Genomic DNA, 57,671 nt, shown 5'->3' with positions numbered 1-57,671 from the left:
GCTGCACCGGCCCGGCGGCTGCTCGTTCCACCCCCGCTGCGCCGAGGCGATCGCGGGCACGTGCGACGTCGAGGCGCCGCCCGAAGTGGACTTCGGAGGCGGCCGCACCGCCGAATGCGTGCTGTACGAGACGGAAGAGGCCCGGACATGACCGAACCGCTGCTGGAGGTCCGCGACCTCCACGTCCGATTCCCGGTGCGCCGCAACATGCTCGGCCGCACCACGGTGGAGAACCACGCCGTCTCCGGCGTCGACCTCGAACTCAGGGCGGGGGAGACCCTCGCGCTCGTGGGCGAGTCCGGGTGCGGCAAGACCACGCTCGGGCGCACCATCGTGGGCGCCCAGAAGGCCACCAGCGGCTCGATCCTGTTCGAGGGCAGGGACCTGACGGCCATGGGCGGGCGCGAGCGGGCGCCGCTGCGCCGCCAGATCCGCATGGTCTTCCAGGACCCGTTCTCGTCGCTGAACCCGCGGTTCACGCTGCGGCAGATCATCGGCGACCCCCTCGTGGCCACCGGCGAGGCCCGGGGATCGGAGCTGGAGGACCGCATCGCCGCGATGATGCGGCGCGTGGGCCTGAGCCCCGACTACATGGACCGCTACCCGCACGCGTTCTCCGGCGGGCAGCGCCAGCGCGTCAACATCGCGCGGGCCCTGATCGTCAACCCGCGCCTGGTGGTCGCCGACGAGCCGGTGAGCGCGCTCGACGTGTCCGTCCGCGCCCAGATCCTCAACCTGCTCAGGGAGCTCCAGGCCGAGTTCGGCCTGACCTACCTGTTCATCTCGCACGACCTGTCGGTGGTCGAGAACCTCGCCGACCGCGTCGCGGTCATGTACTTCGGGCGGATCGTCGAGCTCGCCTCCACGGCGGACCTGTACGAGCGCCCGCAGCACCCGTACACCGAGGCGCTCATGTCGGCCGTGCCGATCCCCGACCCGTCCCTGAAGGGCCGCGGGGGCCGCATCCTCCTGCCCGACGAGCTGCCCGATCCGGCGAACCCGCCGCCGGGCTGCGCGTTCGCGCGGCGGTGCCGCCACGCCGAGCCGGGCCGGTGCGACACCGGGGCGATCCCCCTGGAGGACGGCGCCCGCTGCGTGCGGCGCGGCGAACTCGACTTGCAGGGTATCGTCGAGACCACTTCCTGAATGCGCTTTCCAAGACTCGACGGGCACCGAAGGGCATCGCCGCAGTGGCACATCCGAACAACGACATCATCCCCACCCTCGACGGCCTCGCCTACGGCGGCGACTACAACCCCGAGCAGTGGGACCGCGCGGTGTGGGACGAGGACGTCCGCCTCATGCGGGAGGCGGGCGTCAACATCGTCAGCGTCAACATCTTCGCCTGGGCGGGCGTCAACCCCGGCCCCGGCGTCTGGGACTTCGAGCGGCTCGACGCGGTCATGGACCTCCTCGCCGCCAACGGGATCAAGGCCGACCTGGCGACCTCCACCGCGTCCCCGCCGCCGTGGTTCTCCCAGGCGCACCCCGAGACCCTCCCGGTGAACGCCGAAGGCGTGCGCCTGGCCTACGGCGCCCGCGCCGAGTACTGCCCGCACGCCCCGGCCTTCCAGGACGCGGTGGTCGAGATGGCCTCCCGCCTCGCCGAGCGCTACGCCGCCCACCCGGCCCTCGCCATGTGGCACGTGGGCAACGAGTACTACCGCTCGTGCTTCTGCGACCTCGCCGCCGACGCCTTCCGCGCCTGGCTCCAGGAGCGCCACGGCGGCCTCGACGGCCTCAACGACGCGTGGGGCACCACGTTCTGGTCCCAGACCTTCACGGACTGGTCGCAGGTCCTGCCGCCGCGCCTGTGCGCCGAGACCCCGAGCCCGGGGCTCGTCCTGGACTGGCAGCGCTTCGGCTCCGACGCCCTCCTGAAGCTCTTCCGCTCCGAGGCCGACGCCATCGCGGAGCGCAGCCCCGACAAGCCGATCACCACCAACCTCATGGTCACCGGGAACTTCTCGCACCTGGACTACCACCGCTGGGGCGAGCACGTGACGGGCCCGAACCGGCTCGTCGCCACCGACCACTACCTCATCCCCGAGCACGACGACGACATCGAGGCGCCCGCCCAGGTCGCCTTCGGCGCGGACGCCTCCCGCGGCCTCGCGGGCGGCTCGCCGTGGCTGCTGATGGAGCAGTCGGCGAACTCCTCCGCCTGGCGCAAGGGCTACTTCGCCAAGCGTCCCGGCGACCAGATCCGCCACTCGCTCTCCTATGTGGCCCGGGGCTCGGAGGGCGTCATGTTCTTCCAGTGGCGCGCTTCGCGCTACGGCGCCGAGCGCTACCACTCGGCGATGCTGCCGCACGGCGGCACCGAGGCGAAGTCCTGGCGCGAGGTCAAGGAGTTCGGCGCCCGGCTGGGGCGCATCGCCGAGGTGAAGGGCTCCACCGTGGTCGCCAGGGCGGCCGTCCTCCTCGACTTCGAGTCGGCCTGGGCGGCGAACACGCCGGGCCAGCCCTCGGCGCACATGACCACCTACCCCGAACTGCGCCGGTGGCACGCGGCCCTGTGGCGCAAGGGGGTCACGACCGACCTGGTCAACCCCGCGTGGGACCTGAGCGGTTACGAGTACGTCCTCGCCCCGCACCTCTACGTCCTGGAGAGCGACGCGAACCTGCGCGCCTACGTCGAGGGCGGCGGCACCCTCGTCGTCGGCCCGTACTCGGGCATCGTGGACCGCAACGACCACGTCCACCCGGGCCTCCCGGGCGCCCTGCGCGACCTGATCGGAGTGCGGATCGAGGAGTTCGCACCGCTCGCCGAGGGCGAGGCGATCGGCCTCGACGACGGCTCAGAAGGCCGAACCTGGTCCGAAGCGGCCCAGCCGATCGACGCCGAAGTGGTCGCGTCCTTCACCGAGTACCCGTCCACAGGGGCGCTCTTCCGCCGCGAACTCGGCCGAGGCGAAGTCTGGTACACGGCGACCCGCCCGGCGGACCTGGAGGCCTTCCTGACCAAGGTGGGCGTCGAACCCGACTTCCCCGGGGCCGCACCGAACCTGGAACTGGTGCGGCGCCGCCACGAGGACGGTCGGTCGTACCTCTTCGCCATCAACCACGGCACCGAACCCGCCGAAGTCCCAGCAGAAGGCGACGACCTCCTCACCGGCAGGCCCTGGGCCGCAAAGGGAATCCTCGATCCAGGAGAAACCGCGGTCATCCGCGAGCGTTCGTGATACCGCACAATCGAAGTCGAGCGGGGCCGCATCCGGCGGCCCCGCGCGCACCCCTCGACAGAGAGTCCGACTTCGCATGGAAATCCACCTCCACCTCCGCGACGCCGCGCCGCGATCCGAGCCGGCACCTCCGGTGACGCCGCGCGACCTGCTCCAAAGGGACCTGGAAGCCGCCAGGAACCAGACTTCGCAGGCCGATTTCAAAGCCAGCCTGCTCGGGTCCGGCCTGTTCGCCGGCGGGGCCGTGCTGTTCGCCTCGGGCGCCGCGGTCGACCTCCGTTCCGCGGCCGAGGTCCTGGCCTGGACGGCGGCCGCAGGCATGCTCTTGGTCCTCCTCGCGCTCGGGACCGCGGTGTGGCCCCGCTTGGGCGACGCGCAGCGGTCGGCTGCGGAAGACCCGGCCGCGATCCTCGGGTCGGCGAGGCTCAATGCGGGCGACGAGGACCGTCACCTCGAGTCATTGGCGGCGGAGGTGGCGCTCGTCAACCGCATCGCGCACTGGAAGTTCTGGTGGCTTCGCGTCTCGGTCATGGGATCCGGGATCGTGATCGCGCTCGTCGGGACGATGGCCGTGCTCGAGGCCGTCTCCTGACCGGCCCCGGAGCGGTCTGCGATGCAGGACCCCGTGAACCTCGCCGTCCCGCTCGACGAGCGCAACAGCGCCAGGTCGTCGCGGTCCTTCGGCCTGTCGAGCCGGGTTTTGTAATCGACTACGGTCCACAGCGGCAGGTACAGCAGGCCCCGGATCTGATCCGCCTCGTCGACCAGCCGGTGCGGGTCGCTGTGCGGCGGAATCCAGGCGTTGTATATCTCGATCCGCGATTCGAACATGCGCACGGTCTTCGCATGGTTGAGAGTGCCCTCGCCGAACTCGGCCTGTCCGTCGACGGCCATATCCCAGGCGGTGTCCCATGTGGATCCGATGGCCACCAGGTCGAGATCGGAGAGCTGCGGCAGGAAGCCTTCCTGCCAGAGGCGCGCGCTACCGGCGAGGACGAACTCGGCGGGATCGAAATCGTGATCGCGTACCAAGCGCCAGACCAGGCCGATCAAATCGGCGCCGTCGAAGGTGGCGCCGCGACGCAGTTTCAAGGTCGATGTCCCGCTTCATGAGATGTCCGTAGTGGTATTGGTTCCAGAACGTCGATCCGTCTTCATGACCGGAGCTTCCCGTTCTGCCAGAGCGCAGTCGCCGACGAGCGGCTCGAGCCTATCGCCTCCCACCCGCTCACGTGCCTTCATGCGCGATGGTGGATCCGGGCGTGCATCATCAATGCCGCCGAAGCCGCGATCAGGGCGGGCAAAGCCGTTGCGCCGAGGCCCAGGAGTCCCATCGCGATCACTGCTCTTTCCGTTGGTAAGGAACCTTGTCCCGATCGGCGAACCGCTCCAGAGCGGCCAGATCGTGGACCGTCACCAGCGCTCGAGCGGTCGAGACCACCCCTGCTTCACGCAGTTGCCGCAGTACGGCCGCCGCAGATTCCCGCGAGACCTTGGCGATGCTCGCGATCTCACGCTGGTTGAAACCCCGGATGGCGATGCCGTCGTCGGTAGCGACCCCCAGCCCGGCCTCGATGAGCTTCAGGACCGCCTTGGCGACACGGCGCTCGCTGCTCGTGTAGGACAGTCCGCTGGCGCTGTCCTGCTCGAGGAGGCGCCTGGCCAATGCCGAGTAGTGCGCGCAGGCGGATCGCGCATGGGTCGCGATGAAGTCCCGCCAAACCTGGCCTGGCACCAGCAGGGCCTCGACTCCTGTCACCGCGTGGACGTCGGCCGATCGAGGGGTGCCGGTCAGCGAGGAGAACTCGCCGACTAGCTGTCCCGGGCCGTGGAACTCGACGGTTTCACTGTTCGGTTGGAGTACTGCCTTGGTATGCCCCTTGAGGATGTAGAGGACGAAGTCCGAGACCTCGCCTTGGCGGATCACCACCGTGCCGGCCGGGTAGGCCACCCGATGCCCCTGCTCGGCGAGTTCGGTGAACTCTTCGTCGGTGAGGAGTTCGCCCCAATCCGCAGTAGTGTGTTCCATGTAGTTCAGTGTAAGAATTCACACTTCAAAATCGCAGCTTCAACACTTCCTTTTGTCGGCAATCGGACTCACCGAATGCGGCCAGGGCGTGGAAGCGGGGAAGCCCTTCAGCGTCGGTTCGCCGGGAACGGACACGGGTCTCAAGGGCGGTTCGGTCTGATGCGGCCTTCCCCTGAGGGCGACCGGGCATCGCAGGCCGAATGGTCGTTCGGCAGCGGTCCCGGCGGGTTCATTCTTCTTCTGGGTCGGGGGCGTCGAGCTGCGACGGCTCGAGCCGCGCGGGCCGGGGCTGTCGAAGCCGTTTGGTGTCCTCCCGGTAGCGAACCGACTTGTAGTCGAACCAGGCCTTCGCGGTCACCGCAACGGCGGAGATCGTCAGCGCAGCGATGTAAAGGTAGGTCAACTCGAGGTGGAACATCTTGGATCACCTGGTTCACACTGGTCAGAGCGCGTGGTCGACGCGCTGGGCGATGGCTTCGAAATGGCCGGGATCGTGGATCGTGATGCGGTACCGTCCCGTGGTGACGGCGCCTTTCGCCTTGAGCGGTTTCAGGATCGCCGAGACCGACTCCCTGGGGATCCCCGCGAGGGAGGCGAGGTCTCGCTGGTTGAACCCTGTCAGCTCCAGGCCGTCACCGGTGTTCGCGGCGATCCCCGACTGGATGATGTCGAGCACCGCCCGTGCCAGTTTCTGTTCGGCGCCGGTGATCGACTCGACACGCTCCCCGAAGGCCTGCACTCGTTCGGCGAGCCGCTGGGTGACGGCCACGGCCAGCGGGCCGCCGCCGGCTATGCGCTTTATGAACGTGTCCGCTGGAATGAACAGCGCCTCGATGTCGGTCAAGGCGACCAGATCTGCCGAACGGGGCCGGCTGGTGAGGGCGGCGAGTTCGCCCACCAGCAGTCCGGGTCTGTGAATGCCGAGGATGCATTCAGGTCGGTGGATCACCGACTTGGCGTAGCCCTCGATGAGGAACAGGACGAAATCAGAGCGGTCGCCGTCGCGCACCAGAAGCGTCTTCTCCGGGTAGGAGACGCGGTGCACTCCCGGTCCGAGCGAGTCGAACTCGGACTCGTGGATTAACGGCTCGTGCCTCTGCTCTGTCACCCAGCTCATACAGTTGAGTGTAAATCTGCACTTAACGACGAAGCGGTTCCGGAACAGCGAACGTCGTTGATCTGACTGAAAACTGCTGCAACTGTGGCGGAAGGGAGCCCGGTTAAGAAGCCGTCTTCTCCGGAGCCGAATCCTCAGCGGGGACCACCGGGTGCCGCAGGCCCGGGTGGTTCTTCGGGAGGGCCGCCTTCATGATCCAGCCGCTCACCGCCAGGCACAGGACCAGCAGCGGCCAGGAGAGGAGGACCTGGGCCACCCCTCCGCCTATCACCGCCAGGTCGTCCCGGTCGCTGTTCCAGAACGGGGTCAGGACCGCTACCCGGAGGGCGTACATCGCCACCCACGCCCACGACGCCAGCGAGTAGGCGCGCAGCAGGTCCGGGTCCCGCCGCCAGCTCGTGCGCTGGCCCAGCAGCCCGCCCGCGATCAGCCCCAGCAGCGGCCTGCGGAAGACGATGAAGCCCGCCCACACCAGCGCGCTGGCGGCGTTCGAGACGATGCGGGGGAGCAGGATGTCCTGCGCCCGTCCGGTGTAGAGCACGACGAGGCACGCCACCGCGACGCTCAGCAGTCCCAGGACCACCGCCCGCGGCTTGCGGCGCTGCCCGAGCCGCACTGCCGCGATCGCTCCCGCGCTCGCCAGGGAGGCCGCTGCGGCCCAGCCGATCGAGTCGCTCGTCAGGAGCCAGGTGAGGATGAACACCACGAGCGGGGCGGTGGCGTCGAAGGCGCCGCGCCTGCCGCCTAGTAGGCTGACAAGGGTGTCTTGCCGCACAGTATCGGACAACTGCCGACCCCCGCTTCTCGATCCGCTATGACAGGCAAGGCTACCCTAACCGCAGTGGCACGCGGGGTGTCAGACCCGCAGCCCCACCTACGGACGGATTGGCACGGTACCGGATGCTCGGCACACATCGGATCAGTGAAGCGCAGCTCGTCGACCTGCTCCGCCGTGCCAGGAAGACCGACTTCGGGCGCTGGAGCAAGGCCGACCTCCAGCGCGGCATGACCGACCTGGGCTGGCAGGTCCGCTCCGCCGAGGTCGACATCGGCATGTGGCGCGCCGAGACCGGCTACGACACCGGCAACGCCATCGCCGACTCGGTCCCGCCCCAGACCCCCGTCCACGGCCGCGCCGACTTCTACTCCATCGAGGTCATGGTCCTGCGCTCGGCCGAACGCGGCCGCCAGGGCGAGAACCACCGCACCCTCATCTTCCGCGAAGTCCTGCGCACCATGATGAACGAGCTCGGCGCCCCCGAGGTCCGCGGCGGCGACGGCGGCCCCTGGGTCCGCTGGTACCGCGACGGCCTCCTGTTCGAGCTGCACCTGCGCCGCTTCCACGGCGGCGTGACGCTGCGCCTGCTCTCGCCCGACCTCTTCGAGCAGCTCGAGGCCCACGCCGTCGGCAAGGGCGACGTCTCCGGCTGGTCCGCCTACGCCCGCGCCGGCCAGCGCCCGCCCGAGCCCGCCTGCCACGACATGGGCGAGTTCACCGAGCGCCTCTCCTCGCTCCTGGCCGACATGGCCGCCGACGTCTCCGTCGTCGACACCTCCGGCACCGTCCTGCTCCGCACCGGCGACTGGTCCGCCCGGTACGTCGCCGCGTTCGTCGACGACGGCCTGCGCGTGGAGGCCAGCGCCGCCGTCAGCGGCGCCTGGCGCTCGGGGCTCTCGAACCTCCCGAGCATGGGCTTCCGCGCCCCCAGCGGCAACCAGCCCAACTGGTCGCGCAGCTTCAACTCCTCCGATCGCACCGCGACCAACCAGGCCGCGCACATGATGGTGGACGCCCTGCGCGCCTTCGGCATCCAGGACCTGTTCGACATCGTCTACGACGGCTTCACCGCCGACGGCGAGCGCATGTACCTCCCGGTCCTCGGCATCGGGAACGGCGACAACCCCTTCTGAGGCGCCCCTTACTAGCCGCGCGGCTAGAATCGGGTCATGATCGTCGACCTCCGCTCCGACACCGTGACCCGCCCGACCCCCGCCATGCTCGAGGCCATGGCCTCAGCGGACGTCGGCGACGACGTCTACGGCGAGGACCCCTCGGTCAACGCCCTCGAGGCCGAGACCGCGGCCCTCTTCGGCAAGGAGGCCGCCGTCTTCACCCCGACCGGCTCCATGGCCAACCAGATCGGCCTCCAGCTCCTGGTCCGCCCCGGCGAGGAGCTGCTCGCCGACGTCAAGGCCCACGTCGTCAACTTCGAGATGGGCGCCGCCGCCGCGCTCGGCGGCATCTCCACCCGCACCTGGTCCTCCCCGAACGGCCGCCTCGACACCGCCCTGGTCGAGCCCCTGATCAACCTCCCCAACCCGTACGTCACCGTCACGCGGGCCATCGCCGTGGAGAACACCCACAACATCGGCGGCGGCACCGTCCAGCCCATCGAGCGGCTCCGGGCCCTGCGCGACCTCGCCGACGCCTACGGCCTGGGCCTCCACCTCGACGGCGCCCGCATCTGGAACGCCCACGCCGCCGCCGGGACCCCCTTCGCCGAGTACGGGCGCCTGTTCGACACCGTCTCGGTCTGCCTCTCCAAGGGCCTCGGCGCGCCCGTGGGCTCGCTGCTGGTCACCGACGCCGAACGCGCCGCCCGGGCCCGGGTGATCCGCAAGCGCCTCGGCGGGGGGATGCGCCAGGCCGGGTTCCTCGCCGCGGCCGGACGGCACGCCCTCGCCCACCACATCGAGCGCCTCGCCGAGGACCACGCCCGCGCTGAGCACCTGGCGCGCTCGCTGGAGCCGTTCGGGCTCTGCGACGCCGCGCAGGTCGAGACCAACATCGTGCTCCTGCGCCACCCCGAGATCGCGAAGCTCGCCGCCGCGGCGGCCGAGCAGGGGGTGCGGATCTCGGTGCTCGGCCCCGACTGGGGCCGGATGCTCACCCACCTCGACGTGGACGACGCCGGGATCGAGCACGCGGTGAAGGTCCTCGGCGACCTGGCCCGCTGAACCCGGCCGTTCGGGCCCGCGTGATCCACCGCAACGGGGGTTGCCGGACGCCGCCCGCCGAAGGTAGGTTAGGCATGCCTTCATAAGTCTTGCCTAACCTGTTCGGAGGTCGGTGCGTGTACGCCTGCATCTGCCACGCGGTCCACGAGAACGAGGTCCGCGACTGCATCCGCGCCGGCGCGCGCACCGAGGACGCCATCGGGGAGGCCTGCGACGCGGGCACCAGCTGCGGCACCTGCCACGAGCGCCTGGCCGACATGATCGAGAGTTATTTCACCGAATCCGTCCCCGCGGCCGCCTGAACCGTCCCCTTTGTCGTGACTTACCGGCTCCTTTAGGCCGCCCTCCCTTAGGATAGGTTGTCCTATTTTAGGCATTCCTGGCTGGAAATGAACCCTCATTCGGTCCTACGCTTGGCCCGTCGGACAAGGGCCGACCATCGACCGATCGCGAAGGGCGGATTCCACATGCAAGGCGACAAGCGGGTCATCGAGTTCCTCAACGAGCAGTTGACGGCGGAGCTCACCGCGATCAACCAGTACTTCCTCCACGCCAAGATCCAGGAGAACTGGGGCTACACGAAGCTGTCGAAGTACACCCGGGCCGAGTCGATGGACGAGATGCGCCACGCCGAGGTCCTCACCGACCGGATCCTGTTCCTCGACGGCATGCCGAACTACCAGCGGCTGTTCCCCCTGCGGATCGGCTCCTCGGTGGAGGAGATCTTCCGCTGCGACCGCGAGATCGAGGTCGAGGCGATCGACCGCCTCAAGCGCGGCATCGAGCACATGGAGTCGGTCAAGGACTACGTCTCGCGGGACCTCTTCGAGGGCATCCTCAAGGACGAGGAGCACCACATCGACTACCTGGACACCCAGCTGGAGATCATCGCCAAGATCGGCGAGGCGCTCTACATCCAGACCCTCATCGAGCAGCCCGAGGAGGCGTAGCCGCGCCGGGCGACACCGAGACGCCTCGTAAGTCTCGTGAAACAACGCGGAGCGCAGGCCTCTCGCGAGGCGGCGCCGAGGCGCGACCGAACGCGGACGGAGGGGGCCGGCCCACTGGGCCGGCCCCCTCCTGTTTCCTTGCGGCAGAGCCCCTCACATCTCCGCCGCAGTGGTAGTTCGCCGCCTTGACAGCGTCTACACGAGGATCGTAACATATCAATACTTTGAATGAAAGTTTCCGAAACTCTCGGAACATCGGTCGCGGCCCGGCGCTCCCCGACCTGCATAACCGGGCGCACCACCCTCCCTCGCACCGCAAAGGAGCGTCCATGACCACCTCTCCACGACCACTCCGCCATGCCCCCGCCAGCCGCCGCTCGGTCCTCACGGCCGCCGCCGCGGTCGGCGGCTCGGCCCTCGTCCCCGCCGGCGTCGTCACCCTCGCGGCCAGTCCGGCCCACGCCGACGAGATCCTGCTCTCCAGCGACTTCTCCTCGGGCACCCCCGAGGGCTGGTACCCCCGCGGCCCCGTCACGCTCGCGGTCGACGCCGCGGACTACCTCCTCGTCTACGACCGCACCGCCACCTGGGACGGCGCCGCGATCGACATCACCGAGCACGTCGAGGTCGGCATCCGCTACCAGCTGAAGGTCTCCCTGCGCCTGCTGGAGGGGACCGAGGCGGCGGACCTGCGCACCACCGTGCAGCGCGACGTCGCCGGCTCCTCCAGCTACGACACCGTCCAGTGGAACACCGCGGTCACCGACGCCGCCTGGACCGAGTTCTCCGGCACGTACTCGGTCAGCCAGGCCGCCGACCGCCTCCAGTTCTACGTCGAGTCCGACTCGAGCCTCGCCCCGATCATGATCGACTCGTTCACGCTCACCCGCATCGACGACCCCGAGATCGAGGACCTCCTGCCGCTCAAGGACTTCCTGGCCTGCGACTTCCCGATCGGCTGCGCCGTCGAGCCCGCCGAGGTGGTCGGCAGGCCCGCCGAGCTCCTGGCCCTGCACTTCGCGCAGGTCACCACCGGCAACCAGATGAAGCCCGACGCGATCCAGCCGACCGAGGGCGTCTTCGACTTCACCAGGGCCGACCAGATCGTCGACTTCGCCGAGGCCAACGGCATGCAGGTCTGGGGCCACACCCTCCTGTGGCACAACCAGACCCCCGCCTGGTGGTTCCTCGACGCCGACGGGCAGCCGCTCCAGAGCACCCGCGCCCACCGGCGGCTCGTCCTCGACCGGTTCAAGGCCCACGTCGAAGCGCTCGCCGAGCACTACGGCGACCGCGTCTGGGCCTGGGACGTCGTCAACGAGGTGCTCGACCCCGAGCAGACCGACGGGCTGCGCCGCTCGCGCTGGTACGAGATCTTCGGCGGCGGCGAGTACATCGGCGAGGCCTTCAAGATCGCCCGCCGCGCCTTCCCGCGCCGCGTGAAGCTCTTCATCAACGACTACAACACCGAGTTCCCCGACAAGCGCGAGGCGATGTACAACCTCGTGCAGGAGCTCAAGCGGCGGCGCGTCCCGGTCGACGGCATCGGCCACCAGGCGCACGTCGACTACAGGCGCGACCCGCAGCTGCTCGGCGAGTCCATCGACGCGTTCAAGCGGCTCAGGGTCCTCCAGGCCGTGACCGAGCTCGACGTGTCGGTCTCCGACCACATGGAGGAGAGCCTGCCCGAGACGCCGCCCGAGCGCCTGGTCGAGCAGGGCTGGTACTACAAGGAGCTGTTCGAGGTCCTGCGCGAGCGCGCCGACGACCTCGAGTCGGTGACCATGTGGGGCCTGTACGACGCGGTCTCGTGGCTGCGGAACTGGCCGGTCTCGCGCCCGCACGAGGCGCCGCTGTTCTTCGACGACCGGCTCCAGGCCAAGGCCGCCTACTGGGGCGTGGTCGACCCCACCAAGCTCGAACCCCTGCCGGAAGGTTAAGGGGCAAGACGTCCGGGAGCGGGGCGAGCAGATCCGGGGCTCCGCTCCCGGGCTTCACTTGGAAGCGTGGAGCCTGAGGAGTCCGGATCGTCATGTCCTGGGCCCGGGATCGCGCCAAGGGGTCCCCTTAGGGGATATTTCGGATTTTCCGGTTCCGGCTCACCGGGTTCCGGCGCGGCGCATCGGCACGTGCGCGATGCCGTCCTCCAGGTACTCCTCGCCGTCCTCGACGAACCCGAACCTGCGGTAGAACCCCGCCGCGTACGTCTGCGCGCCGAGCACCACGTCCGCCTCCGGGCCCGTCCACTCCAGCGCCGCCGCCATGAGCCCCGCGCTCAAGCCCGTCCCGCGCGCCTCCTTCAGGCAGCAGACCCGGCCGATCCTCCAGTCCGCGCCGCCCTCGCCGCCGCGCAGCACCCGCAGGCACGCGACCGCCCCGCCGTCCTCGCCGCCGATCCAGAAGTGCCTGGTCCCCGGGTCGGTGTCGCAGTCGTCCAGATCGGGGTACGCGCACTCCTGCTCGACCACGAACACCGCCTGCCGCAACCGGGCCAGCGCGAACACCGCCGCGCCGTCGAGCTCGGCGAAGGCCCCCTGTCGAATCTCCCGCATACCCGCCATTAGACCAGCGCCCGCGCCGCGGGCGCCCGGCCCTCACGCGTATTCGTCGGCGATCTCACGCGCCCGGTCCCGGGCGGCCTCGATCGCGTCGGTCACCGCCGACCGCGCCCGGTGGTTCTCCAACTGCCGCACCGCGCTGATCGTCGTCCCCGCCGGGGACTCCACCGCCTCCCGCAGCTCCACCGGCGAACCGCCGCTCTCGCGCAGCATCCGCGCCGCGCCGAGCGCCGTCTGCGTCACCAGCTCCGAGGCCACCGCCCGCGGCAGCCCCATCAGGACGCCCGCCTCGGTCATCGCCTCGGCCAGGTAGTAGAAGTACGCCGGCCCCGAACCGGAGATCGCCGTGACCGCGTCCTGGTGCCTCTCGTCCACCACCAGGGTCCGGCCCAGCGGCGTGAACAGCTCCTCGACCGCCGCCAGGCACGCCGCGTCGGCGTGCGAACCGGGGGAGAGCACCGTCATCGCCTCGTCGACCAGGGCCGGGGTGTTCGGCATCGCCCGCACCACCGGCGTCCCGTCCGGCAGCCGCTTCTCGAAGAACGCCACCGGCAGGCCCGCGCAGATGCTCACCACGGGGGCGGTCCCGTCGAACACGCCGGTCAGCTCCTCCAGGAGCGACCCCGCGTCCTGCGGCTTGACCGCCACGACCACGACGTCCGCCGCCTGCGCGGCCGCCGCGTTCGGCTCGACCCGGACGCCGTACGCCTCGCGCAGCGCCGCGGCCCGCTCGGCGCTGCGCGCCGTGGCGATCACCGCCTCCGGCGACCTCCCCGCCCGCAGCAGGCCCGACACGATCGCCTGCCCCATCTTCCCCGCGCCCAGCACCGCCACCGTCCGCATACCGTCTCCTCACCCTTCGTCGACTCCACCGATTGTGCCTCGCGCGGCGCCCGGAAGGGGCCGCCGTTTCATCTGGTGGCCCCCGAGGAGCCGCCCGAGGGAAAACATCCGCGCTCGAGCGTTTCGTCCCCGGGGTCCCGAGGGGCTGCCACGATAATCGGACGCAGGCACGCGATGCGCGATTGGGGCGACATGGACGTTCTCGACTTGGCCCGGATCCAGTTCGGCGTCACGACCGTCTACTACTTCCTCTTCGTGCCCGTCACCATCGGCCTCGCCCTCCTCGTCGCGATCCTCCAGACCCTGTGGCGCGCCACCGCCAAGACCGCCTACCTGCGCGCGACCCGGTTCTGGGGCCGCCTCCTCCTCGTCGGCACCGCCATCGGCGTCGTCACCGAGATCGTCCAGGAGTTCCAGTTCGGCATGAACTGGTCGGCCTACTCGCGCTTCGTGGGCGACGTCTTCGGCGTCCCGCTCGCCTTCGAGGCGCTCATCGCGTTCTTCGTCGAGGCCGTGTTCCTCGGCCTGTGGATCTTCGGCTGGGGCCGCCTCAAACCGGCCCTGCACCTCGCCTGCATCTGGATCGTCGCCCTCGCCACCACGGCCGGCGCCTACTTCATGCTGGCCGCCAACGCGTTCATGCAGAACCCGGTCGGCTACCAGGTCAACGCGACCGCCGGACGCGCCGAGCTCACCGACCTCGGCGCGGTCCTGACCAACCCGGTCCTGCTCGCCACGTTCCCGCACACGGTCTTCGCCGCCTGGCTCACCGCCGGGACCCTGGTCATCGCCGTCTCCGGCTACCACTTCCAGCGCCGCCGCGACCTCGACGTCCACCGCCCCGCGCTGCGCCTCGGGGTCCTCACCGCCGTCGTCGCCGGGATCGGCCTGGTCCTGTCGGGCGACCCGCTCGGCAAGGTCATGACCGCGACGCAGCCGATGAAGACGGCCGCCGCCCAGGCGCTCGACCAGACCGCGTACAACGCGCCGTTCTCCCTGCTGGCCGTCGGCCCCCTCGACATCGAGGTCCCAGGGCTCCTGTCCTACCTCGGCACCGGCTCCTTCGACGGCCGCGTCGAAGGCGTCGACGACCTCAACGCCCAGTACAACGCCCTGTACGGCCCCGGCGACTACGCGCCGAACCTCCCGCTGACCTACTGGTCGTTCCGGCTCATGATCGGCTTCGGGATGCTCGCGGTCGCCATGGCCGTCGCCGTCTGGTGGTGCACCCGCCGCGGGCGCCTGCCCCGCCACCGCCTGTTCTGGCCCGCCGTGATGTGGACGGCCGCGGCCCCGTTCCTGGCCAACACCGCCGGATGGCTGTTCACGGAGGCGGGCCGCCAGCCCTGGGTCGTGTTCGGCCTGATGCGCACGAGCGACGGCGTCTCGCCGCGCGTCGGCACGGCGACCGTCGCGGTCTCGCTCATCGGCTTCACCCTCGTGTACACGGTGCTCGCCGTCGTGGCCTTGAAGCTGTTCCTGCGGTTCGCGAAGGCCGGCCCGCCCGGCGAGGAGGACGCCCTCGCGTCCGGCGACGCCGGCAAGCCCGCGGCCTTCGCCTACTGAGGACCCCCATGGCGACGACGACGATCGGGTTCACCGCCATCGCGGTCCTGCTCACCGGCTACCTCGTTCTCGAGAGCCGCGACTTCGGGATCGGGGCGCTCCTGCCCGTGCTCGGGCGCGGCGACCGCGAGCGGCGGCTCATGGCCGACGCGGCCGGCCCGGTGTGGGACGGCAACGAGTTCTGGCTCGTCGCCGCCGCGGCGGCCATGCTCACGGCCTTCCCGCACTGGTACGCGAGCTTCCTCTCCGGGTTCTACCCGCTGCTCTTCCCGCTCCTGGCCGCGCTCGTGGCGCGCACCGCGGCCCTCGCCCGCCGCCGCGGCGGCGACGGCCGGCGGGCCCGCGCCTGGGACTGGTGCACCGCCGCCGCCTCGGCCGCCGCGGCCTTCCTGTGGGGCGCGGTCCTGGCCAACCTCGTGCGCGGCGTCCCCCTGGACGCGGACTTCGAACGCACCGGCTCCGCGTGGGGCCTGCTCAACGGATACGCGCTCCTCGGCGGCCTGACGACGCTCCTCCTGTGCTGCTCCTGCGGCGCGGCCTTCCTGCACCTGACGACCGGCGGCGGCACCGCCGAGCGCGCCCGCGCCCTCGCGCGGCGCCTCGGGGCCGCCGCGGCCCTGCCCGCGCTGGCGTTCCTCCTCTGGACCCAGCTCTCCTACGGCGACGGAGCCACCTTGACGCTCACCATCATCGCGGCGGCCGCGCTCCTCGCGGCCCCCGCCCTCGACCGCGCCGACCGCGCCCGAGCGGCCCTCGCCGCCCGGGCCGCGGCGATCGGCCTCGCCTCCGCCGTGCTGTTCTGCGCCCTCTGGCCCGACCTCCTGCCATCCACAGGGGACGCCGCGAACAGCCTCACCCGCGAGAACGCCGCCGCCACCGGGAAGACCCTCGGGATCACCGCCTGGGCCGCCCTGGCGGCCCTCCCGCTCCTCCTCGCCCACCAGGCCTGGACGTACCGGGTGCTGCGCAGCCGCCCGAGGGCCGCATGACGGCCCTCGCCCCCGACCGCACCGGCGCCGCAGGCCGCCGGCTGCTGCTGCGCACGCCGGGCGCGGCCGCCTACGCCGGCGCGTGCGCCGCGCTCGGCCTCGCCCAGACCGCGTGCGTGGTCGCCGGCGCGTACTTCACCGCGAGCGTCGTCGCGGGGGCCTTCGCGGGCGGCGGGGACCTCGCCGACCTCGCGCCCCGGATCACCGCGCTCGCCGCGGTCCTCGCCGCCCGGGCCCTGCTCGCCTCCGTCCAGGAGACGGCCGCGCACCGCGCCGCCGCGGGCGTCAAGTCGGCCCTGCGCCGCCGGACGCTCGCGCACCTCATGCGCCTGCCCGCGGGCGCCCGCCACGGCGGCGAGACCGCCGCGCTCCTGGTGCGCGGCGTCGACGCGCTCGACGACTACTTCGCGCGCTACCTGCCGCAACTGGTGCTCGCCGCCGTCGTCCCCCTCGGGGTCCTCGCGGTCATGTTCGCCGCCTACCCGCCCGCGGCCCTCGTCGTGCTCGCGACGCTCCCGCTCATCCCGATCTTCGGCGTCCTCATCGGCCGGTACACGCACGCGAAGGCCGAACGGCAGTGGGCCTCGACCTCCCGCCTCGCCCACCACTTCGCCGACCTCGTGGCCGGGCTCCCGACCCTGAAGGCCTTCGGCCGGGCCACGCGGCAGGCCGCGGCCATCGGGGCCACCACCGGCGAGTACCGGCGCCGCTCGATGTCGCTGCTGCGCGTCGCGTTCTGCTCGGCCCTCGTCCTCGAACTGGCCGCGGGCCTGTCGGTCGCCGTCGTGGCCGTCACCGTCGGCGTCCGGCTGGTCGAAGGCGACCTCGCGGGCGAGGCCGGACTCGCGACGGCGCTGCTGGTCCTCATCCTCGCCCCCGAGGCGTACCTGCCGCTGCGCGCCCTCGGCGCGCACTACCACGCCAGCGCCGAAGGCCGCGCCGCCGCCGACGAGGTCTTCGCGATCCTCGCCGAGCGGCCCGAGCGCGCCGCCCCCGCCGCGGCCGCCACCGCGATCGCGGGGGCCCCGCACCTGCGCACGCCCCTGGACCGCGCCCCCACGATCCAGTTCCGCCGCACCGTCTTCGCCTACCCGGGCCGCGAACCGCTCCCGGAGCTGAGCCTCACCGTCCCCGCCGGGCGGACCACCGTCCTGACGGCCCGCTCCGGCGCGGGCAAGTCGACGCTCATGGCCGCGCTCGTCGGCTTCCGCGAGCCCGTGTCCGGCACGATCGCGTTCGACGACACCGACCTGTCGACACTGGACCTCGCGGCCGTGCGCCGCTCGATCGCGTGGCTCCCGCAGCGCCCGGTCCTCATCGACGGCACCGTGGCCGCGAACGTGCGCCTCGCCGTCCCCGGCGACGTCCCCGACACCGCCCTGGCGAAGGTCCTCGCGGCCGCCGCGGCGCCCGACGCGGACCGCCGCGTCGCCGCAGGCGGCGCCGGGCTCTCCGCGGGCGAGGCCGCACGGGTCGGCCTGGCCCGGCTCCTGCTGCGCGCCGACCTGCTCGATCCGCCGGTGCTGCTCCTGGACGAGCCCACCGCGCACCTCGACGCCGACACCGAGGCGGCCGTCATCGCATCGCTCGCGCCCTACCGCGAGCACCGGACCGTCCTGATCGCCTCCCACCGCCCCGCGGTGCGCGCGATCGCCGACCGGGAGGTGGAGTGGTGAGGCCCTCCCAAAGCCCGGCGGTCTGGTGCAGCGGTCCGGCATCCGGCGGCCCGGTGCGGCAGTTGGCCTTCGCGACGCGAGTGCCGACGGGGAGGCGGGCCGATGGCCCCCTCTCGGCGTCCGACAGCCCGCCGCCTCGCGGTCCTGGGCACGACATCCTGCCGCCGCAATGCCATCGCCGACCGGGAGACGGACCGGCGGCGTCCTCCCCGCGCCCGACGGCCCCTCGCCGCGACGCGGTCCCCGATCGAGAGGTGGTCCGGTGATGCCCCCACGTCGTGCAACGCCGCAGCGTTCGAAGGCCCCGTGGCGCAACGCAGTCGCCTTGCAGCTCAGCCTCGGCGCCGCCCTCGGGGCCCTCTCCCAGCTGAGCTCGCTCGCGCTCCTGGCCACGGCCGCCTACCTCGTCTCCCGCGCCTGGGAGCAGCCGCCGATCCTGTACCTCATGGTCGCCATCACCGCGGTGCGGCTGTTCGGCATCGGCCGCGGCGCCCTGCGCTACGCCGAACGCCTCGTCTCCCACGACGCCGCCTTCCGCGGCCTCGAACGCCTCCGCGTCGCCGTGTGGCGCAAGCTCGCCCGCCTCGCCCCCGCGGGCGTCCCGCTGTGGCGCCCCGGCGACCTCCAGGCCCGCCTCGTCGACGACGTCGACGGCGTCGGCGACCGGTGGCTGCGCGGCGCCCTCCCGCTCGCCGGCGCCGTCGCGGTCGCCTCCGGCGCCGTCGTCCTCCAGACCGCGCTCCTGCCCGCCGCCGGCGCCGTCCTCGCCCTGGCCCTGCTCGCCGCCGCCCTCGCCGGGCCCGCGCTCGCCTCCTGGTCCGCGCGCACCGCCCTGCGCGCCACCAGGGACGCCCGCGGCGACCTCACCGACGGCGTCCGCGCCTGCCTGGACGGCCGCGAGGAGCTCGTCGCCGCCGGGACCGACGCCGTCGCCCTCGAACGCGCCCTCGACGCCGACCGCCGCCTGCGCCGCGCCCACGCCCGCATCGCCTGGACCGCCGGGCTCGGCCAGGCCGCCGGGCTCGCCGCCATGGCCGCCGCCGTCGTCGGCGCGCTGTGGACCGGCGTGCCCGCCGTCGCCGCCGGGACCCTCGACGGGGTCCTGCTCGCCGTCGTCGCGCTCGTGCCCCTCGCCGCGTTCGAACCCGTCCTCGCCCTGCCCGCCGCCGCCCAGCAGACCGCCGTCGCCAAGGCCTGCGGCAGGCGCCTGCTCGAGGTCACCCGCACCCCCGATCCGCGCCCCGACCCCTTCGAGCCCATGGAGTTCGAGCCCAACCCGCTCGGCGGCCCGCCCTACATCGAGATCAAGCGGCTCGCCGTCGCCTGGCCGGGTGCCGCCGCGCCCGCCCTCCAGGGCCTCGACCTCACCGTCCAGCCCGGCGAGCACGTCGCCGTCATGGGCCCCTCCGGCTCGGGCAAGTCCACCCTCGCCGCCGCCCTCATGGGCTTCCTGCCCTACGAGGGATGCCTCCGCTTCGGCGGCATCGAACTCGCCGACTACGACGGCGACGACGTCCGCCGCACCGTCGGCCTGTGCTCCCAGGACGCCCACGTCTTCGACACCACCCTCGCCGAGAACCTCCGCCTCGCCCGGCCCTCCGCCACCGACGAGGAACTCGCCCGCGCCCTGCGCTGGGCGGGCCTGCGCGACTGGCTCGACGGCCTCGAGGAGGGGCTCCAGACCCGCCTGGGCGAGCACGGCCGGACCGTCTCCGGCGGCGAGCGCGGCCGCATCGCCCTCGCCCGCTGCCTCCTGGCCGACCGCGAGGTCCTCGTCCTCGACGAGCCCGACGCGCACCTCGACGCCGCCACCGCCGCGCGTGTACTCCGCACGGCCGCCGCGGCTCTTGAAGGCAAGACCGCCATCGTCATCACGCACCGGCCGCTCCCCGAAGGGGTGGTCGACCGCGTCGTCCACCTGAGCCCGCCCTCGCCCGTGGGGTGACCTGCCGGACAACCGGCTTTTGGGCGCGGCGCCCGCTGGGTAGACTCCCGACACGGTGCCGCCGGGCGCTGCGCCCGCAGGCCGTCCGGCGGAACGAACGGCGCCCGCCCGGGCCGCCGTCACACCTGAACCACGCTAAGGCTTTGATACAGCAGTGAACGAATCTGCGCCCATGACCGGGACCCAGGCTCCGAGCTCCGGACAGCGCTGGCCCGAGGGCTGGACCAAACTCCACGTCTACCTGACCGACCTGACCGAGGTGAAGGCGGTGGCCGATTCCTACCGGCCCGTCATCGACCTCGCCGCGGACAAACCGGTCCCGCACGAGTGGCTCCACGCCACGGTCGCCTCCGTCGAGTGCGACGCCGCGGGGATCGGCGACGACGTCCTCCGCGAACTCGTCGACCGCCTGCGCGAGAAGGCCGCCGGGATCCCGGCGTTCAAGCTCACCGTCGGACCGGCGCTCGCCGCCACCGGCGGGGTCCTGCTCGACACGTTCCCGGGCACGTACTTCGACGCGCTCGTCGACGCCTGCGTCGCGGCGGTCGACGAGGTCGTCGAGGGCGACGTCGGCCGCCCGTGCGGCGGCCCCGGGCACGTCTCGCTGTCCTACCGCTCCGACGACCTCGGCGTCGACCGCCAGCGGGGCGCGATCCAGAACAAGCTCCGGGACGTCCGGCCAGGTAGGACCGAAATCACGGTCACCGGCGTGGACCTCGTCAGGGTCGCCCAATCGGAGGACGCCTCCACCTACACCTGGCAGCACATCGATCGAATCCCTTTGGGGGAGTAGGCAACTCATTCCCGGCACGGACGCGGCCCCTCGGTCGCGCCCGTGCCGGTTGACGGTTCGGACGCGAATCTGACACCATTTTGTCACCGGCCTGTGGCCTACTGTTGAGGGACGTGTCGAAGTCCGGCCACGTGGCGTTCAGGCGTGGTCACCGACGACCGCCCCCACCCTGCCGGCAGCAGTCCCCGGAGTACCCCCGGAGCGGCGATGAGCCGTGAGTGTCAGGAGGTGTCGATTGTTCGCAGACGATGACCGTCGTATCGCAACCCGAGCGACCGAGTTCGTTCCCCCGTTCGAGGAAGCGGTGGCACTCACCGAACCACGCCCCGTCGAGCCCCCACCGGTCCAGGCGGTCACCGAGCCCTACGGCTACTTCACCGACCTCGAGGCCGCCCACGTCCTCCACGGCGGCGAGATCCGCCCCGCCTACACCCTCGCCGAGGCCACCCCCGTCGAGGTCTGGCGGCGCAACCTCGGGATCGTCACCGCCATCCTCACCGCCGCCGGCGTCGACTGGTTCGCCGTGCCCGGCTTCAGCATCACCCGCCCCGTCGTCGCCGTCGACGCCGCCGAGCGCCAGCGGGCGTGCGCCGCCCTGGCCATGCTGTGCGAGTCGACCGGCGGGCGCCTCTCGGTGCCCGAACCGGCCTTCCGCGAGTCCGAGCTCGGCCTCGACCGGCCCCTGTGGGCGCGCCGCGCCGACATGGGCGACGTGCCGATGGTCCGCGCCGACTGGCTGTGGACGGACGCGGGCCGCGACCTGGTGTTCGGCGCCGACCACGGCTGCGACGTCGAGTTCTGGACCGACACCGGCGACGGGCACCTGCTCGCCCCCCGCCACAACCGGATCAGTCCCCTCGTCCGCCGCGACGGCGCCCGGGTGCCGGCCCCCGGGCGCTTCTTCACGGCCCTGGACTCCGGCTCCCGCGAGGCCCTGCCGCCGACCGCGACCCGGCCCGAGTTCGACCGCCCCGGACCCGACCACGTCGGCTTCCCGGTCGACGTGGTGTACACGTGGGTCGACGGCGCCGACCGCGCCTGGCGCCGCCGCCGGGCCGAGGCCGACCGCTCGCCGTACCACGCCGAGTCGGCCAGCGAGGCCCGCTACCTCGACCGCGAGGAGCTGCGGTTCTCGCTGCGCTCCCTGCACGCGAACGCGCCGTGGGTGCGCCACGTGTACTTGGTGACCGACGCGCAGCGCCCGCACTGGCTCGACGCGGACGCGCCGGGGCTGACGATCGTGGACCACCGCGACCTGTTCGACGACCCGGACTGCCTGCCCACGTTCAACTCGCACGCGATCGAGACGCAGCTGCACCGCATCGAGGGGCTCAGCGAGCACTTCCTGTACTTCAACGACGACATGTTCGTGGGCCGCCCGATCGGGCCGCAGCTGTTCTTCGAGCCGAACGGGCTCGCGAAGTTCTTCCCGGCCGAGACGTTCGTCGACATGGACCCGGTGAGCCGGGCCGACTCGCCGCCGAACGCGGCGTTCAAGAACGACCGGGCGCTCATCGAGCGGGCCTTCGGGCGGACGATCTCGCGCATGATGAAGCACGTGCCCTACCCGCTCCAGCGCAGCGTGCTCGCGGAGATGGCGAAGGAGTTCGACGAGGACCTGGCGCGCACGGCCCGCAGCGCCTTCCGCGACGTCACCGACGTCTCGACGGTGACGCTCCAGCACTACTACGCGCACCTGTCGGGCCGGGCGGTGGCCGGGCAGGCCCAGGACGCCTATGTGGAGCTGGGGATGCCGGACGCGGCCGAGCGCCTGGAGCTGCTGCTGGAGCGGCGCGACCGGGAGACGTTCTGCATCAACGACGCCGGGCTGCCGCCCGAGCTCGCCGAGGAGCGCTCGGCGATGATGCGCCGCTTCCTGGAGTCGTACTTCCCGATCCCCTCCCCGTGGGAGCGGCGCCTGGAGCTGTAGGCGGACACGAGGAGCGCTCGCGGGCGCGCCGTGCCGGACCCGGCGCGCAGCGTTGAGAACGGGGAGACCCCCGGTGGGGATAGACCGCTCATATCGGATACGGCTGCGGGGCCGGGCGATGCCCGGCCCCGCAGCCGCACTCCGTTCCCGCCTACTTCAGGCCGCGCCGCTCCAGGAGCGGGTCGATCTCGGCGTCCCGGCCGCGGAAGCGCCGGAAGGACTCCATCGGGTCGATCGAGCCGCCCCTGCTGAGCAGCGTCGCACGGAAGTGGTCGCCGTTCTCGCGGGTCAGGCCGCCGTTCTCCTTGAACCACTCCACGGTGTCCGCGTCGAGGATCTCCGACCAGATGTACGAGTAGTACCCGGCGGCGTACCCGATCGAGATGTGCGCGAAGTACCCCGAGCGGTACCGCGGGGCGATCTCGGCCATGTGGACCCCGGCGTCCTCCAGGGCCTTGCGCTCGAACGCCACCAGGGCCGCGTACGGGTCGTCGCCGCCGTCGGGGACCTCTTCGGGCGCGAGCCGGTGCCAGGCCTGGTCGAGCAGGGCCGCCCCCAGGTACTCCGTGGAGGCGAAGCCCTCCCCGAACTTCCCGGCGGCCTTCCACTGCCCGATCAGCTCGGCCGGGGCGGCCTCGCCGGTCTCGTGGTGGCGCGCGTAGTTCGCCACGACCTCGGACCAGTCCTCCCACATCTCGTTGACCTGCGAGGGGTACTCGACGAAGTCGCGCGGGGTCGAGGTCATCGACGTCTTCGGGTACCGGCACGCCGACAGCAGCCCGTGGAGCGCGTGCCCGAACTCGTGGAACAGCGTCGTCACGTTGTCGACGGTGATGAGCGCGGGCTGCCCCTCGGGGGGCTTGACGATGTTGAGGTTGTTCACCACCACCGGCTTGTCGCCGGTGAGGTCGGACTGGACGACGAGCGCGTTCATCCACGCGCCGCCCTTCTTGGAGTCGCGGGTGAAGAAGTCGCCCACGAACAGGCCCAGCGGCTCTCCGCCGTCGAAGACCTCCCACACCCGGGCCTCCGGGTGGTGGCCGACCAGGTCCCTCCGCTCCTCGAAGGTCAGGCCGAACTCCTTCTCGGCGGCGAAGAACACGCCGTCGACCAGGACGCGGTCGAGCTCGAGGTAGGGCTTCAGGGCCTCCGCGTCGAAGCCGTACTTGGCCTGGCGCACCCGCTTGGCGTAGTAGGACCAGTCCCACGCGGCGAGCGGGAAGTCCCCGCCCTCGGCGTCGATGACCTCCTGGAGCTCGGCGGCCTCGCGGCGGGCGTTGCGCACCGAGGCCTCGGCGAGCCCCGCGAGGCGCTCGGCGATGACGTCGGCGTTCCCGGCGGTCTGGTCCGCGGCGATGTACGCGGCGAAGTGCTCGAACCCGAGCAGCCGCGCCTTCTCGGCGCGCAGGCGCACCATCCGCAGCAGCGTCGCGGCGTTGCCCTCGCCGCGCCCGATCGTGGCCTTGTAGAGGCGCTCGCGCAGGCCCCGGTCCTTCAGGTCCTCCAGGAGCGGGTGGCGCGAGAAGTTCGACTGCGTGATGAGCCAGCCGTCGAGGCCGCGCTCCTTCGCGGCCGCCGCCGCGGCGCCGACCTGGTCCTCGCCGAGCCCGTCGAGCTCGGCGGCGTCGGTGACGTGGACGGCCGCGTCGTTGATGTCGGCGAGGATCTGCTGGTTGAACTTGGAGGCCAGCTCGGCCAGTTCCGCGTTGATCGCGGCGAGGCGCTCCTTGCCCGCGGCGTCGAGCGCGGCGCCGCCGCGCACGAACTCGGTGTGGTACCGCTCGAGGAGCCGCTCGTCCTGCTCGTCCAGGTCCAGTTCGCCCCTGCGCCGCCACAGCGCGTCGAGGCGGGCGAACAGGTCGGCGTCCAGCAGGATCCTGTCGGCGTGCGCGGCCAGCCGGGGGCTGATCTCGGTCTCGACGGCGTTGAGGCCGTCGTCGGTGTCCGAGGAGAGCTTGTTGTGGAAGGCGATGTTGACGCGCTTGAAGACGCCCTGACCGGACCGCTCCAGGGCCACCACGGTGTTCGCGAAGGTCGGCTCGGCCGGGTCCGCGGCGATCGCGGCGACCGCCTCCAGCTGCTCGGCCATGCCGGCCTCGAACGCCGGAAGGTAGTGCTCGTTGCGGATCTGGGCGAACGGCGGGAGCTGATAGGGGAGGTCAGAGGCGGTCAGGAACGGGTTCTCGGTCACGGAGGCTCCTCGCTGCGGTCACGGTGCGCGCCTCGCCGGGGCGGGTGCGCGGATGGCGGTGGCCGAATCCTATTCCGGGCACTTGCCGTCCGGCAAGCTCATTGGAAGAGCGGGCGACAACTTCACCGAACGGCCTCGGCCGGGATTACTATCGAGTCCATGTCTGATACGAGTCCGCTGTTCGTGGCCAGCGACATCCACGGCCATTACGACGCGCTCACGGGGGCGCTGCGCGAGTGCGGACTGGTCGGCGATGACACCCGGTGGACCGGCGGCCCGGCTCGACTGTGGATCCTGGGGGACCTGTTCGACCGCGGCGAGGAGGGCGTGGCCGTGGTCCGGCTGCTGCGCGGGCTCGCCGAGCAGGCCGAGGCCGAGGGCGGGTCGGTCGACACCCTCATCGGCAACCACGAGGTGCTCGTGCTCGGCTCCCGGCGGTTCGGCGACGTCGCGTTCACCGACGTCGACGGGCAGGACCGGCAGTTCCTCCACTGGTGGGTCCTCAACGGCGGCTTCGAGGACGAGCTGGGCGACCTCACCGACGACGAGGTGCGGTGGCTCGAGACCCGGCCCGTGGTGCACCTGGCGGACCGCTCGCTCCTGGTGCACGCCGACACCGAGTCGTACCTGGGCTACGGGCGCAGCACGGCGGCGGTGAACGCGGCGGTCCGCGCGATCATGTCCGCCGACGAGCCCGAGGAGTGGTGGCAGCTGTTCCGGGAGCTGACCCGGCGGCATGAGTTCGCGGGCCCCGACGGGCCCGCGCGGGTCCGCGGGATGCTGCGGTCCTTCGGCGGCGAGCAGCTCGTCCACGGCCACTCGACGATCCCGGACACGACCGGGCTGGAGCCGGGCCAGGTGACCGAGGCCCGCCGCTACTGCGACGACCTCGTGCTCAATGTGGACGGCGGCGTGTACCAGGGCGGCAAGTGCCTGGTCGTCCGCCTCGACTGAACCCGGACGGCCGCGCGCTACTCCCCGCCGTGCTGCGAGAAGAGGCGGGCGAGGGGCGCCGGCGTCGCCGTGCGACCGCTGCGCGCCTCCAGCCACAGGCTCGCCGCGACGGCCCCGGCGACGCCCAGGGCCGCCCACCCCGCCAGCGGCGAGAAGGCGACCGCGTAGCCCAGGGCGGCCGCCGCCGCGGTCGCGAGGGCGGCCGCGGAGAAGGCCCTGCGGAAGGCGCGGCGGTGGCCGCGGCGCTCCACGACTCGGTTGTGTCTCATATCCGACACAACGACCCAGGCCTCTGAATCGACACGCTGCATGTGCAGATTTCCTGCCTTCGGGCGATCGAAACGCGGCATAACCCCTGATAACCGGCACTGTCGTGGATGGACCGGGTCAGAATGTGATGAGGCACCGGCGCAGCGTGATATTGGCAGCTGACGGCCGTTGTGCGCGAACCGAAAAGACGGTAAACACATAGTGTCGGGACGCCGAGGCGGCGGACCCGGGCCTGCGCAGGCGGGCCTGGAACCGGTGCGGGTCGAGACAACGAGCACAGCTGACAACACCGCCCGGCGTCCCGACGCGCCGACCGCGACCTCCCGTTCCCGACCCGGAAAGCCCCGGCCCGCGGCGGCCGCCACAACCTGATACCGACGAGGGGACGACGTCCCCGCGTCCACCCGAAACTCCTATATAGACGGTGGGGTCTGACATGGAGTCCGAAACGCAGCCCATGGGCCGGCGCGTCGCCTACTGGCGACAGCGCCGCGGCATGTCCCAGCAGGTCTTCGCCGACCGCATCGGCAAGTCCAAGAGCTGGGTCGACAAGATCGAACGCGGCGTCCGCCGCCTGGACAAGTACTCGGTCATCACCGAACTGGCCGAGTCCCTCAGCATCGACGCCGGGCAGCTGCTCGGCCGCGAACCCCGGCGCAGGCCGGGCCTCGGCGGATGCCTCGACCAGGTCGAGGTCGAGTCCATCCGCCAATCCCTCGAACGCTACGAACGCCTCGGCCGCTTCCTCGAAGCCGCCCCGATCGACCCGACCCCCATCCCCGAGCTGCGCGGCGCCGTCAACTACTGCTGGCTCGCCTTCGAGAAGGGCCACTACCCGGTCGTCGCCCGCTCCCTCATCCAGCTCCTGCGCGACACGCCGCTCGCCGAGGACCGGCCCCTCGGCGGCTCCGCCGCCGACGCCGCCGAGGTGATGACGCAGGTCTACCAGATCGCCTCGACCGTCCTGCGCAAACTCGGCGAGGCCCAGCTCGCCTGGCTCGCCGCCGACCGCGCCATCTCCGCCGCCAACCGCGGCAACGACCCCCTCCTGGCCGGCATCGCCACCACCCGGGTCGCCAACGCGCTCCGGTCCCTCGGCCGCTACCAGGCGGCCCTCGACCTCAACGTCCAGGTCGCGCACGGACTCATCTCCGAGTCCGGCGGCGAGACCTCCAGCCCCGCCGAGATCAGCGTCTACGGCGCGCTGCTCCTCCAGGGCGCCATGGCCGCCGCCCTCGCCGGCGACGGCACCACCAGCGCCGACCTGCTCGACAGCGCCTCGCGCGCGGCCACGATCCTCGGCCGCGACGCGAACTACTACTACACCTCGTTCGGGCCCACGAACGTGCTGCTGCACCGCGCGGCCGCGTTCGTCGAGCTCGGCGAAGGCGGCGACGCGCTCGCCGTCCACGACCGCATCCTGCCCGCCGCCCTGGCCGACCTCGTGGCCGAGCGGCGCGCGCACCACTACCTCGACATGTCGCGGGCGTGCGTGCAGGTCGGCGACATCGCCCTCGCCGGGCGGTACCTGGTGACCGCCGACCGCAACGCCCCGGCCGAGATCCGCTGCCGCCCGGTCGCGATCGACCTCATCGACCAGATCCTGCACCGCGCCAAGGGGGAGCCGGCCCCCGAGATGCGCCGCCTCGCCGAAGAGGTGGGCGCCCTCAACTGACGGCCGCCGACCGCACCGGGAACGGTGCACGCTGTGCCCGGAGCCAAGCTGCTCGCGCTCCGGGCACATCCTTCTCCGCTGAAGCGGCCATCCACGAGCCCCCGCCCACCACGAGAGGGGAAAGTACTGTCGCGCCGTTCGATCGTTCCGCCCGGGTCCGACGGGAATCGGCCCTGAAACCGCTCTCAGGGCCCGAATTCACCCGAACGAGCGTCCCCGCGCCCCGCCGGCGCGGGGGGACCCGCCGCCACTCCGGGTTCCGCCCGCCACCCGCCCTCGCTAGTCTCAGGGCATGCGCACGCTCAGCGAGATCACCGCGGCACTCGACGACCTGTACCCGCGCCGCTGGGCCGAGGCGTGGGACCGCGTCGGACTCGTCTGCGGCCGCGGCGGCAACTCGGTCCGCAAGGTCCTCTGCGTCGTCGACGTCGTCCCCGCCACGGTCATCGAGGCGATCGAGGCCGACTGCGACCTCATCGTCGCCCACCACCCCCTCCTCCTGCGCGGCGTCTCCAGCCTCGACCCCGCCGCCGACTACAAGGGCGACCTCGTCCACACCCTCATCGAGTCCGGCATGGGCCTCCACGTCGCCCACACCAACGCCGACGTCGCCGCCCCCGGCGTCTCCGACGCGCTCGCCGACCGCCTCGGCCTGGTCGACCTGCGCCCGCTGCGCCCCCTCGACGGCCCCGAGCACGAGGGCACCGGCCGCGGCATCGGCCGCGTCGGCCGCCTGCCCGACCCCCTCGGCCTCGCCGAACTCCTCGAACGGGCCGCCGCGGCCCTCCCGCCCACGGCGGGCGGCCTCCGCGCCGCCGGGGACCCCGACCGCCTCGTCGGCACCGTCGCCGTCTGCGGCGGCGCCGGGGACTCCTACCTCGCCGACGCCGCCGCGGCGGGTGCCGACGCCTACCTCACCGCCGACCTCCGCCACCACCCCGCCTCCGAGCACCTCTCCCGGAGCGGCCCGGCCCTCATCGACGCCGCCCACTGGGCGACCGAGCGGCCCTGGCTCGATACTGTTGCAGAGCAACTGTCCCGTCTGGTCGACGACGTCCTCGTCTCCGACCTCGACACCGATCCGTGGACCCTCCACCAGAAATCCGGGGTGAACTGAGTTGAAGGCCGACCTCTTCGATCAGCGCCGACTGCTCGAGCTCCAGGCGGTGGACACCCAGCTCGCCCAGCTGGAGCAGCGCCGCCGCAAGCTCGAGGCCGACCCGGCCTTCGCGACCGCCCAGCAGCGCGCGCGGGCCCTGAACGACAAGGCCGCGAACCTCACCGGCGACCTCGCCGACCTCGACCGCGACATCGAACGCGTCGAGCGCGAGGTCGAGCTCGTCACCAAGCGCGCCGACGCCGACCGCGCCCGCATGGGCTCGGGCGCGGCCACCGCGAAGGAGCTCGAAGGGCTCCAGAGCGAACTGGAGTCCCTGGCGCGCCGCCAGCGCACCCTCGAGGACGACGAGCTCGAGCTCATGGAGCGCCGCGAAGGCCTCGACGCGGAGCTGGGCGACGTGCGCCGCCAGGTCGAGGAGGCCCGGACCGTCCTGGCCGACGCCGAGGCCGACCGCGGCCGCCAGACGGGGGAGATCGACGCCGAGACCGCCGAGGCGACCTCCACCCGCGAGGCCCTCGCCATCAACATCCCCGACCGGCTCGTGGAGCTCTACGAGCGCATCCACGCCCGCCAGCTGATCGCCGCCGCCGAGCTCGTCGGCCGCCGCTGCGGCTCGTGCCGCATCGAGAAGTCCCCGGCCGACATGATCCCGATCAAGGCCGCCCCGATCGACGAGGTCCTGCGCTGCGAGGAGTGCGGCTGCGTCCTCATCCGCACCGAGCTCCCGAAGTCGGCGCCCGCGCCGCTCGCCTCCGAGGACGAGCTGAAGAAGTACCGGTAACGCGGACGCAGGGGCGGGACGAACCCGGACGGCCGGGTTCGGCGCCGCCGGTAATACGAGTGAAGGGGCGGGACGCATCGCGCGTCCCGCCCCTTCACCGCACTTCTAGTCGCGGCTGAACGCGGCCCAGCGCTCCACGAGCGCGGCCGCCTTCCCCTCGTCGATCGCCTTCGCGGCCAGCTCCAGGTTCGCGCCCAGCAGGCCCCGGCGCACCTTCACGTCGTGCAGGTCCACGGCGTCCATCAGCCCCTGGCGCGAGGCCATCGCGGCCGCCGCGTTGATGAGCACCGCGTCGCGCACCGGCCCGGCCTCGCCCGCGAACACCTTCCGCGCCGCGGCCGTGTTGAACTCGATGTCCCCGCCGCGAAGCGCCTCCGGACCCGCGTTCCGCAGCCCGAACTCCTTGACGTCGATCGAGCCCTGCGAGACCCGGCCGCCCGAGGCGATCCACTCCGAAGTCGTGTCCGACGTCGAGATCTCGTCCAGGCCGTCGTCGCCGCGGACCACGAACACCGAGGCGCCGCGCGCCGCGAACACCTGCGCCATGAGCGGCGCCTTCACCGGGTCCGCGCAGCCGATCAGGCCCGCCTGCGGCTGGCCCGGGTTCGTCAGCGGCCCCAGCAGGTTGAACACCGTCGGAATGCCCAGCGCCGAGCGGATCGGGCCCGCGTGGCGCATCCCGGGGTGGAACGTCTTCGCGAAGCAGAACCCGATGCCGATCTCGCGCACCGAGGCCTCGACCCGCTCGGCCGTGGCCTCCAGGTCCACGCCCAGCGCCTCCAGCAGGTCGGCCGAGCCGACCGAGGACGACGCCGAGCGGTTGCCGTGCTTGATGACCGGGACCCCCGCCGACGCGACCACGATCGCCGCCATCGTCGAGATGTTCACCGAGTTCGAGCCGTCGCCGCCGGTGCCGACGATGTCGACCGCCACGCCCAGGTCCGACAGGTCCAGGCGGGTCGTCTCGGCGAGCATCCGCCCCGCGATCGCCCCGATCTCCTCGGCCGTCTCGCCCTTCGAGCGCAGCAGCACCGCGAACGCCGCCAGCTGGGCCGGATCGGCGTTGCCCGCCATGATCTCGGCCATGGCCCAGTCCGCGCTGGCCTCGTCGAGGTGGTCGCCGCTCGAGAGCCGCGCGAGGACGTCAGGCCAGGTGGCAGTAGACATGAGGACTCCAGTCGAGGGAGGTCAGGCGGCGCGCTGCGCCGGCGCCGTGCCTTCGGCACGATTGACCAGCAAGTCTACTACCGTCTGGCCGGTCGTGACGGGGTTGAGGGGGTGGGTCAGGACCGCGTCGGCCCGCGACCACGCCGCCAGCCACCGGTCGGCGGCCCGGGCCACCACGACCGCCAGCGTCGGCGGCTCGTCGAACTCGTCCCGGAGCTGCCGGGCGATCCCGAGCCCGCCCGCGGGCTGGGCCTCCCCGTCGAGCAGCACGAGGTCGACCTCGTACTTGTCGATGAGGCCGACCGCCTCGTCGTAGGCTCCGGCGACCGCGTACTCGATCTTGATCCCCTCGGCCGGCTCCTCGCCGATGGCCGAGCGCATCTGTTCGATGACGGCGGGTCGATGACTGTAAAGCAGGACGGCGTACTCGGTCGTTGAGATACTCACGCTTCGCATATTAATCTGGCCACACCGAAATGGGAAGACCGGCGCGGCCACTTCCCTCCGCGGCACCGCCTACAGTAGGCGAACCGCGAATGACCTGGGCACATGATGTGAGAAGGCTGAGAGCCTACCGCCGGACGACACGCGCGAAAAACACACCCCATGCGCAGCTCGGGCCCGCCGGACCGTAATAATGTGCCCGTGACTGCCGCCGAAGTAACTATCGACCCCAGCCGAATCCACTCACTGACCCGGCCCAACGTCGTCAGTGTCGGCACCATCGTGTGGTTGAGCAGCGAACTGATGTTCTTTGCGGGCCTGTTCGCGATGTACTTCTCCATCCAGGCCGCCGCGCCGTCGATGTACGAGGAGGGCTACCACCACCTCGAGATCCCCTACGCGCTGGTCTTCACGGTGATCCTGGTGGCCTCCTCGATCACCTGCCAGCTGGGCGTGTTCGCGGCCGAGAAGGGCGACGTCTACGCCCTCCGGCGCTGGTTCGCGATCACGTTCGTCATGGGCCTGGTGTTCGTGCTCGGCCAGGTGAACGAGTACCGCAACCTCGTCACCGAGGGGCACACGATCGCCTCCGACGGCTACTGGACGATGTTCTACCTGACCACCGGGTTCCACGGCCTGCACGTGACCGGCGGCCTGGTGGCCTTCATCATCTACCTGATCCGGACCACGATGGGGCGCTTCAACCCCGCCCAGGCCACCGCGGCCATCGTCGTGTCCTACTACTGGCACTTCGTCGACGTCGTGTGGATCGCCCTGTTCGCGGTGATCTACTTCCTGCCGATCGCCCAGTACTGACACGTCTCGGCCGGACGCGGCACACCGCGCCGGCCCGCAGCAAGTGACGGCCTCGGCGCCCGCGCCCAGGCAGAGAACAGAGAAATGCGACGGCCGCCGCCCTTCGCGACGGCCGGTCGGATCCGGACCGAACAGGCCCGGACCCGGTTCGAGAGCTAGATAAAGGTGAGGCAACAACCGTGGCTGCATCAGCGAAACGCCGGCGAGGCTGGCGCAAGCGCCTCGGCGCGCTGGCCAGGTTCACCGGCGCACTGGTCATCGTCGGAGGGCTCTACTCGGTGTTCTCACCGGGTCTCTACGCGCAGGAGTCCGCCGAGAACACCATCGACGCCGACGCCGTCAAGGGCCAGGAACTCTACGACACGAGTTGCATCTCCTGCCACGGCGACAGCGGCGAGGGCATCGAGGGCCGCGGACCGAGCCTCATCGGCGTCGGGTCGGCGTCCGTCGAGTTCCAGGTGAACACCGGCCGGATGCCCCTGGCCAACCAGGGCGCCCAGGCCCCTGAGACCTACCCTCAGTTCACTGAGGAGGAGGCCGAGTGGCTCGGCGCCTACATCGAGTACCTCGGCGGCGGCGCGGCCGTCCCCGACGACCTCGAGGCGCTCGTCGAGAACGCGACCGTCAGCGAGGGCGGCGACCTCTACCGCGTCAACTGCTCCTCCTGCCACGGCTTCGCCGGCGGCGGCGGCGCCCTCTCCTCGGGCGCGCACGCCCCGTCCCTGAGCGGCGTCACGGACGAGGAGCTGTACCAGGCGATGCTCACCGGCCCCCAGAACATGCCGGTCTTCGCCGACAACGAGCTCACCCCCGAGCAGAAGGCCGACATCATCGCCTATGTCCAGTACATCGTCAACGATGACCGGGACCCGGGCGGCGTGTTCAGCCTCGGACGTTTCGGTCCTTCCACCGAAGGCCTGGCCATCTTCCTGGTCGGCATGACTGCGCTCCTGCTGACCACGCTCTGGATTGCAGGTAAATCGTGAGTGCCCACAACGACAGTGCCCACAGCGAACCCGAACCGGTCGACCTGAGCGACCCGAAGCTCTCCCGGTTCGAGGTCTACAAGGAGGGCCTGCGCCGCGACGACATCGAGATCATCCACTACGAGCCGCGGTTCGCCAAGCCGGGGACGAAGGCCGAGAAGCGCATGGAGCGCATCGTCGGCGGCCTGTTCCTGTTCTCCGGCCTGTTCGCGACCCTGTTCGTGGTGGCGTACATCTGGTGGCCCTGGGAGTACGAGGGCGCCGCCACCTGGCGCGACCCCCAGACCTGGTACACGCCGATCCTCGGCGCGACCCTCGGCCTCTCGCTGCTGCTGTTCGCGGTCGGCGTGCTCACCTGGGCCAAGAAGCTCCTCCCGGTCGAGGAGCTGGTCCAGGACCGCCACGACGGCGGCTCCTCCCAGGAGGACCGCCGCATCGCCGAGGCCACCGTCGACGGCCTCGTCGAGGACATGGGCCTCAAGCGCCGCCCGTTCCTGGTGAAGGCCGCCCTCCTGGGCGCCGCGCCGCTCGGCCTGGCCGCCGTGGCCCCGCTGGGCGCGCTCCTGAAGGACCCCGGCGACATGCTCACCGTCACCGGCTGGAACGCCGAGAAGTACAACGACGGCGAGCCGGTCCGCCTCATGATGAAGGACGGCGCCCTGCTGCGCCCGGACATGGTCTCGGTCGGCGGGCAGCTCACCGTCTTCCCGGCGATCGACCACGGCGCCACCAACGAGTTCCCGACCGCGCCGGTCCTGCTCATCCGCCTGCGGGAGACCGACGCGGAGATCCTGCGCGAGAACCTGTACCCGATGTACCAGGACGTCGACGCCCTGTGGGGCAACTTCGTCGCGTACTCGAAGATCTGCACCCACGTCGGCTGCCCGGCGAGCCTGTACGAGCAGCAGACCCAGCGGCTGCTGTGCCCGTGCCACCAGTCCCAGTTCAACGTGGTGGACAACGCCGCCCCGGTCTTCGGCCCGGCCACCCGGCACCTGCCGATGCTGCCGATCGACGTCGACGACGAGGGCTACTTCATCGCCACGTCGGACTTCCTGGTGCCCCCGGGCCCGGCGTTCTGGAACCGCCCGTCCCTCCCCGAGGAGGATGAGAAGTGAAACGCCGCAAAGGCTCGAGCGACAGCCTGCTGACCAAGGCCGGCGGTGAGCTCGACGACCGCTTCAAGCTCGCCGGCCCGGCCCGGGTCCTGCTCAACAAGGTCTTCCCGGACCACTGGTCCTTCCTCCTGGGCGAGATCGCGCTGTTCTCGTTCATCCTGCTGCTGCTCTCGGGCACGTTCCTGGCGTTGTTCTTCGAGCCCTCCATGGCCCACGTGACCTACGAGGGCGCGTACGTGCCGCTCCAGGGCATCGAGATGACCAAGGCCTACGAGTCCGCGCTCGACATCTCCTTCGAGGTGCGCGGCGGCCTGTTCATGCGCCAGATGCACCACTGGGCGACGCTGCTGTTCATGGCGTCGATCCTGGTGCACATGCTCCGGATCTTCTTCACCGGCGCGTTCCGCGCGCCGCGCGAGACGAACTGGATGATCGGCATCCTGCTGTTCTGGGTCGGCTTCTTCGAGGGCTTCTTCGGCTACTCGCTGCCCGACGACGGCCTGTCCGGCACGGGTCTGCGCATCATGGAGGGCATGACCCAGTCGGTGCCGTTCATCGGCCCCTGGGCCTCGGCGGCGCTGTTCGGCGGCCAGTTCCCCGGTACCAGCGTCATCTCGATGATCTACATCATCCACGTCTTCATCTTCCCGCTGATCCTGTTGGCGCTCATCACCGTCCACGTCGGACTCGTGTTCGCGCAGAAGCACACCCAGTGGCCCGGCCCGGGGCGCACCGAGCACAACGTGGTCGGCTTCCGGATGTTCCCGAACTACGTCATGAAGCAGGTCGGCTTCATGCTGTTCATCTGGGGCGTCATCGGCGCGATGGCGGGGCTGTTCCAGATCAACCCGATCTGGCTGTTCGGCCCGTACGAGGTCTCGGTCGTGTCCTCGGCCTCGCAGCCCGACTTCTACGTCATGTACCTGGACGGCCTCATCCGCCTGTTCCCGGCGTGGGAGCTGCGGATACCGCCGTACTTCACGCTCCCGGCGGTGTTCTGGCCGGCGATCGCGGGCATGGGCCTGTCGGTGCTGCTGCCGCTGGTGTACCCGGCGCTGGAGCGGCGGTTCACCAAGGACCGCGGGCACCACAACCTGCTCCAGCGCCCGCGCGACACCCCGGCCCGCACCAGCCTGGGCGTCATGGTCGTGGTCTTCTGGATCATCGGCGTCATCTCTGGCGGCAACGACGTGTTCGCGCAGGCGTTCCACATCAGCCTGAACGCGATGACGTGGGCCGGCCGCATCGGCATCGTGGTCCTGCCGATCATCGCGTACTACGTGACGTACCGGATCTGCCTGGGCCTCCAGCAGCACGACCGCGAGGTGCTCGCGCACGGCCTGGAGACGGGCATCCTGATGCGCGACCCGAACGGCCGCTTCTACGAGGTGCACCAGCCGCTGGCCGAGCCGGACGAGCACGGCCACACCGAGCTGGAGTACAGCGGCTGGGTGGTCCCGAAGAAGATGAACCGCGTCGGGGCCCTGGAGCCCACGGACAAGGGCTTCTTCAAGTCGATCGAGGAGCCGGCCGAGAACGGCGGCGCCGAGCGCCGCGACGAGATCGAGTCCGGCCGCAAGTAGCGACATGAGGAAGGGCCCCGCCGGGAGGCGGGGCCCTTCCTTTGCGCGTTGGGGCTGCGGTCGGGCCCGCGGGGCGAGTGCGGCATCGACCGCCTCAAAAGGAACCGGGCCGTGGCCACGAGATACGACGAGCTCGCGGGCCGCTACGAGGACAGCGGCCTCGTAGCGGCTATCAATGAATGGCTGTGACCAGCTCAATCAGGGGCGACGAACGGATGTTCGCGGAGCTGTGGAGGTTCAGGCGTCGATGGCGTGTTCGACGAACTGGCCGCAGGCACGGAACCCCAGGCGGCGGTACACAGGCTCGCCGTCGGCCGATGCCTGCAGGACCGCGATGCCATGGTCTCGCTCGCGGGCAGCGTGAAGGGCCGCGAGCGTGATGGCTCTGCCGTAGCCGCGCCGGCGGTGGGCGGCCAGGGTGGAGATGTTGTAGACGCCGACGACTCCCGCGTGGTGGAACACCTCGGCGGAGCAGACCGGACGGTTCTCCACATAACCCACCAGGTACCGGGCCGGGCAGGTCGCGGTCAGCGCCTGGGAAGCAGCCCGGGCGAAGAAGCCACGGACGGTTTCGGCGGGTGGATTCCAGTTCGCGGCGAGGACCGTGGCGTAGTCGGCGAGCTGCTCGGGCGTGGTCACCGTTCGGATGTCCAGACCCGAGACAGAGGGAACCGGCAGGGTATCGTCCAGCTCGGCCCACATCGCCGTCTCACTCTCGGACACCGGCAGACCGGCCGCGGTCAGGCGGGTGGTGAGGTCTGTCGGGGTCGAGGCAGGTCCCACCCACCAGGAAAAGCCGCGGCCGGTGCCGGCCAGCGACCTGACAGTCTCGGAGATACGGGCCGCGGCGTCGCTGGCGGTGAAGCGGGCCGCTGCGACGATGTTGAACGTGTCGTCGTCCAGGCCGCTGTCTGCGACCAGGAGGTCATCGGTCTCCGTGACGGTCGTACCGGACATGCTCCGGTGCAGATGGCAGGCGTGTTCCGCCAGATTCCGCTCCATCCTGTCCGTCAAGTCGGCCTCATTGAGAAAGTAATCATCCATAGGGATTGATCCCAGCACGACCGGACGAAGGGCGCATGCCGTTTTAGGCCGTGTCGCGCCGGTGACCAGCACTTTCGATACACGACCTAGAGCGGGCGGCGACGGTGGGGTGCCCTTTGAACCGGGGTGGAGCGGTGGGCGTCTGGTCGCTGGGGTCGGGGTCAGAGCGGGCGGCGACGGTAGGGCGGGTGGATGCCCGGGATGGGGTGGCGGCTGTCCGGTTCGCAGAGATCGGGGTCAGAGCGGGCGGCGACGAAGGGGTGCCCCTTGGATGAGGCTGGTTCTCGAGGCGCGGGTGGGGGTGGGTCGGTGTGAGAGCGGGCAGCGACGGTGGGGTGGGCGGGTGCCCGGGGTGGGGTGGCGGGCGTCTGGCCGCGGTGGTCGGGGTGCGGGGGTGTGGTGGGGGTGTTGGTTCGTGTTGGGCCGCAGGGGGCCCTGACGAAAGTTAGGGGTGATCGGGCGGTTTTTCATACCTTCGACCGATGACAGTCCGCAGTCGTCCTGTCACACTTGATGGAGTACGGCATCACCGACAACCAGGCAAGTATTCGAGCACAGCGACACGGCAAGGGAGGCGAGTCCCCGATGAACACCACCACCACCGCGGATGCTCCCTCTCTCATCGGCACCGACCGCGCCGCCCAAGCTAGGGAACTGCGCGCCACCCTCGATACAGCGGCCGCCGGTATCAATGCCTTCCACACCCAAGTGCTCGCCGCCGTGATCGACATGAAGCAGCGGAACCTTCACCGCTCCGCTTTCGGGTTCTCGGCGCTGCGGGACTTGTTGCTGTCGCAGTTCGACTTCACGTTCAACACCGCCGGAGCGATCGCCGCGATCGCCCGCCTCTCAGGCAAGTTCCGCCTCCTCACCAAAGCAGCAGTCTCGGGGGAAGCCCGGATCGATCAGGTCGCCTACGCCGTCCGCCAACTCGACCAGACCCCCGCGATGCGCCTGTTCGCCCGCACCCCCTTCCGGGCACCCGTGACCTCCCCCTTCGACCCCGCGGTCCTCTGCGCCACGCCCGAGGCCATGGTCAGCGAGTACTGCCAGCACGCCTCCTTCACCGACCTCCAGCGGCACCTCGAGGGACTGTGGGCGACCATCGCCGAGGAATCGGAACTCTTGGATGCGCTCGGCGAGCAGTCCCTGCAGCGCCTCGACCTGGTCGAGACCGGCAACGGCATGTGGCACCTCGAAGCCGAACTCACCGCCACCACCGGCAGGCTCCTCGACAAATACCTCAAGACCGCCTGCCCACCACCCCGCCAAGACGAACAGGACGCCGACGGGGTCCTGCCCCCGCAGGCGAACCGGCACGCCGAAGCATTGCATCAGCTCCTCGCGGGCTATGGGTCCTCACCGGAGGCCGCGACCCGGCACGGGCACACCGCGACATTGAACCTGACCGTGGACATCGCGACCTTGCGCGGGGAGGACACCGGGCGGGTGCCCCTGCTGGACGGCGACCCGATCTCGCTGGCCCAGGCCCGGCTCCTGGCCTGCGAAGCCCTGGCCATCCCGAGCGTGTTCGACTACGAGTCCGGCGAAGCGGTCGAACTCGGCCGCGCCCTGCGCCTCCCGAATGCCGCTCTGCGGCGCAAGCTCGAGCTTGAACAGCCCGGAGGGTGTGTTTGGCACGGCTGCTCCCGGCCGGTCGCCTGGACCGAAGCCCACCACATCCAGCATTGGGCCGACGGCGGCCCCACCAACGCCGCGAATCTGATCCTGGTGTGCCGGTTCCACCACGGCCGCCTCCACACCGAAGGCTGGACCGTCACCAAGACCGGCCCCGGCCAGGCGGTCATCACCCACCACGACCACCAGGGTTCCGGCACCGGTGCTGGCGCGGAGGCATACGGCCGCAACGGCAACGAGCACGAGGCCGCCGGGTGTGGGTGCGCCGATTGGCGCACCGATGCCGACATGGACACCGCACACGCCGACTCCGGCTGGGACCTGTTCCCCACCGGCCTCTACCGCTCGGAATGGTCCGAGACCCTCACACCGGACCTCGACGGCCACGCCGCCATCATCGAACACCAACACGCCCGAGCCGCCATACGCGAAGCCCGCGCCAAAGCACGAGCACGCTTCACCACCGGCAGCAGTGCCGACCGCAGCGATCACAGTGAGCAGGCCCCGGCCACCAGGCCGACGCCACCGGCCGCACCGACAGCCGAAGCCGAAGCATCGTCACCAAGGGAGCCCGCCCTCGCGGAAACGGCCACAACGGCGAGGCCAGCTGCTTCACTCGGGCCGGTCGGGCTCATCGACTACGGCGAACCGCCGTTCTTACCCCGCCCCAGCAGGCGACTGCTGGGGGAAGCGAGGCCACACCACACCACCAGGCCCGCAGCCCGAACCCCCACGGGGGCCGGGCCCTCCAGCATGCCCACACTCCAAAGCCGAAACCCCGCCCCAGCCGACGATCGCCCCGTCATCGCTGCCCGCCCTGACCGCGAGTCGCCGCCACTCCGAGGCCGAAGTCCCCGCCCAGCCGACGATCGCCCTTTCGTCGCTGCCCGCTCTCACTGCGAGTCGCCGCCACTCCGAGGCCGCAGCACCCATCCCGGTAAGCGACCACCCCTTCGTCGCCGCCCTCTCTAACCGTGGACACTCGCCGACCTTGAGCCCGACGCGCCACCTCAAGGGGCGCCCACTCTGTCGTCGCTGCCGCTTTGACCGCATGCACCCGCCACCCCGAGCCCGATGCGCCGGCTTGAGCGGCACCGCTTCTTCGTCGCCGCCCGTTCGCTCCCGGATGTCTGAAGGCCGCGCCGCGGCAAGGGGCCCGGCGAGTCAGTAGCGGTCGACGGTGGTGATGAGCTTGTCGGCCAGCTCGTCCGGGTCGAGCTTCTCGCGGGCGAGCGCCAGGTACAGCGAGTCCAGGTCCGGGAAGCCCAGGGACGACGCCACGCCGTGCAGGGGCTGCTCGCCCGCCAGGCCCCGCCCGCGGGCGATGAGCGAGCGCCACAGGCGGTTCTTGCCGGCCTTGAGCTCGTCCTCGAACCGCTGCATGGGGATCACCGGCAGCTCGCCGGTCGAGTCCACGTCGTCGATCGCGCCGAACCAGTCGTTGATGTGCAGCTGCGCCTCAGGGGTCTTGGCGTGGTCGAGCCACTGCTTCGAGGGACCGTACGGCTGCTCGGTGGTGAGCACCAGCTCGATGCTGTCCCCGTCGCGCAGCGGCTGCGCCAGCGGCGCGATCTCGCCGTTGACGTACGCGGCGATGAGCCGGTGGCCCTTCGCGGGCCCCGAGCAGTAGGCCACGTCGACCGGCGTGGACGCCTTCGGCACCAGGACCTGCTCCCCGTCGCCGGTGAACACCAGGATGTCCTGGTCGGCCAGGTCGCAGCGGAGCGAGTCGAGGAACTGGCCCGAGTCGGCCACCTCGTGCTGCCAGTCCAGCAGGCGCTGGAGCCACGGCAGCTGCACCTCGACCGGGTTCGACCCGGACTGGCGCAGCCCGGCGACGATGCCGATCTCGGCGGTCTCGTGCATCTCCTTGGTGCGGATGAGGAACTCGATCTGGAGGCCGCCGGGGCCCGCCACCGCGGTGTGGATCGACTGGTACAGGTTGAACTTCTTGGCGGCGATGAGGTCGCGGAACTTGCCGCCCACGGGCTTCCAGAGCTTGTGGATCGCCCCCAGCGCCGCGTAGCAGTCGGTGGGCGGGCCGTCGACGACGACGACCAGGCGCGGCGGGTCGGCCGGGCCGGTGCCGGGGTGCTTCTCCATCTCGCGGAAGATCGAGTACGGGTGCCGGGGCCGGTCGAGCAGGCGCGCGGTGACCTTGAACTCGCGCAGCGCCCGGCGCACCTGCGGGGCGATGACCGCGACCTGGCGCCCCCGGTCGGACTCGGAGCCGAGGTGCTCCTTGATGCGCTGGAAGATCTCGGGCTCGAGCGTCTCCAGGACGATGTCCTCGAGCTCGCGCTTGATGACGTACAGGCCCAGCCGGTCGGCGAGGGGGATGAGGACGTCCTTGGTGGCCTCGGCGATGCGGATCTGGCTGGGGCGCTTCTTGAACTTGATGGTCCGCATGTTGTGCAGGCGGTCGGCCAGCTTGATGACCATGACGCGGATGTCGCGGCCGGCGGTGAGGACGAGCTTGCGGAAGGTCTCGGCCTCGGCGGCCGAGCCGAGGTGGATCTTGTCGAGCTTGGTGACGCCGTCGACCATGACGGCGATCTCGTCGCCGAAGTCGCCGCGGAGGGCCTCGAGGGAGTAGCTGGTGTCCTCGACGGTGTCGTGGAGGAGCCCGGCCGCGATGGTGGGGGTGTCGACGCCGAGGTCCGCGAGGATGGTGGCGACGGCGATGGGGTGGGTGATGTAGGGCTCGCCGGAGCGCCGGGCCTGGCCGCGGTGCATCTGCTCGGCGATCCGGTAGGCGCGGCGGACCAGGAGCATGTCGGGCTGCTCGCAGTGGGCGCGGTGCGCCGCTTCGAGCTGCGCCACCTTCCCCGCGAGGTTCCACGGGTCGTCAGGTTTGGCAGACCGAGTAGCCGAAAGCAATGCGCGCAACATGAAAGCCTCCGATGCCCAAGGTTGACCGCATTCTAGATGTACAACGATTCCCCGGAGGAATCGACACTAGACACTGTCGGATTTCGGCAGAGCCACCGCCACAGGCGGATAACAGAGCGTACCGGAACGGAGGGCGCGCCGAAAACCGCAAGCGCCGCAGATGCATGCGAGACGACTCACGTCCGGTTCACCCGGAACGCGCTTCCCGCAGGTTGAAACGGTGGGTTCCCATGGGACAGCGGAGGGTCCGGGAAGTGGTCTCACCATGTGGTAAGCCGGGCCGTGTCCGGGGGGCGCGGAGGCCCCGGCATCGAGGGGCCCGACGTCAGTAGCCGCTCTCGCGGCGCCACGGGGACGGGTCGTGGGGGACCCTCCCCTCCCACCGCCCGGGGCCGTCCAGGCGGCTCGCCCACGCCCCCTCCACGGCCACCAGCCGCACCTCCGGGCGCCCCAGCCACTCCAGGAGCAGCCGCGCCTCGGCCGCGTGCGCCGCGTCCACGGCGTCGGGCACCGGCTCGACCGCCCTCGCGGTCTCGCGCAGCCTCGCGATGTACGGCATCGGGTCCGCCCTCGGCGGCGTCCTGACCGCGCCGGCCAGGAGCCCGTGGCGGATCACCGCCACCTCCCAGCCGCCGCCCTTGGCCCTGCCCGCGGCCACGATCTCCCCGGCCGCCACGAGGCCCCTGATCCGGTGCGAGTGCACGGCCAGCGCCAGGTACGCCCCCAGCTCGTCCCGCCGCTCGGCGGCGGCCTCGAACCGCTCGGACGCCGACAGCTCCGCGAGCCGCTCGCCGACCGCCTCCGCGACCGGCGCCGGGTCCCCGTCCATCGCCCTGGCCGCCCGCTCGGCGACCGCCCCGTACTCCTCGACCGAGACGGTGTGGCGGCACGGTTCGGCGCACTTCCCGATCTCCCCGAGCACGCACGAGGGCGACAGCCGCTTGGGGGACAGGCGGGTCCGGCACGACCGGATCGGCAGGGCCGCCTCGATCGCGCTGATCGCGGCCTGCGCCTGCGTGCCCGAGGCGGGCCCCAGGCGCGGCGTCCCCGGCGCCGGGGGCTTGCGCGACACCTGGAGCCGCGGGTACGGCTCGTCGGTCAGCCGCACCCAGCTGCGGTGCTCGGGGAACTTCGCGGCCCGGTTGTACGGCGGCTTGCCGCCGGAGATGAGCCGCAGCTCGGCCACGCCCGCCTCGAGCCGGTGCGCGCACTCGACCACCTCGACCCGTTCGGCCGCGGCGAGCATGTCCCGCAGCCGGCGGCGCTGCTCGGCCGCCGAGAAGTAGCTGCGGACCCGCGTGGCCACGTTGACGGACACGCCGATGTAGAGCGCCCGGTCGTCGGCGTCGCGGAAGATGTACACGCCCGGGGTGTGCGGCAGCCCGTCCGCCAGGTGGCGCTTGCGCCGCTGGAGCTCGGAGGGGATGGCGCGGCAGAACTCGGCGAGCTCGGCGTCGGTGCCGACGCCGTGCCCGGTGGCGCGCTCGATGAGGCCGTGCAGGACCGCGACGGTGGCGCGGGCGTCGTCCAGCGCCCGGTGGTTCGGGGCCACCTCGGAGCCGAAGAGCCGCGCGAGGGTGCCGAGGCGCCGGTTGGGGACCTCGCTCTTCTCGGTGAGGCGCCTGGCGAGGACCACGGTGTCGACCACGGGCGGGCGCGGCCAGCGGGTGTCGGTGAGCTCGCAGGCGTGGCGCAGGAACCCGATGTCGAACCCGGCGTTGTGGGCGACCATGGTGGCGCCGTGCGCGAACTCCAGGAACGCGGGCAGGACCGACTCGATCCCGGGGGCGTCGGCGACCATCTCGTCGGTGATCCCCGTCAGGCGGGTGACGCGCGGGTCGATGGGCTCGCCGGGGTTGACCAGGGTCCCGAACTCGCCGATGATCTCCCCGCCCTTGACCTTGACGGCGCCGATCTCGGTGATGCCGCAGGCGTCGGCGGCCAGTCCGGTGGTCTCCAGGTCGACGACGCAGAACGTCACCTCGGACAGCGGGGTGCCGAAGCTGTCGAGCGTCGGCTGGGTGAAACCGGATCCGGGTCCGCTCTCGCCGGGCCCGCCGCCGGCCGTGCCGCTTCCGTGCATGACCGCAACCTTAAGGGCGGCCTGTGACAGACCGTTCCCTGCGGCTGTTCGAACGTCGCGGACGCCGCAGCGCCGACCGCACCCGCTGCGGGAGGCTCCGCGCCGGCCCCGCGTCCGCCTCCGCGCCGCTCCGGCCCGCGGTGAGCCTCGCGGCCAGCGAGGCGGGCCAGAGCACGGCCCGGTAGCGCACGCGCGGCTCGGCGGCCTTGTCGAGCTCGGTGTGGAGGTCGCGCACGGCGTCGGCCAGGCCCTCGACCGCGGCGCCCCTGGGGGAGTAGCGGTGGTGGGCCATCGCCGAGCCGAGCGCGGCGGCCGCCTCCCGGGCCGCGGGCGCGGCCTGCGCCAGGACCCCGGCGGCCTGTCGCGGCGTGAGCGAGGGCGACAGCGCGATCCGGTAGTCGAGGGCGAGGTCCGCGGCCTCCTCCCACGCGGTCAGGGCGCTCAGGCGCTTGGGGCCGAGCCGGGAGCGGCGGACGCCCGCCCGCCACAGGGCCGGGACGAACGGGAGCCCCAGCAGGAGCAGCAGCGCGAGCCAGGCCGGTTCGAAGCGGGTCGCGGTCCCGGCGTCGCCGCCGTCCGCCTGCGCCGTCGGGTCCGCGGTCGGGTCGGCCTCGGCCTCGGCGGAGGCGTCGGAGGGGGCGGTCGGGCCCGCGGACGGGTCCTCGGCGGGGTCGTCGGCGCCCGCGGGGGCGGTGGTCTCCTCGGCCTCGTCCACGTCGGGCTCGGTCGCCCACGGGAACCCGACCGAGCCGGGCACGCCCGAGGCCGGGGTCGGGTCGAACGGGACCCAGCCGGGGCCCTGGAAGTACACCTCGACCCACGCGTGGTAGTCGTGGCTGGTGAGGATCCACTGGTCGCCGTCGCGGGTGCCCTGGGACATGCCGATGACGACGCGGGCGGCGACGTCCGCCTCCCGCAGGATCCACGCCATCGCGGCGGCGTACTGCTGGCAGTAGCCCTCCCGGGTCTCCAGGAAGTCGAGGACCGCCTCGTCGTTGCCCGCGTCGGTGGTCTCCAGGGAGTACCGGAAGCCGTTGGCGGCCGACAGGTAGTCCAGGACGGCCAGGGCCTTCTCGTGCGTCGTGTCGGCGCCCTCGGTGGCCGCGGCGACGTAGTCGGCCATCTCGGGCACGTCGGGGTGGGCGGTGTTGGTCGCCCAGCGCTCGTCGCCGGGGTCCATGCCGAGCGCGTCCGCGAGCGCCTCGGGTTCGGGCACGGACTCGGTGTAGTCCACGCGGTAGGTGCCGACGTCGCCCATGTCGGTGCCGTCGCCGACGATGACGCCGGTGTCGCCGTCGACGCGCCAGTCGCCGTCGGCCTCGATCGCGACCGGGTCCCCGTAGACGGGCAGGACCGGCGCCTCCATGACCAGGTTCTCGATCTCGGCCTCGTACACCTGGGCGTCGGAGCCGGGCCCGTCGAGGTCCGCGACGTCCGCGCCGCCCTCGTACTCGTTGGGTCCGAAGCCGTCGTTGGTGAGCTCGTCGAGGACGTGCATGCGCAGGTAGCGCGGGCTCTCGTCGGTGGTGGTGACCCGCAGGACGTCCACCTCCTGGGGCCGGTTCAGCGAACCGGACAGCTGCGCCCACGGGTTGACGTCGCCGAGGGAGTAGTTCTCGCCGCTGGAGAAGCCCTCGGCGACGTTGTCGATGAGCCCGGAGGTGTTGGTGGGCACCACCGCCAGCACCGCGAGGGTCACGGCGATGAACCCGGCCGCCGACCAGCGCGCGGTGCGCGCCAGCGGCGACGGGAAGCCCTGGCCGACCAGGTGCCCGGCGCCGGTGAAGCGGTGCCCGAACGCCGAGACCCGCCGCAGGTTGTCGTCGGCGAGGATCCACAGGTAGGCGACCGCGGGGAGGATGAACCAGAACCAGGCGGTCGCGTCGGGCGCGACCGAGACCGGCACGAGGTACATCGTCAGGAGCGTGAGCCCGGCGAGGGCCGGGGTGCGCAGGCCGACGACGAACATGTCGTGGAGGACCGCGACGACGCCCACGCCCAGCAGCGTCAGGAACAGGATGCCGCCCTCGGCCGGGACCGGCGGGGCGTTCACGATGATCGCCTGGACGCCCTCGCCCGCCAGCTCGCCCCAGTGGGAGAACGTGGCCGGGGTCGGGACGATGAGCGCGATCGCGGTGCCGCCGTTGAACCCGGCCGTCAGGACCACGACGAGCGCCCCGGCCATGGCGAGGGTCTGGAGGCCCTGCCCGCGCCCGGCGGCGCGCATGAGCGACCCCGCCACGGCCACCGCGGTGATCGTCAGGAGTACCGGGACCGTCCAGCCCAGGCCCTCGAAGACGCCGATGAGCGGCGTCAGGGTCAGCGCCAGGGTCGCGGCGGCGACCAGGGTGGCGTGCCGCTGTCCGTTCATGCCAGCGTCCTCCACGCGCCCAGGCGGTTCCACACCCGGCGCAGCTCGGTCCCGGCCACGACCGGGATCACCTGCCAGCCCGCGTTCGCCAGCGCGGTCACGGCGGCGCCGTGCTGCTGCGCGAATGCCTGCTCGCGGGGGTCGGTCCGGGTGGTGTCGGCCCTGGGTATCCACCGGACCGGGTCGACGACCAGGGCGGTGCAGTGCCCGCCGCGCTTGGCGAGCCGTCCCAGGACCGACGCCTCCTCGGGGGTCAGGTGCCCCAGGAACGCCACGACCCCCGAGACCGACCGGGCCCGCTGCGCCTTCTCGACCATGAGCCCGACCGGCGCCTCCGGGGCCGCGGCCACGGTCGCCAGGTACCGCATGGCCTGGCCGTAGTCGCCCTGGCGGCACTCGAAGTCCTGATGGGCGGTGATGAGCCACGGGTCGATGCCGTCGCGCGCGAGCCGCACCGTCGCCGAGGCGGCCGCGTCCACCATCCACTCGAAGCTCGACAGCTCCCCGCGGTGGGCGCCGCGGCGCACGTCCAGCAGGATCGCCGCGTTGTTCTCCCACGGCTGCTCCTCGCGGCGGACCATGAGCTGGCCGCGGTGGGCGCTGGCCTTCCAGTGGACGCGGCGCATGTCGTCGCCGTGCCGGTACTCGCGGACGGCGATGTCGTCGTTGCCGGTGATCGCGACCGTGTGCGCGGCCGACTCGCCCGAGGACATCCCGGCCCCGCCCGGCAGCAGCAGGCTCGGCAGCGGCTGGATGCGCGGGGTCACGATCAGCTCGGTCGTCACCGGGAACTCCTGCACCGAGACCGCGAGCCCGAACGGGTCGGCGGTGCGCACCGTCAGCGGCCCCAGCTCGTAGGCGCCGCGCGTGCCCGGCGTGATCGTGTAGTTGACGACGCTGCGCGCGCCCGGCGCGAGCTTCTCGAGCACCAGCCGCGGCCGGTTGCCCAGCCGGTAGGGGATGCGGTCCTCCAGCATCAGCGCCGGCGGGCGCCGCCGCCCGGTGTTCTGGATGCCCAGGCGCACCTGCGTGGCCTGGCCCGCCTCGACCTGCGCGGGGTTGAGCACCCGGTTCGACTCCAGCGAGGGCCGCGTCCACCGCAGCAGCACCAGCCCGCCCAGGGGCGCGATCAGCGCCAGCATCGCGGCCCGCAGCAGGTCGCCCTCGCCGACCGCCAGCGCGGTGAGCCCGACCGCGACGCTCACCGCCAGCAGGGTCTTGCCGCGCCCGGTGAGCTCCACGCCTAGAACCTCCCCGGGTGGGACACCACCGGGACGTGTCTGAGGATGTCGGAGACGATCGCCTTCGTGTCGCCCCCGCCCATGGTGGTCTCCGTGGTGGGGATGAGCCGGTGCGCGAGCACCGGCACGGCCAGCTGCTGCACGTCGTCGGGGAGCGCGAAGTCGCGCCCGTCCATCGCCGCCAGCACCTGCGTGCACCGCAGCAGCTGGAGCGTGGCGCGCGGGCTCGCGCCCAGGCGCACCTGCGCGTTCGTGCGCGTCGCGGCCACCAGGTCGACGACGTACCGCTTCAGCTCGGGCGCCAGGTGCACCGCGCGGGCGGCGGCGATCATCCGCACGATCATGTCCGCGTCGGCCACCGGCCGCAGCGCGTCGAGCGGGTTGTACTCCTCGCGCCGGTCCAGGAGCGCCAGCTCGGCGCCGACGTCCGGGTAGCCGATCGCCAGGCGCGCGGCGAAGCGGTCGCGCTGCGCCTCGGGGAGCGGGTAGGTCCCCTCCATCTCCACCGGGTTCTGCGTGGCGATGACCATGAACGGGCTGCGCAGCTTGTACGTGTTCCCGTCGACGGTGACCTGCCGCTCCTCCATGCACTCCAGCAGCGCCGACTGCGTCTTGGGACTGGCGCGGTTGATCTCGTCGCCGAGGATGAGGTTCCCGAAGATCGCCCCGGGCTTGAACACGAAGTCGCGCTTCTCGGGGTCGAAGATGCTCACGCCCGTCACGTCCGACGGCAGCAGGTCCGGGGTGAACTGGATGCGGCGCACCGAGCAGTCCACCGAGCGCGCCAGCGCCTTCGCCAGCTGCGTCTTGCCGACCCCGGGCACGTCCTCGAGCAGCAGGTGCCCCTCGGCGAGCATGACGGCGAGCGCGAGCTTGATCGTGTGGGACTTGCCCTCGATCACCCACTCGACGTTCGTCAAGATGCCCTCGGCCGTCGCCTTGAACTCCTGCGGGGAGAGCGGCGTCGGACCCTGCGGCGGCTGCGCTGGGGACGACTCGAAGGTCAATGGTCCTCCCGGGAAGAGCTTCTGAGGTGAGAATCGAGCCGTGACAGCGCATGCGCCGTAACGGTCGCCTGTCCGCCCATCCTACTCGGGCGCGCCCGGCGCTCATGTCCCCCGCCACCGGGGCCGCCCTGGGCTACACTGGTCCCATGTACCGGCGTTCCGCGCTCCTTACCTAGCCGTGCTGCATCCGACCAGCACGGCAGCCCCTGCATGTCAGGGGTTTTTTGCTGTCTAGGGTCGTACCAGCGCACGCCGCCCGAACCCAGAGCCGCCACCAGGACCACAGGACGAGTCATGACCGAACCCGCACACCGCTACGACGCCAAGCTGGCCAACGAGATCGAGCCGCGCTGGCAGGACCGCTGGGAGGCCGAGCGGACCTTCCGCGCCCCCAACCCGGCCGGGAGCCTGGCCGAACCCGACCATCCGCGGGCCGGGGCGCCCAAGAAGTTCGTGATGGACATGTTCCCCTACCCCTCGGGGGCGGGGCTGCACGTGGGCCACCCGCTGGGCTACATCGCGACCGACGTCTACTCGCGCTACCTGCGCATGGCCGGGTACAACGTGCTGCACCCGATGGGCTTCGACGCGTTCGGCCTGCCGACCGAGCAGTACGCGGTCGCGACCGGGCGCCAGCCGGCCGAGATCACCGCGGAGAACATCGGCCGCTACAAGCAGCAGCTGCGCGTCCTGGGCATGGGGTACGACACCCGCCGCGAGTTCGCGACCACCGACCCCGCGTTCTTCAAGTGGACGCAGTGGATCTTCCTGCAGATCTTCAACTCCTGGTACGACACCGAGGCGGACCGGGCCCGCCCGATCGGCGAGCTGATCGCCGCGTTCGAGTCCGGTGAGCGCGCGACCCCCGACGGCCGCCCGTGGGCCGAGCTGAGCGACGTCGAGCGCCGCCGCATCGTCGACGGCCGCCGCCTGGCCTACGTCACCGAGGCCCCGGTCAACTGGTGCCCCGGCCTGGGCACGGTGCTGTCGAACGAGGAGGTCACCGCCGAGGGCCGCTCCGAGCGCGGCAACTTCCCGGTCTACACGCGCACGCTGAAGCAGTGGATGCTGCGCATCACCGCGTACGCCGACCGGCTGCTGTCGGACCTGGACGGCCTGGACTGGTTCGAGTCGCTGAAGACCATGCAGCGCAACTGGATCGGCAAGTCCACCGGTGCGTACGCCGACTTCGCGACCTACGCGGGGGACATCCGGGTCTTCACCACCCGGCCCGACACGCTGTTCGGCGCCACCTACATGGTCCTGGCCCCCGAGCACGAGCTGGTCGACGCCCTGACCGCCGAGACCTGGCCGGTCGGCGCCCCCGAGGCCTGGACCGGCGGGCACGCCACGCCGGCCGAGGCCGTCACCGCCTACCGCCGCCAGGCCGCCGCCAAGACCGACGTGGAGCGCCAGGCCGACGCCAAGGAGAAGACCGGCGTCTTCACCGGCGGCTACGCGACCAACCCCGTCAACGGCGAGTCGGTCCCGGTGTTCATCGCCGACTACGTCCTGGCCGGGTACGGGACCGGCGCGATCATGGCCGTCCCCGCCCACGACGAGCGCGACTTCGCGTTCGCCAAGGCCTTCGGCATCCCGGTCCGCCAGGTCGTCGCCGGCGAGGGCGAATGGGACGGCGAGGCCGCCTACACCGACAACGTCAACGGCACCGCCGTCAACTCCGGCTTCCTGGACGGCCTGAAGGTCCCCGAGGCGAAGGAGCGCATCACCGCCTGGCTGGTCGAGCACGGCCGCGGCGAGGGCGCGACCACGTTCCGCCTGCGCGACTGGCTGTTCAGCCGCCAGCGCTACTGGGGCGAGCCGTTCCCGATCGTCTACGACGAGACCGGCCTGCCGGTGGCCCTGCCCGAGTCGCACCTGCCGGTCGAGCTGCCGCACATGGACGACTTCTCGCCCAAGACCTTCGACCCCGAGGACGCCGACACCGCCCCCGAGCCGCCCCTGGGCCGCGCGAAGGACTGGGTCGAGGTCGAGCTGGACCTGGGGGACGGGCCGAAGACCTACCGCCGCGAGGTCAACACCATGCCCAACTGGGCCGGGTCCTCCTGGTACGAGCTGCGCTACGCCGACCCGCTGTCGCAGGACCGCATCGTCGACCCCGAGAACGAGGCCTACTGGATGGGTCCGGACGGCCCGGAGGACGTCGGCGGCGTCGACCTGTACATCGGCGGCGTCGAGCACGCCGTCCTGCACCTGCTGTACGCCCGCTTCTGGCAGAAGGTCCTGTTCGACCTGGGCCACGTCTCCAGCCGCGAGCCGTTCCGCCGCCTGTTCAACCAGGGCTACATCCAGGCCTACGCCTACACCGACGACCGGGGCGTGTACGTCCCGGCCGAGGAGGTCGAGGAGCGCGACGGCGCCTACTACCACCAGGGGAAGCGGGTCGAGCGCGAGTACGGGAAGATCGGCAAGTCGCTGAAGAACGTCGTCACCCCCGACGGCATCTGCGCGGAGTACGGCGCCGACACCTTCCGCGTCTACGAGATGTCGATGGGCCCTCTGGCCGAGTCCAAGCCCTGGGACACCCGCGCCATCGTCGGCTCGCAGCGGTTCCTGCAGCGGCTGTGGCGCAACATCGTCGACGAGGAGACCGGCGAGGTCACCGTGTCCGACGCCGAGCCCTCGGCCGAGACGCTGCGCGAGATCCACAAGACCGTCGCCGGGGTCCGCGAGGACTACGAGCACCTGCGCATGAACACCGCCGTCGCGAAGCTGATCACGCTGAACAACCACGTGACCGGCCTGCACCCGGTGCCGCGGCAGGCAGCCGAGGCCCTGGTGGCCATGGTCGCGCCGGTCGCCCCGCACATCGCCGAGGAGCTGTGGGCGCGCCTGGGCCACGAGGACGGGATCGCCTATGTGGACTTCCCGGTCGCCGACGAGCGGCACCTGGTCGAGGACACCGTGACCTACCCGGTCCAGATCAACGGGAAGGTCCGCGGCCGCATCGAGATCGGCGCCGACGCCGGCGAGGAGGCCGTGAAGGCCGCCGCGCTGGCCGAGGAGAAGGTCGCCGCGAACCTGGCCGGCAAGGACGTCAAGAAGGTCATCGTGGTCGCCGGCAAGATGGTCTCCATCGTCGCCAAGTAACCGAACCGTCGAGGGCGGGCCCGGTCCGGGCCCGCCCTTCGTCATTCCTCGGGCCAGCGGCCGCCCTTGTACGTGTAGGCCGCGGCCTCTTCGCCGTGCAGCAGGTGGAGCAGGGCGAGGCAGAGGGCCAGGGCGCCGCAGACCGAGGCGAGGAGCCCGCCGGCGAAGCCGGAGTCGATCACCAGGGGCACGACGGTGAAGCCGATCGCGATGGGGACGTAGTAGAAGCACAGCACCACGCACACTGCGACCGCGGTGGTCCTCGCCCAGTCCCGGCGCGCGGCGATGCACACCGCCGCGGCCGCGCACGCGGCCGCGGCGACGACCGTGCATATCAGGTGGAGGACCGCCAGCGCCGGCCACGCGTCGAGCGCCGGCCACGCCTGGGACGGTGGCGGTGCGACGCCGTAGTCCAGGATCGCGCGGGCCTGGAGGACCAGGGACAGGACGTTGCAGCCGAGCAGCGGGAGCGCGGTGGCGACCTGCCAGGGGATCGGGTGGTGGTAGACGGGTTTCGTCCGCAGGGGTTCCATCTCCACACGGTACCAATTTATCGTCATTCTGACGAGTACTATTCTCGTCGTAATGACGATTATCTCGACCGGCGCGCTGCCGCCTCCGTTGCGGGGCAGTATTGACCAACATCTATGTACCCGCTAGGCTGGCGTCATCCCGCTGGGAGCGCTCCGCTCCAGCGCGGCCCATCTGTTTCTGAACAGCCTCGTTCCCTCACGGCGCGGCACCACCCTGAGGAGCTTTCCGTGCTGCTTACACGCAAACGCCGCCGAGCCGTGATCGCGGGGGTCGTCACCGTCGCGACCGCCGCGCTCGGCATCGGCCTCTCCACCCAGTTCGCCAGCGCCCAGACGACCCTGCGCGGCGCCGCCGACGAGCTCGGCATCGACATCGGCGTCGCCGTCAACGACAGCCTGCTCCAGAACAACCAGGCCTACCGCGACCTGATCGCCCGGGAGTTCAACTCGGTGACCGCCGAGAACGGCATGAAGATGGAGTCGGTCCAGCCGTCCCAGGGCAGCTTCAACTTCTCGCAGGGCGACCGGCTGGTCGCCTTCGCCCAGCAGAACGACATGACCGTCCACGGCCACACCCTCGTCTGGCACAACCAGAGCCCCGGCTGGATCCAGAACCTCTCCGGCACCGCGATGCGGCAGGCGATGGAGAACCACATCACGACCACGATGAACCACTGGGAGGGCGACGTCGCCACCTGGGACGTCGTCAACGAGGTCGTCAGCGACTCGAACGGCCAGATGCGCGACTCGTTCTGGCTGCGCGCCATGGGCGAGGACTACATCCAGTGGGCCTTCGAGGCCGCGCGGGCGGCCGACCCGGGCGCCGACCTCTACATGAACGACTACTCGATCGACGGCATCAACGCCAAGTCCGACCGGTACTACCAGATGGCGCAGGAGCTGGTCGCCCAGGACCTGCTCGACGGGATGGGCTTCCAGGCCCACCTGATCCTCGGCCAGGTGCCCGGCAACATGGAGCAGAACCTCCAGCGCTTCGTCGACCTCGGCCTGAAGGTCCGCATCACCGAGCTGGACATCCGCATCGAGATGCCCGCCACGCAGCAGGAGCTGGAGCAGCAGGCCCAGGACTTCCAGCGCGTGACCGAGATCTGCGCGGGCCTCGCCGACTGCTCGGGCGTCACCGTCTGGGGCGTGCGCGACGGCGACTCGTGGGTTCCGGGCGTCTTCCCCGGCTACGGCGCCCCGCTGCTGTTCAACGACAGCAACCAGCCCAAGCCCGCCTACTACGGCGCCCTGGAGGGCCTCGGCGGCGACGGCTCGGAGGAGCCGCCCACCACCGAGGAGCCCACCACCACCCCGCCGCCCACGGGCGACGGCGACTGCACCGCCGAGATCGACGTCGTCAACGACTGGGGCTCGGGCTGGCAGGGCAACGTGCTCATCACCGCCGACAGCGGCGCGGTGAACGGCTGGACGCTCAACTGGACCTGGCCGTCCGGGCAGTCGATCACCAGCTCGTGGAACGCGCAGGTCAGCTCCAGCGGCTCGTCGGTGACGGCCAGCGACGTGGGCTGGAACGCGAACATCGCGGCCGGGCAGACGGTGAACGCCTGGGGCTTCGTCGGCTCCGGCTCCAGCGCCTCGCCGCAGGTCACCTGCACCGCCGCATAGAGACTCCACTCTTCGCAGAAAGAGGCCGGGGCCGGAACGCGTCAGCGTTCCGGCCCCGGCCGCGAGGACCCGTCAGCCGAGCTCGGCCTGGAACATCCAGCTCTGCTTCTCCAGCTCGGCGGTGACGCCGATGAGCAGGTCCTGGGTGACCGGGTCGGCCGACTCGGTGGCCGAGATGCGCTCGCGCATGTTCGCGATGACGGCGGTGTAGGCGTCGATCATGAGCGACACGACCTCGGTGTCGGAGATGGTGCCGTCGTGGATCTTGGGGACCGAGGAGTGCTCCGCGACCGTGGCGGCGCGCCCGTCGGCGCTCACGCCGATCGCTATGGCGCGCTCGGCGACGAGGTCGGTCGCGTTGCGGGCCGACAGGACGATCTCGTCGAGCTGGAGGTGGAGGGAGCGGAAGTTCTTGCCGTAGACGTTCCAGTGCGCCTGCTTGCCGACCAGGGACAGGTCGATGAGGTCTACCAGCGCGCCTTGGAGGGCCTTGGCGGTGGTGTCGCGGTTCTCGTCGGTAAGGCTGGAGCGGACGGTCGACATCTCGGTACCTCGCATGCAATTTCCGGCAGTGGACAGGACAAGGGTAGTCTTCCCCGGCCCGCGGCGAGCGAAACTCGGGCACTCCCGCAGCCCACCGGACGCGATGCGGAGCGTCACCGGCCCCGGTCGCAATTTGTTGGATTAGTCGATAAACTAATGAGCGTCGTGCCGCCTCAGGCCCGTATGACCCCGTCCGCACCCTGAACAGGCAGGAGCAACGAATGCCTTACCGCCCGCCGCTGGTCGCCCGTGAATTCTTCGTCGCCGACCCCCCGGAGCTGCCCCAGCGCGCCCCGGGCGAGCAGGGCCTGTCGGCCGTCGCGCGCGCCGAGGTCGTCGAGACCGGCCCCGCCTCCGTCCTGCTCAAGGCCGTCACGACCGCCGACGAGGTGCTCTACGTGGGCCTCGACGCCGTCGCCGAGGGCGTCGTCCGCGCCCGCCTCTCTGCCGACCCGGCCGCCCGCCCGGTCGTCGAGCGGGCCCTCCCGCTGGTCCACGCCGGCGTCTTCGACGGCGCCAAGGTCGCGGTCGAGGACGGCACCGTGACCGTCGACGCCGGCGCCGTCCGCGCCGTCGCCCACCTCGAATCCTGGTCCCTGCGGTACACCGACGCCGAGGGCCGCACCCTCGTGGCCCAGAACCCCGGCGAGCAGGACATCTCCGGGCGCCTGCGCACCCTCCCCTTCGGCCGCTCCATCGTCGAGGGGCGGCCCGTGGCCTACCACGAGTCCTTCACGGCCGCGCCCGACGAGGCCTTCGCCGGCTTCGGCGAGCGCTTCGCGCCGCTGAACGCGCGCGGCCAGCGCCCCCTCATGTGGAACTTCGACGCCTTCGGCTCGGAGTCCATCCGCGCCTACAAGAACGTCCCGATCTACGTCTCCGACCGCGGCTACGGCGTCCTCGTCAACTCCGGCGCGCCCGTCGAGTTCGACATGGCCCAGCAGACCCACGCCGCCGTCGAGTTCCTCGTGCCCGACGACGTCCTCGAGTACTTCGTGCTCGGCGGCACCCCCGTCGAGGTCCTCGACCGCTTCGACGGCCTCACCTCCCGCCCCTCGCTGCCCCCCAAGTGGGCCTTCGGCACCTGGATCTCCTCGGGCTTCTTCGTCGACTCCGAGGAGCGGGTCATGCAGCGGGCCGAGAAGATCCGCGAGCGCGGCATCCCCTGCGACGTGCTCCACCTCGACACGTTCTGGCAGCGCGAGCCGCACTGGTCCGACATGCAGTGGGACGACGAGAACTTCCCGGACCCGGAGCGGATGCTCGCCGACCTGGCCGAGCAGGGCTTCAAGGTCTGCCTGTGGATGAACTCCTACATCTCGGCCAAGTCGCCGGTCTTCACCGAGGGCGACGAGCGCGGCTACTTCCTCAAGAACGCCAAGGGCGAGACCTACGTCGCCGACGTCTGGAACGGCTCGCACGAGCCGAGCGGCATCGTCGACTTCACCAACCCCGACGCCACCGCGTGGTGGAAGGACCTGCTGCGCGGGCCCCTCCGCGCCGGCGCGGCCCTGTACAAGACCGACTTCGCCGAGGGCGTCCCCGCCGACGCGGTCGCGCACAACGGCATGACCGGCACCGAGCTGCACAACGTCTACACCCTCATGTACAACGACGCGGTCTGCGAGGTGACCCGCGAGGTCAACGGCCACGAGCTCGTCTGGGCCCGCTCCTCGTACCTCGGCGGCCAGCGCCACTCCGCCCAGTGGTCCGGCGACGTCCAGACCACCTGGGCGGGCCTGGGCGGCACCATCCGCGGCGGCCTCTCGCACGGCCTGTCGGGCGTCCCGTTCTGGTCGCACGACACCGGCGGCTTCAACGGCCGGCCCACCGACGACCTCTACATCCGCTGGGCCCAGTTCGGCGCCCTCTCGCCGCTCCTGCGCTACCACGGCACCACCACCCGCGAGCTGTGGGAGTTCTCCGAGGAGGCCGAGCGCCTCGCGGTCGAGTCCCTGAAGCTGCGCTACTCGCTCATGCCGTACCTGTACTCGGCGGCGGTCCGCGCCTCGCGCACCGGCGAGCCGGTGCTGCGCGCGCTCAACGTCGACGACCCGGCCGACCCGGTCTCGTGGACGGCCGACCAGGAGTACCGCCTCGGCACCGACCTGCTCGTGGCCCCGGTCAACGACCCGTCGGGGGAGCGCAGGGTCTACCTCCCCGCGGGCCGGTGGATCGACTTCTGGACCAAGGAGGTCCACGAGGGCGGGCGCTACATCGACACCAGGCACGACCTGGAGACCTTCCCGGTCTTCGTGCGCTACGGCGCGATCGTCCCGCGCGTCGAGCCGGGCGCGACCGTCGGCGACGGGCCCTTCGAGGGCATCACCCTCGAGGTGTGGGGCGCGCCGACCGAGGGGATCACCGTCTCCGACGTCGACGGCGACACCGCCGTCACCGTTGAAAAAGTTTCTGAAACTTCGGTGACCCTGGTTTCCACCGGCCCCGCCGACATCGCTAATGTGAGCGTCATCGATGTTGCGGGCAAGCCCGCGAAAGTGGAGCTGGAGCGTAAGTAGATGACGTTGGTGGCCGGAGTCGACTCCTCGACGCAGTCGACGAAAGTGTTGTTGGTCGATGCCGAGACCGGCGAGATCGTCGACTCCGGTCGCGCCTCCCACCCGGACGGGACCGAATGCCCGCCCGAGGCCTGGTGGGAGGCCCTCCAAGAGGCCGGCAAGGGCCTCCTGGAACGCGCCGAGGCCGTCGCCGTCGCCGGCCAGCAGCACGGCATGGTCGCCCTCGACGACCACGACGAGGTCGTCCGCCCCGCCCTCCTGTGGAACGACACCCGCTCGGCCCCGCAGGCCGAGCGGCTCACCGCCGAGAGCGGCGCCGAGGCCTGGGCCGCCGACACCGGCCTCGTCCTCGCCGCGTCCTTCACGGCCACCAAGCTCGCCTGGCTCGCCGAGCACGAGCCCGAGAACGCCGCCAGGACCGCCTCGGTCATGCTCCCGCACGACTGGCTCTCCATGAAGCTCCGCGGCGCCACCGCCGCCGAGGCCGCCACGGACCGCTCCGACGCCTCCGGCACCGGCTACTGGTCCCCGCACACCGACGCCTACCTGCCCGAGCGCCTCGTCCAGGCCTTCGGCCGCGAACTCGCGCTCCCGCGCGTCGCCGCCCCGAACGAGGTCGTCGGCCGCACCCCCTGGGGCGCCGCGGTGGCCCCCGGCACCGGCGACAACGCCGGCGCCGCCCTCGGCCTGGGCCTCGGACCCGGCGACGTCGCCGTCTCCCTCGGCACCTCCGGCACCGTCTTCGGCGTCTCCGACGTCCCCGCGAACGACCCCTCCGGGCTCGTCGCCGGGTTCGCCGACGCCACCGGCCGGTTCCTGCCGCTGGTCTGCACGCTCAACGCCGCCCGCGTCCTCGACACGTTCCGTACGCTCCTCGGTGTGGACCACGCCGAGTTCGACGCGCTCGCGCTCGCCGCCGCGCCAGGGGCCGGGGGCCTCACCCTCCTGCCCTACCTCGACGGCGAACGCACCCCCGCCCGGCCGAACGCCACCGGCGTCCTCGCCGGGATCACCACCGGCGCCACCCGCGCCGACCTCGCCCGCGCCGCCGTCGAAGGGATGCTCTCGGCCCAGGCCGACGGCCTCGCCGCGATGGCCGCCCAAGGGCTCGAGGCCAAGCGCGTCCTCCTGATCGGCGGCGCCGCCGCCTCCGAAGCCGTCCGCCGGATCGCACCCGCCGTGTTCGGCGTCGACGTGGAAGTCCCCCCGTCGGCCGAGTACGTGGCCCTCGGCGCCGCCAAGCAGGCGGCCTGGGCCCTGTCCGGCCGACCGAACCCGCCCCAGTGGGAGAACGGCGACACCGAGCGGCTCCACGGCAGCGCCGCAACGGTGTCCGAGCAATATTCGACGCTGCGGGACGAGACCTCGTCCTGGGCTTCGCATCGTTAACGGCGCAGAGAGTAAAGGACTGAT

The 57,671-nt window shown here is 71.5% G+C and carries 46 protein-coding genes (1 of these 46 running past the window's edge); 28 read left to right on the top strand and 18 right to left on the bottom strand.

The window, feature by feature from the left end:
- The 4 genes from LO763_RS20495 to LO763_RS30325 form a co-directional block, all read left to right on the top strand.
- Nucleotides 1–151, top strand: partial view of an ABC transporter ATP-binding protein gene (locus LO763_RS20495; RefSeq protein WP_230788129.1) — the final stretch only. Its footprint begins 872 nt before the window's first position; only the last 151 of its 1,023 coding nucleotides appear in the window; its start codon lies off the left edge, out of view; its stop codon occupies nucleotides 149–151.
- Nucleotides 148–1,146 carry an ABC transporter ATP-binding protein gene (locus LO763_RS20490; protein WP_230788127.1) on the top strand — a complete coding sequence of 333 codons (999 nt, stop codon included), beginning with the start codon at nucleotides 148–150 and terminating at the stop codon, nucleotides 1,144–1,146. Before LO763_RS20495 ends, LO763_RS20490 begins: the two co-directional genes overlap by 4 nt.
- Nucleotides 1,147–1,190: 44 nt before the next feature.
- Nucleotides 1,191–3,185: a beta-galactosidase gene (locus LO763_RS20485; RefSeq protein ID WP_230788124.1), complete on the top strand. Its 1,995-nt coding sequence runs from the start codon at nucleotides 1,191–1,193 to the stop codon at nucleotides 3,183–3,185.
- Between the two features lie 76 nt (nucleotides 3,186–3,261).
- Nucleotides 3,262–3,777, top strand: coding sequence for a Pycsar system effector family protein (locus tag LO763_RS30325; protein WP_500811879.1), 516 nt, complete (start codon nucleotides 3,262–3,264; stop codon nucleotides 3,775–3,777).
- 747 nt (nucleotides 3,778–4,524) lie between these two features.
- Here the strand turns inward: LO763_RS30325 and LO763_RS20475 are convergent.
- The 4 genes from LO763_RS20475 to LO763_RS20460 form a co-directional block, all read right to left on the bottom strand.
- On the bottom strand, nucleotides 4,525–5,214 hold the full coding sequence (locus tag LO763_RS20475) for a Crp/Fnr family transcriptional regulator (RefSeq protein ID WP_230788118.1): 690 nt from the start codon (nucleotides 5,212–5,214) through the stop codon (nucleotides 4,525–4,527).
- A gap of 229 nt (nucleotides 5,215–5,443) precedes the next feature.
- Nucleotides 5,444–5,632, bottom strand: a complete 189-nt coding sequence (locus LO763_RS20470; RefSeq protein WP_230788115.1) for a hypothetical protein — start codon at nucleotides 5,630–5,632, stop codon at nucleotides 5,444–5,446.
- A gap of 24 nt (nucleotides 5,633–5,656) precedes the next feature.
- The gene (locus LO763_RS20465) at nucleotides 5,657–6,331 is read right to left on the bottom strand and encodes a Crp/Fnr family transcriptional regulator (protein WP_230788112.1); all 675 of its coding nucleotides are present in this window, start codon (nucleotides 6,329–6,331) and stop codon (nucleotides 5,657–5,659) included.
- 103 nt (nucleotides 6,332–6,434) lie between these two features.
- Nucleotides 6,435–7,106 (bottom strand): DUF3159 domain-containing protein, encoded by a 672-nt coding sequence (locus tag LO763_RS20460; protein WP_230788108.1) that lies wholly within the window; start codon nucleotides 7,104–7,106, stop codon nucleotides 6,435–6,437.
- A gap of 125 nt (nucleotides 7,107–7,231) precedes the next feature.
- On the opposite strand from LO763_RS20460, the gene LO763_RS20455 reads away from it, so the two are divergent.
- From LO763_RS20455 to LO763_RS20435, 5 genes are all read left to right on the top strand, one after another.
- The gene (locus tag LO763_RS20455; protein WP_230788105.1) at nucleotides 7,232–8,242 is read left to right on the top strand and encodes a TY-Chap domain-containing protein; all 1,011 of its coding nucleotides are present in this window, start codon (nucleotides 7,232–7,234) and stop codon (nucleotides 8,240–8,242) included.
- A 36-nt stretch (nucleotides 8,243–8,278) separates the two neighbouring features.
- Nucleotides 8,279–9,289 (top strand): threonine aldolase family protein, encoded by a 1,011-nt coding sequence (locus tag LO763_RS20450; protein ID WP_230788101.1) that lies wholly within the window; start codon nucleotides 8,279–8,281, stop codon nucleotides 9,287–9,289.
- A gap of 116 nt (nucleotides 9,290–9,405) precedes the next feature.
- Entirely contained in the window at nucleotides 9,406–9,591 is a 186-nt protein-coding gene (locus tag LO763_RS20445) for a (2Fe-2S)-binding protein (RefSeq protein WP_230788098.1), read from the top strand.
- A gap of 165 nt (nucleotides 9,592–9,756) precedes the next feature.
- The gene (gene bfr, locus LO763_RS20440) at nucleotides 9,757–10,239 is read left to right on the top strand and encodes a bacterioferritin (RefSeq protein WP_230788096.1); all 483 of its coding nucleotides are present in this window, start codon (nucleotides 9,757–9,759) and stop codon (nucleotides 10,237–10,239) included.
- Between the two features lie 329 nt (nucleotides 10,240–10,568).
- Entirely contained in the window at nucleotides 10,569–12,179 is a 1,611-nt protein-coding gene (locus LO763_RS20435) for an endo-1,4-beta-xylanase (RefSeq protein WP_230788094.1), read from the top strand.
- A 159-nt stretch (nucleotides 12,180–12,338) separates the two neighbouring features.
- Here LO763_RS20435 and LO763_RS20430 read toward each other — a convergent pair whose 3' ends face one another.
- Nucleotides 12,339–12,791 carry a GNAT family N-acetyltransferase gene (locus LO763_RS20430; RefSeq protein ID WP_230788092.1) on the bottom strand — a complete coding sequence of 151 codons (453 nt, stop codon included), beginning with the start codon at nucleotides 12,789–12,791 and terminating at the stop codon, nucleotides 12,339–12,341.
- Between the two features lie 42 nt (nucleotides 12,792–12,833).
- Nucleotides 12,834–13,640: a pyrroline-5-carboxylate reductase gene (gene proC / locus LO763_RS20425; RefSeq protein ID WP_230788090.1), complete on the bottom strand. Its 807-nt coding sequence runs from the start codon at nucleotides 13,638–13,640 to the stop codon at nucleotides 12,834–12,836.
- A gap of 192 nt (nucleotides 13,641–13,832) precedes the next feature.
- Here proC and LO763_RS20420 point away from each other — a divergent pair, with 192 nt between their 5' ends.
- The 6 genes from LO763_RS20420 to LO763_RS20395 all read left to right on the top strand — a co-directional run bounded on the left by LO763_RS20420 (nucleotide 13,833) and on the right by LO763_RS20395 (nucleotide 22,539).
- Nucleotides 13,833–15,206, top strand: coding sequence for a cytochrome ubiquinol oxidase subunit I (locus LO763_RS20420; RefSeq protein ID WP_230788088.1), 1,374 nt, complete (start codon nucleotides 13,833–13,835; stop codon nucleotides 15,204–15,206).
- Nucleotides 15,207–15,214: 8 nt separating this feature from the next.
- Complete coding sequence (gene cydB / locus LO763_RS20415) at nucleotides 15,215–16,195, top strand: cytochrome d ubiquinol oxidase subunit II (protein WP_230788086.1); 981 nt, start codon at nucleotides 15,215–15,217, stop codon at nucleotides 16,193–16,195.
- A complete protein-coding gene (gene cydD, locus LO763_RS20410) occupies nucleotides 16,192–17,871 on the top strand; it encodes a thiol reductant ABC exporter subunit CydD (RefSeq protein ID WP_230788083.1) in 1,680 nt (559 codons plus the stop codon). The genes cydB and cydD overlap by 4 nt, the downstream gene beginning before the upstream one ends.
- 325 nt (nucleotides 17,872–18,196) lie before the next feature.
- The gene (gene cydC, locus LO763_RS20405; protein ID WP_230788081.1) at nucleotides 18,197–19,816 is read left to right on the top strand and encodes a thiol reductant ABC exporter subunit CydC; all 1,620 of its coding nucleotides are present in this window, start codon (nucleotides 18,197–18,199) and stop codon (nucleotides 19,814–19,816) included.
- 154 nt (nucleotides 19,817–19,970) lie between these two features.
- Nucleotides 19,971–20,609: a hypothetical protein gene (locus tag LO763_RS20400; protein ID WP_230788078.1), complete on the top strand. Its 639-nt coding sequence runs from the start codon at nucleotides 19,971–19,973 to the stop codon at nucleotides 20,607–20,609.
- 304 nt (nucleotides 20,610–20,913) lie between these two features.
- Nucleotides 20,914–22,539, top strand: coding sequence for a stealth family protein (locus LO763_RS20395; protein ID WP_230788075.1), 1,626 nt, complete (start codon nucleotides 20,914–20,916; stop codon nucleotides 22,537–22,539).
- A 151-nt stretch (nucleotides 22,540–22,690) separates the two neighbouring features.
- On the opposite strand, the gene LO763_RS20390 is transcribed toward LO763_RS20395, so the two are convergent.
- Nucleotides 22,691–24,730: a M3 family metallopeptidase gene (locus tag LO763_RS20390; RefSeq protein WP_230788072.1), complete on the bottom strand. Its 2,040-nt coding sequence runs from the start codon at nucleotides 24,728–24,730 to the stop codon at nucleotides 22,691–22,693.
- Nucleotides 24,731–24,889: 159 nt separating this feature from the next.
- On the opposite strand from LO763_RS20390, the gene LO763_RS20385 reads away from it, so the two are divergent.
- Entirely contained in the window at nucleotides 24,890–25,684 is a 795-nt protein-coding gene (locus tag LO763_RS20385) for a metallophosphoesterase (RefSeq protein WP_230788070.1), read from the top strand.
- Nucleotides 25,685–25,701: 17 nt separating this feature from the next.
- On the opposite strand, the gene LO763_RS20380 is transcribed toward LO763_RS20385, so the two are convergent.
- Complete coding sequence (locus LO763_RS20380; protein WP_230788067.1) at nucleotides 25,702–25,953, bottom strand: hypothetical protein; 252 nt, start codon at nucleotides 25,951–25,953, stop codon at nucleotides 25,702–25,704.
- 437 nt (nucleotides 25,954–26,390) lie between these two features.
- Here LO763_RS20380 and LO763_RS20375 point away from each other — a divergent pair, with 437 nt between their 5' ends.
- The 3 genes from LO763_RS20375 (at nucleotide 26,391) to LO763_RS20365 (ending at nucleotide 29,530) form a co-directional block, all read left to right on the top strand.
- Nucleotides 26,391–27,629, top strand: a complete 1,239-nt coding sequence (locus LO763_RS20375) for a helix-turn-helix domain-containing protein (protein WP_230788065.1) — start codon at nucleotides 26,391–26,393, stop codon at nucleotides 27,627–27,629.
- A 292-nt stretch (nucleotides 27,630–27,921) separates the two neighbouring features.
- Nucleotides 27,922–28,746 carry a Nif3-like dinuclear metal center hexameric protein gene (locus LO763_RS20370; RefSeq protein WP_230788063.1) on the top strand — a complete coding sequence of 275 codons (825 nt, stop codon included), beginning with the start codon at nucleotides 27,922–27,924 and terminating at the stop codon, nucleotides 28,744–28,746.
- A gap of 1 nt (nucleotide 28,747) precedes the next feature.
- On the top strand, nucleotides 28,748–29,530 hold the full coding sequence (locus tag LO763_RS20365) for a zinc ribbon domain-containing protein (RefSeq protein ID WP_230788049.1): 783 nt from the start codon (nucleotides 28,748–28,750) through the stop codon (nucleotides 29,528–29,530).
- A gap of 105 nt (nucleotides 29,531–29,635) precedes the next feature.
- On the opposite strand, the gene trpD is transcribed toward LO763_RS20365, so the two are convergent.
- Nucleotides 29,636–30,697, bottom strand: a complete 1,062-nt coding sequence (trpD, locus tag LO763_RS20360) for an anthranilate phosphoribosyltransferase (protein ID WP_230788046.1) — start codon at nucleotides 30,695–30,697, stop codon at nucleotides 29,636–29,638.
- Between the two features lie 21 nt (nucleotides 30,698–30,718).
- Complete coding sequence (locus LO763_RS20355; RefSeq protein ID WP_439650311.1) at nucleotides 30,719–31,138, bottom strand: response regulator transcription factor; 420 nt, start codon at nucleotides 31,136–31,138, stop codon at nucleotides 30,719–30,721.
- 165 nt (nucleotides 31,139–31,303) lie between these two features.
- Between LO763_RS20355 and ctaE the strand changes: the two genes are divergently transcribed.
- The 4 genes from ctaE (at nucleotide 31,304) to qcrB (ending at nucleotide 35,644) form a co-directional block, all read left to right on the top strand.
- A complete protein-coding gene (gene ctaE, locus LO763_RS20350) occupies nucleotides 31,304–31,957 on the top strand; it encodes an aa3-type cytochrome oxidase subunit III (RefSeq protein WP_255672840.1) in 654 nt (217 codons plus the stop codon).
- A gap of 179 nt (nucleotides 31,958–32,136) precedes the next feature.
- On the top strand, nucleotides 32,137–32,943 hold the full coding sequence (gene qcrC / locus LO763_RS20345; protein WP_230788040.1) for a cytochrome bc1 complex diheme cytochrome c subunit: 807 nt from the start codon (nucleotides 32,137–32,139) through the stop codon (nucleotides 32,941–32,943).
- Nucleotides 32,937–34,061, top strand: coding sequence for a cytochrome bc1 complex Rieske iron-sulfur subunit (qcrA, locus tag LO763_RS20340; protein WP_439650310.1), 1,125 nt, complete (start codon nucleotides 32,937–32,939; stop codon nucleotides 34,059–34,061). Before qcrC ends, qcrA begins: the two co-directional genes overlap by 7 nt.
- On the top strand, nucleotides 34,058–35,644 hold the full coding sequence (qcrB, locus tag LO763_RS20335; RefSeq protein ID WP_230788033.1) for a cytochrome bc1 complex cytochrome b subunit: 1,587 nt from the start codon (nucleotides 34,058–34,060) through the stop codon (nucleotides 35,642–35,644). Before qcrA ends, qcrB begins: the two co-directional genes overlap by 4 nt.
- 237 nt (nucleotides 35,645–35,881) lie before the next feature.
- Here the strand turns inward: qcrB and LO763_RS20330 are convergent, their stop codons facing one another.
- A complete protein-coding gene (locus LO763_RS20330) occupies nucleotides 35,882–36,646 on the bottom strand; it encodes a GNAT family N-acetyltransferase (protein ID WP_369432043.1) in 765 nt (254 codons plus the stop codon).
- 627 nt (nucleotides 36,647–37,273) lie between these two features.
- Between LO763_RS20330 and LO763_RS20325 the strand changes: the two genes are divergently transcribed.
- A complete protein-coding gene (locus tag LO763_RS20325) occupies nucleotides 37,274–39,298 on the top strand; it encodes an HNH endonuclease signature motif containing protein (RefSeq protein WP_230788027.1) in 2,025 nt (674 codons plus the stop codon).
- 192 nt (nucleotides 39,299–39,490) lie between these two features.
- On the opposite strand, the gene LO763_RS20320 is transcribed toward LO763_RS20325, so the two are convergent.
- From LO763_RS20320 to LO763_RS20300, 5 genes are all read right to left on the bottom strand, one after another.
- Nucleotides 39,491–41,206, bottom strand: coding sequence for a RelA/SpoT family protein (locus tag LO763_RS20320; RefSeq protein ID WP_230788022.1), 1,716 nt, complete (start codon nucleotides 41,204–41,206; stop codon nucleotides 39,491–39,493).
- Nucleotides 41,207–41,543: 337 nt separating this feature from the next.
- Complete coding sequence (locus LO763_RS20315) at nucleotides 41,544–43,301, bottom strand: DEDD exonuclease domain-containing protein (protein ID WP_230788019.1); 1,758 nt, start codon at nucleotides 43,299–43,301, stop codon at nucleotides 41,544–41,546.
- Between the two features lie 10 nt (nucleotides 43,302–43,311).
- Nucleotides 43,312–45,672 (bottom strand): transglutaminase TgpA family protein, encoded by a 2,361-nt coding sequence (locus tag LO763_RS20310; protein ID WP_230788016.1) that lies wholly within the window; start codon nucleotides 45,670–45,672, stop codon nucleotides 43,312–43,314.
- Nucleotides 45,669–46,913 (bottom strand): DUF58 domain-containing protein, encoded by a 1,245-nt coding sequence (locus LO763_RS30020; protein WP_230788013.1) that lies wholly within the window; start codon nucleotides 46,911–46,913, stop codon nucleotides 45,669–45,671. The genes LO763_RS20310 and LO763_RS30020 overlap by 4 nt, the downstream gene beginning before the upstream one ends.
- A 2-nt stretch (nucleotides 46,914–46,915) precedes the next feature.
- Nucleotides 46,916–47,920, bottom strand: coding sequence for an AAA family ATPase (locus tag LO763_RS20300; protein ID WP_230788010.1), 1,005 nt, complete (start codon nucleotides 47,918–47,920; stop codon nucleotides 46,916–46,918).
- Between the two features lie 294 nt (nucleotides 47,921–48,214).
- On the opposite strand from LO763_RS20300, the gene leuS reads away from it, so the two are divergent.
- Nucleotides 48,215–51,031, top strand: coding sequence for a leucine--tRNA ligase (gene leuS / locus LO763_RS20295; protein WP_304608856.1), 2,817 nt, complete (start codon nucleotides 48,215–48,217; stop codon nucleotides 51,029–51,031).
- Between the two features lie 41 nt (nucleotides 51,032–51,072).
- On the opposite strand, the gene LO763_RS20290 is transcribed toward leuS, so the two are convergent.
- Complete coding sequence (locus tag LO763_RS20290; RefSeq protein WP_230788007.1) at nucleotides 51,073–51,564, bottom strand: hypothetical protein; 492 nt, start codon at nucleotides 51,562–51,564, stop codon at nucleotides 51,073–51,075.
- 228 nt (nucleotides 51,565–51,792) lie between these two features.
- Here LO763_RS20290 and LO763_RS20285 point away from each other — a divergent pair, with 228 nt between their 5' ends.
- Nucleotides 51,793–53,196 carry an endo-1,4-beta-xylanase gene (locus LO763_RS20285; RefSeq protein ID WP_230788004.1) on the top strand — a complete coding sequence of 468 codons (1,404 nt, stop codon included), beginning with the start codon at nucleotides 51,793–51,795 and terminating at the stop codon, nucleotides 53,194–53,196.
- Nucleotides 53,197–53,268: 72 nt separating this feature from the next.
- Here LO763_RS20285 and LO763_RS20280 read toward each other — a convergent pair whose 3' ends face one another.
- Complete coding sequence (locus LO763_RS20280) at nucleotides 53,269–53,739, bottom strand: Dps family protein (RefSeq protein WP_369432042.1); 471 nt, start codon at nucleotides 53,737–53,739, stop codon at nucleotides 53,269–53,271.
- A gap of 221 nt (nucleotides 53,740–53,960) precedes the next feature.
- Here LO763_RS20280 and LO763_RS20275 point away from each other — a divergent pair, with 221 nt between their 5' ends.
- Together LO763_RS20275 and xylB are read left to right on the top strand one after the other, a co-directional pair.
- Nucleotides 53,961–56,258: a TIM-barrel domain-containing protein gene (locus LO763_RS20275; protein ID WP_230787998.1), complete on the top strand. Its 2,298-nt coding sequence runs from the start codon at nucleotides 53,961–53,963 to the stop codon at nucleotides 56,256–56,258.
- Complete coding sequence (xylB, locus tag LO763_RS20270; protein WP_230787995.1) at nucleotides 56,259–57,647, top strand: xylulokinase; 1,389 nt, start codon at nucleotides 56,259–56,261, stop codon at nucleotides 57,645–57,647. It begins immediately after the preceding gene.
- Nucleotides 57,648–57,671 lie beyond the last annotated feature (24 nt).

The organism is Glycomyces amatae (assembly GCF_020991375.1).
Lineage (GTDB): Bacteria > Actinomycetota > Actinomycetes > Mycobacteriales > Micromonosporaceae > Glycomyces > Glycomyces amatae.
Note: the sequence above shows the minus strand (reverse complement) of the source record. Positions and strands in the feature narration are given on the sequence as shown.

What these genes read in the sequence shown, in the direction of transcription:
- LO763_RS20385 (WP_230788070.1), top strand. Translation starts at nt 24,890, where the DNA reads ATGTCTGATACGAGTCCGCTGTTCGTGGCCAGCGACATCCACGGCCAT.
- LO763_RS20430 (WP_230788092.1), bottom strand. Translation starts at nt 12,791, where the DNA reads ATGCGGGAGATTCGACAGGGGGCCTTCGCCGAGCTCGACGGCGCGGCG.
- ctaE (WP_255672840.1), top strand. Translation starts at nt 31,304, where the DNA reads ATGCGCAGCTCGGGCCCGCCGGACCGTAATAATGTGCCCGTGACTGCC.
- LO763_RS20450 (WP_230788101.1), top strand. Translation starts at nt 8,279, where the DNA reads ATGATCGTCGACCTCCGCTCCGACACCGTGACCCGCCCGACCCCCGCC.
- LO763_RS20325 (WP_230788027.1), top strand. Translation starts at nt 37,274, where the DNA reads ATGAACACCACCACCACCGCGGATGCTCCCTCTCTCATCGGCACCGAC.
- LO763_RS20435 (WP_230788094.1), top strand. Translation starts at nt 10,569, where the DNA reads ATGACCACCTCTCCACGACCACTCCGCCATGCCCCCGCCAGCCGCCGC.
- LO763_RS30325 (WP_500811879.1), top strand. Translation starts at nt 3,262, where the DNA reads ATGGAAATCCACCTCCACCTCCGCGACGCCGCGCCGCGATCCGAGCCG.
- LO763_RS20280 (WP_369432042.1), bottom strand. Translation starts at nt 53,739, where the DNA reads ATGTCGACCGTCCGCTCCAGCCTTACCGACGAGAACCGCGACACCACC.
- LO763_RS20490 (WP_230788127.1), top strand. Translation starts at nt 148, where the DNA reads ATGACCGAACCGCTGCTGGAGGTCCGCGACCTCCACGTCCGATTCCCG.
- LO763_RS20275 (WP_230787998.1), top strand. Translation starts at nt 53,961, where the DNA reads ATGCCTTACCGCCCGCCGCTGGTCGCCCGTGAATTCTTCGTCGCCGAC.
- leuS (WP_304608856.1), top strand. Translation starts at nt 48,215, where the DNA reads ATGACCGAACCCGCACACCGCTACGACGCCAAGCTGGCCAACGAGATC.
- LO763_RS20290 (WP_230788007.1), bottom strand. Translation starts at nt 51,564, where the DNA reads ATGGAACCCCTGCGGACGAAACCCGTCTACCACCACCCGATCCCCTGG.
- LO763_RS20330 (WP_369432043.1), bottom strand. Translation starts at nt 36,646, where the DNA reads ATGGAGCGGAATCTGGCGGAACACGCCTGCCATCTGCACCGGAGCATG.
- bfr (WP_230788096.1), top strand. Translation starts at nt 9,757, where the DNA reads ATGCAAGGCGACAAGCGGGTCATCGAGTTCCTCAACGAGCAGTTGACG.
- cydD (WP_230788083.1), top strand. Translation starts at nt 16,192, where the DNA reads ATGACGGCCCTCGCCCCCGACCGCACCGGCGCCGCAGGCCGCCGGCTG.
- LO763_RS20315 (WP_230788019.1), bottom strand. Translation starts at nt 43,301, where the DNA reads ATGCACGGAAGCGGCACGGCCGGCGGCGGGCCCGGCGAGAGCGGACCC.
- LO763_RS20310 (WP_230788016.1), bottom strand. Translation starts at nt 45,672, where the DNA reads ATGAACGGACAGCGGCACGCCACCCTGGTCGCCGCCGCGACCCTGGCG.
- LO763_RS20470 (WP_230788115.1), bottom strand. Translation starts at nt 5,632, where the DNA reads ATGTTCCACCTCGAGTTGACCTACCTTTACATCGCTGCGCTGACGATC.
- LO763_RS20375 (WP_230788065.1), top strand. Translation starts at nt 26,391, where the DNA reads ATGGAGTCCGAAACGCAGCCCATGGGCCGGCGCGTCGCCTACTGGCGA.
- LO763_RS20420 (WP_230788088.1), top strand. Translation starts at nt 13,833, where the DNA reads ATGGACGTTCTCGACTTGGCCCGGATCCAGTTCGGCGTCACGACCGTC.
- xylB (WP_230787995.1), top strand. Translation starts at nt 56,259, where the DNA reads ATGACGTTGGTGGCCGGAGTCGACTCCTCGACGCAGTCGACGAAAGTG.
- LO763_RS20475 (WP_230788118.1), bottom strand. Translation starts at nt 5,214, where the DNA reads ATGGAACACACTACTGCGGATTGGGGCGAACTCCTCACCGACGAAGAG.
- LO763_RS20455 (WP_230788105.1), top strand. Translation starts at nt 7,232, where the DNA reads ATGCTCGGCACACATCGGATCAGTGAAGCGCAGCTCGTCGACCTGCTC.
- LO763_RS20380 (WP_230788067.1), bottom strand. Translation starts at nt 25,953, where the DNA reads ATGAGACACAACCGAGTCGTGGAGCGCCGCGGCCACCGCCGCGCCTTC.
- cydB (WP_230788086.1), top strand. Translation starts at nt 15,215, where the DNA reads ATGGCGACGACGACGATCGGGTTCACCGCCATCGCGGTCCTGCTCACC.
- trpD (WP_230788046.1), bottom strand. Translation starts at nt 30,697, where the DNA reads ATGTCTACTGCCACCTGGCCTGACGTCCTCGCGCGGCTCTCGAGCGGC.
- LO763_RS20370 (WP_230788063.1), top strand. Translation starts at nt 27,922, where the DNA reads ATGCGCACGCTCAGCGAGATCACCGCGGCACTCGACGACCTGTACCCG.
- proC (WP_230788090.1), bottom strand. Translation starts at nt 13,640, where the DNA reads ATGCGGACGGTGGCGGTGCTGGGCGCGGGGAAGATGGGGCAGGCGATC.
- LO763_RS20465 (WP_230788112.1), bottom strand. Translation starts at nt 6,331, where the DNA reads ATGAGCTGGGTGACAGAGCAGAGGCACGAGCCGTTAATCCACGAGTCC.